55 protein-coding genes, 1 tRNA gene, 1 rRNA gene, 1 pseudogene and 1 riboswitch (2 of these 59 only partly in view) are annotated in these 57,671 nt (G+C 46.5%); of the genes and pseudogenes, 23 read left to right on the forward strand and 35 right to left on the reverse strand.

The genetic code is table 11. The features are described from left to right. Positions 1–1,387: ribosomal RNA gene (locus MY7_RS12950) — 16S ribosomal RNA — on the reverse strand (it extends 163 nt beyond the left edge of the window). A 364-nt stretch (positions 1,388–1,751) separates the two neighbouring features. Then, positions 1,752–1,852, forward strand: a riboswitch (TPP riboswitch). Between the two features lie 100 nt (positions 1,853–1,952). Here MY7_RS12950 and thiT point away from each other — a divergent pair. After that, on the forward strand, positions 1,953–2,534 hold the full coding sequence (gene thiT, locus MY7_RS12955; protein ID WP_007613316.1) for an energy-coupled thiamine transporter ThiT: 582 nt from the start codon (positions 1,953–1,955) through the stop codon (positions 2,532–2,534). Between the two features lie 30 nt (positions 2,535–2,564). On the opposite strand, the gene MY7_RS12960 is transcribed toward thiT, so the two are convergent. Both MY7_RS12960 and MY7_RS12965 read right to left on the reverse strand, forming a co-directional pair. Next, entirely contained in the window at positions 2,565–4,094 is a 1,530-nt protein-coding gene (locus tag MY7_RS12960; protein WP_007613317.1) for a flotillin family protein, read from the reverse strand. A 19-nt stretch (positions 4,095–4,113) separates the two neighbouring features. Beyond that, the gene (locus MY7_RS12965; RefSeq protein ID WP_007613318.1) at positions 4,114–4,644 is read right to left on the reverse strand and encodes an NfeD family protein; all 531 of its coding nucleotides are present in this window, start codon (positions 4,642–4,644) and stop codon (positions 4,114–4,116) included. 146 nt (positions 4,645–4,790) lie between these two features. Between MY7_RS12965 and MY7_RS12970 the strand changes: the two genes are divergently transcribed. After that, positions 4,791–5,279 (forward strand): DinB family protein, encoded by a 489-nt coding sequence (locus MY7_RS12970; RefSeq protein WP_007613324.1) that lies wholly within the window; start codon positions 4,791–4,793, stop codon positions 5,277–5,279. A 1-nt stretch (position 5,280) separates the two neighbouring features. Here the strand turns inward: MY7_RS12970 and MY7_RS12975 are convergent, their stop codons facing one another. The 3 genes from MY7_RS12975 to betB all read right to left on the reverse strand — a co-directional run bounded on the left by MY7_RS12975 (position 5,281) and on the right by betB (position 8,632). Then, positions 5,281–5,862: an MOSC domain-containing protein gene (locus tag MY7_RS12975; RefSeq protein WP_007613325.1), complete on the reverse strand. Its 582-nt coding sequence runs from the start codon at positions 5,860–5,862 to the stop codon at positions 5,281–5,283. Positions 5,863–5,933: 71 nt separating this feature from the next. Next, entirely contained in the window at positions 5,934–7,142 is a 1,209-nt protein-coding gene (gene gbsB, locus MY7_RS12980) for a choline dehydrogenase (protein WP_007613327.1), read from the reverse strand. A 17-nt stretch (positions 7,143–7,159) separates the two neighbouring features. After that, positions 7,160–8,632: a betaine-aldehyde dehydrogenase gene (betB, locus tag MY7_RS12985; RefSeq protein ID WP_007613328.1), complete on the reverse strand. Its 1,473-nt coding sequence runs from the start codon at positions 8,630–8,632 to the stop codon at positions 7,160–7,162. A 200-nt stretch (positions 8,633–8,832) separates the two neighbouring features. On the opposite strand from betB, the gene cudC reads away from it, so the two are divergent. The 3 genes from cudC (at position 8,833) to MY7_RS13000 (ending at position 10,919) form a co-directional block, all read left to right on the forward strand. Continuing rightward, positions 8,833–9,387: a choline uptake/conversion transcriptional regulator CudC gene (gene cudC, locus MY7_RS12990; RefSeq protein ID WP_007613329.1), complete on the forward strand. Its 555-nt coding sequence runs from the start codon at positions 8,833–8,835 to the stop codon at positions 9,385–9,387. Positions 9,388–9,547: 160 nt separating this feature from the next. Continuing rightward, positions 9,548–10,087, forward strand: coding sequence for a biofilm surface layer hydrophobin BslA (gene bslA, locus MY7_RS12995; protein ID WP_015240450.1), 540 nt, complete (start codon positions 9,548–9,550; stop codon positions 10,085–10,087). Between the two features lie 163 nt (positions 10,088–10,250). Beyond that, complete coding sequence (locus tag MY7_RS13000) at positions 10,251–10,919, forward strand: potassium channel family protein (protein WP_007613331.1); 669 nt, start codon at positions 10,251–10,253, stop codon at positions 10,917–10,919. Positions 10,920–10,952: 33 nt separating this feature from the next. On the opposite strand, the gene MY7_RS13005 is transcribed toward MY7_RS13000, so the two are convergent. After that, complete coding sequence (locus tag MY7_RS13005; protein WP_007613332.1) at positions 10,953–11,798, reverse strand: glucosaminidase domain-containing protein; 846 nt, start codon at positions 11,796–11,798, stop codon at positions 10,953–10,955. A 141-nt stretch (positions 11,799–11,939) separates the two neighbouring features. After that, positions 11,940–13,115: an NO-inducible flavohemoprotein gene (gene hmpA, locus MY7_RS13010; RefSeq protein WP_007613334.1), complete on the reverse strand. Its 1,176-nt coding sequence runs from the start codon at positions 13,113–13,115 to the stop codon at positions 11,940–11,942. Between the two features lie 217 nt (positions 13,116–13,332). Here hmpA and MY7_RS13015 point away from each other — a divergent pair, with 217 nt between their 5' ends. Continuing rightward, positions 13,333–13,974: a cupin domain-containing protein gene (locus tag MY7_RS13015; protein WP_029326029.1), complete on the forward strand. Its 642-nt coding sequence runs from the start codon at positions 13,333–13,335 to the stop codon at positions 13,972–13,974. A 66-nt stretch (positions 13,975–14,040) separates the two neighbouring features. On the opposite strand, the gene MY7_RS13020 is transcribed toward MY7_RS13015, so the two are convergent. The 4 genes from MY7_RS13020 to MY7_RS13035 all read right to left on the reverse strand — a co-directional run bounded on the left by MY7_RS13020 (position 14,041) and on the right by MY7_RS13035 (position 16,756). Continuing rightward, entirely contained in the window at positions 14,041–14,361 is a 321-nt protein-coding gene (locus MY7_RS13020; RefSeq protein ID WP_007613336.1) for a hypothetical protein, read from the reverse strand. A 113-nt stretch (positions 14,362–14,474) separates the two neighbouring features. Next, positions 14,475–14,547 (reverse strand) — tRNA-Ala (locus MY7_RS13025). A 127-nt stretch (positions 14,548–14,674) separates the two neighbouring features. Then, entirely contained in the window at positions 14,675–15,505 is an 831-nt protein-coding gene (locus tag MY7_RS13030; RefSeq protein WP_007613337.1) for an undecaprenyl-diphosphate phosphatase, read from the reverse strand. Between the two features lie 90 nt (positions 15,506–15,595). Beyond that, positions 15,596–16,756: an AI-2E family transporter gene (locus MY7_RS13035; protein ID WP_007613339.1), complete on the reverse strand. Its 1,161-nt coding sequence runs from the start codon at positions 16,754–16,756 to the stop codon at positions 15,596–15,598. Between the two features lie 179 nt (positions 16,757–16,935). Between MY7_RS13035 and MY7_RS13040 the strand changes: the two genes are divergently transcribed. Further along, the gene (locus tag MY7_RS13040) at positions 16,936–17,922 is read left to right on the forward strand and encodes a Gfo/Idh/MocA family protein (protein ID WP_029326028.1); all 987 of its coding nucleotides are present in this window, start codon (positions 16,936–16,938) and stop codon (positions 17,920–17,922) included. Between the two features lie 31 nt (positions 17,923–17,953). On the opposite strand, the gene MY7_RS13045 is transcribed toward MY7_RS13040, so the two are convergent. The 5 genes from MY7_RS13045 to tlpB (MY7_RS13065) all read right to left on the reverse strand — a co-directional run bounded on the left by MY7_RS13045 (position 17,954) and on the right by tlpB (MY7_RS13065) (position 26,939). Next, entirely contained in the window at positions 17,954–18,478 is a 525-nt protein-coding gene (locus MY7_RS13045; protein WP_003152143.1) for a type 1 glutamine amidotransferase domain-containing protein, read from the reverse strand. Positions 18,479–18,543: 65 nt separating this feature from the next. Then, positions 18,544–20,646 carry a methyl-accepting chemotaxis protein TlpB gene (gene tlpB / locus MY7_RS13050; RefSeq protein ID WP_007613342.1) on the reverse strand — a complete coding sequence of 701 codons (2,103 nt, stop codon included), beginning with the start codon at positions 20,644–20,646 and terminating at the stop codon, positions 18,544–18,546. 21 nt (positions 20,647–20,667) lie between these two features. Further along, entirely contained in the window at positions 20,668–22,653 is a 1,986-nt protein-coding gene (gene tlpB, locus MY7_RS13055; protein ID WP_007613344.1) for a methyl-accepting chemotaxis protein TlpB, read from the reverse strand. A 127-nt stretch (positions 22,654–22,780) separates the two neighbouring features. Next, a complete protein-coding gene (gene tlpB / locus MY7_RS13060) occupies positions 22,781–24,769 on the reverse strand; it encodes a methyl-accepting chemotaxis protein TlpB (RefSeq protein WP_007613346.1) in 1,989 nt (662 codons plus the stop codon). Between the two features lie 184 nt (positions 24,770–24,953). Then, positions 24,954–26,939 (reverse strand): methyl-accepting chemotaxis protein TlpB, encoded by a 1,986-nt coding sequence (gene tlpB / locus MY7_RS13065; protein WP_007613349.1) that lies wholly within the window; start codon positions 26,937–26,939, stop codon positions 24,954–24,956. 143 nt (positions 26,940–27,082) lie between these two features. On the opposite strand from tlpB (MY7_RS13065), the gene MY7_RS13070 reads away from it, so the two are divergent. Beyond that, positions 27,083–27,820 carry a protein-glutamine gamma-glutamyltransferase gene (locus MY7_RS13070; RefSeq protein ID WP_029326026.1) on the forward strand — a complete coding sequence of 246 codons (738 nt, stop codon included), beginning with the start codon at positions 27,083–27,085 and terminating at the stop codon, positions 27,818–27,820. Positions 27,821–27,837: 17 nt separating this feature from the next. Here MY7_RS13070 and MY7_RS13075 read toward each other — a convergent pair whose 3' ends face one another. The 7 genes from MY7_RS13075 to MY7_RS13105 form a co-directional block, all read right to left on the reverse strand. Beyond that, complete coding sequence (locus tag MY7_RS13075; RefSeq protein ID WP_007408636.1) at positions 27,838–28,089, reverse strand: hypothetical protein; 252 nt, start codon at positions 28,087–28,089, stop codon at positions 27,838–27,840. Positions 28,090–28,114: 25 nt separating this feature from the next. Continuing rightward, a complete protein-coding gene (locus tag MY7_RS13080; protein ID WP_007613355.1) occupies positions 28,115–29,146 on the reverse strand; it encodes a nitronate monooxygenase in 1,032 nt (343 codons plus the stop codon). Continuing rightward, on the reverse strand, positions 29,139–29,561 hold the full coding sequence (locus MY7_RS13085; protein ID WP_007613358.1) for a secondary thiamine-phosphate synthase enzyme YjbQ: 423 nt from the start codon (positions 29,559–29,561) through the stop codon (positions 29,139–29,141). Before MY7_RS13085 ends, MY7_RS13080 begins: the two co-directional genes overlap by 8 nt. 121 nt (positions 29,562–29,682) lie before the next feature. Next, positions 29,683–31,341 (reverse strand): glycoside hydrolase family 13 protein, encoded by a 1,659-nt coding sequence (locus tag MY7_RS13090; RefSeq protein ID WP_007613359.1) that lies wholly within the window; start codon positions 31,339–31,341, stop codon positions 29,683–29,685. 89 nt (positions 31,342–31,430) lie between these two features. After that, positions 31,431–32,720 carry a hemolysin family protein gene (locus tag MY7_RS13095; RefSeq protein ID WP_029326025.1) on the reverse strand — a complete coding sequence of 430 codons (1,290 nt, stop codon included), beginning with the start codon at positions 32,718–32,720 and terminating at the stop codon, positions 31,431–31,433. Between the two features lie 42 nt (positions 32,721–32,762). Continuing rightward, on the reverse strand, positions 32,763–33,440 hold the full coding sequence (locus tag MY7_RS13100; RefSeq protein WP_007613364.1) for a zinc metallopeptidase: 678 nt from the start codon (positions 33,438–33,440) through the stop codon (positions 32,763–32,765). A 46-nt stretch (positions 33,441–33,486) separates the two neighbouring features. Further along, complete coding sequence (locus tag MY7_RS13105; RefSeq protein WP_029326024.1) at positions 33,487–33,750, reverse strand: hypothetical protein; 264 nt, start codon at positions 33,748–33,750, stop codon at positions 33,487–33,489. A 132-nt stretch (positions 33,751–33,882) separates the two neighbouring features. Between MY7_RS13105 and MY7_RS13110 the strand changes: the two genes are divergently transcribed. Both MY7_RS13110 and MY7_RS13115 read left to right on the forward strand, forming a co-directional pair. Further along, positions 33,883–34,137, forward strand: coding sequence for an Atypical membrane-integrating protein (locus MY7_RS13110; RefSeq protein ID WP_015418086.1), 255 nt, complete (start codon positions 33,883–33,885; stop codon positions 34,135–34,137). Further along, positions 34,134–35,120 (forward strand): potassium channel family protein, encoded by a 987-nt coding sequence (locus MY7_RS13115; RefSeq protein ID WP_007408644.1) that lies wholly within the window; start codon positions 34,134–34,136, stop codon positions 35,118–35,120. Before MY7_RS13110 ends, MY7_RS13115 begins: the two co-directional genes overlap by 4 nt. Here the strand turns inward: MY7_RS13115 and MY7_RS13120 are convergent. From MY7_RS13120 to MY7_RS13130, 3 genes are read right to left on the reverse strand one after another with little or no spacing between them, the layout of a single operon-like run. Beyond that, positions 35,117–35,521 (reverse strand): YugN-like family protein, encoded by a 405-nt coding sequence (locus MY7_RS13120; RefSeq protein ID WP_012118292.1) that lies wholly within the window; start codon positions 35,519–35,521, stop codon positions 35,117–35,119. The two genes, MY7_RS13115 and MY7_RS13120, sit on opposite strands and share 4 nt — an antisense overlap. A 22-nt stretch (positions 35,522–35,543) precedes the next feature. Next, complete coding sequence (locus MY7_RS13125; RefSeq protein ID WP_007613377.1) at positions 35,544–35,942, reverse strand: hypothetical protein; 399 nt, start codon at positions 35,940–35,942, stop codon at positions 35,544–35,546. Positions 35,943–35,963: 21 nt separating this feature from the next. Then, positions 35,964–37,316, reverse strand: a complete 1,353-nt coding sequence (locus MY7_RS13130; protein ID WP_007408647.1) for a glucose-6-phosphate isomerase — start codon at positions 37,314–37,316, stop codon at positions 35,964–35,966. 397 nt (positions 37,317–37,713) lie between these two features. On the opposite strand from MY7_RS13130, the gene MY7_RS13135 reads away from it, so the two are divergent. Continuing rightward, complete coding sequence (locus tag MY7_RS13135; RefSeq protein WP_007613381.1) at positions 37,714–38,280, forward strand: NADPH-dependent FMN reductase; 567 nt, start codon at positions 37,714–37,716, stop codon at positions 38,278–38,280. Between the two features lie 124 nt (positions 38,281–38,404). Next, entirely contained in the window at positions 38,405–39,049 is a 645-nt protein-coding gene (gene ycaC, locus MY7_RS13140) for an isochorismate family cysteine hydrolase YcaC (protein WP_007613383.1), read from the forward strand. 307 nt (positions 39,050–39,356) lie between these two features. Here ycaC and MY7_RS13145 read toward each other — a convergent pair whose 3' ends face one another. Further along, complete coding sequence (locus MY7_RS13145; RefSeq protein WP_003152109.1) at positions 39,357–40,529, reverse strand: iron-containing alcohol dehydrogenase; 1,173 nt, start codon at positions 40,527–40,529, stop codon at positions 39,357–39,359. An 86-nt stretch (positions 40,530–40,615) separates the two neighbouring features. Further along, positions 40,616–41,779, reverse strand: a complete 1,164-nt coding sequence (locus MY7_RS13150; RefSeq protein ID WP_007613385.1) for an iron-containing alcohol dehydrogenase — start codon at positions 41,777–41,779, stop codon at positions 40,616–40,618. Positions 41,780–42,009: 230 nt separating this feature from the next. Between MY7_RS13150 and MY7_RS13155 the strand changes: the two genes are divergently transcribed. Beyond that, the gene (locus tag MY7_RS13155; protein WP_003152104.1) at positions 42,010–42,246 is read left to right on the forward strand and encodes a DUF378 domain-containing protein; all 237 of its coding nucleotides are present in this window, start codon (positions 42,010–42,012) and stop codon (positions 42,244–42,246) included. A gap of 51 nt (positions 42,247–42,297) precedes the next feature. Here MY7_RS13155 and yugI read toward each other — a convergent pair whose 3' ends face one another. From yugI to MY7_RS13170, 3 genes are all read right to left on the reverse strand, one after another. Then, positions 42,298–42,690 (reverse strand): S1 domain-containing post-transcriptional regulator GSP13, encoded by a 393-nt coding sequence (gene yugI / locus MY7_RS13160; RefSeq protein ID WP_007613394.1) that lies wholly within the window; start codon positions 42,688–42,690, stop codon positions 42,298–42,300. Between the two features lie 197 nt (positions 42,691–42,887). Beyond that, positions 42,888–44,057: an aminotransferase gene (locus MY7_RS13165; protein ID WP_003152100.1), complete on the reverse strand. Its 1,170-nt coding sequence runs from the start codon at positions 44,055–44,057 to the stop codon at positions 42,888–42,890. Next, entirely contained in the window at positions 44,058–44,558 is a 501-nt protein-coding gene (locus MY7_RS13170) for an Lrp/AsnC family transcriptional regulator (RefSeq protein WP_003152098.1), read from the reverse strand. It lies immediately after the preceding gene. A gap of 152 nt (positions 44,559–44,710) precedes the next feature. Between MY7_RS13170 and MY7_RS13175 the strand changes: the two genes are divergently transcribed. Next, complete coding sequence (locus tag MY7_RS13175) at positions 44,711–45,532, forward strand: alpha/beta fold hydrolase (RefSeq protein ID WP_007613395.1); 822 nt, start codon at positions 44,711–44,713, stop codon at positions 45,530–45,532. Between the two features lie 25 nt (positions 45,533–45,557). On the opposite strand, the gene MY7_RS13180 is transcribed toward MY7_RS13175, so the two are convergent. Beyond that, the gene (locus MY7_RS13180) at positions 45,558–45,818 is read right to left on the reverse strand and encodes a DUF1871 family protein (RefSeq protein WP_003152094.1); all 261 of its coding nucleotides are present in this window, start codon (positions 45,816–45,818) and stop codon (positions 45,558–45,560) included. 86 nt (positions 45,819–45,904) lie between these two features. Here MY7_RS13180 and MY7_RS13185 point away from each other — a divergent pair, with 86 nt between their 5' ends. From MY7_RS13185 to MY7_RS13195, 3 genes and pseudogenes are all read left to right on the forward strand, one after another. After that, entirely contained in the window at positions 45,905–47,068 is a 1,164-nt protein-coding gene (locus MY7_RS13185; RefSeq protein ID WP_007613397.1) for a MalY/PatB family protein, read from the forward strand. A 122-nt stretch (positions 47,069–47,190) separates the two neighbouring features. Then, positions 47,191–48,474 (forward strand): sensor histidine kinase, encoded by a 1,284-nt coding sequence (locus MY7_RS13190; RefSeq protein ID WP_007613398.1) that lies wholly within the window; start codon positions 47,191–47,193, stop codon positions 48,472–48,474. Between the two features lie 47 nt (positions 48,475–48,521). After that, positions 48,522–48,910 (forward strand): annotated as a pseudogene (locus tag MY7_RS13195) (kinase-associated lipoprotein B). A 23-nt stretch (positions 48,911–48,933) separates the two neighbouring features. Here MY7_RS13195 and kapD read toward each other — a convergent pair. Then, complete coding sequence (gene kapD / locus MY7_RS13200; protein WP_003152084.1) at positions 48,934–49,551, reverse strand: 3'-5' exonuclease KapD; 618 nt, start codon at positions 49,549–49,551, stop codon at positions 48,934–48,936. A 150-nt stretch (positions 49,552–49,701) separates the two neighbouring features. Here kapD and MY7_RS13205 point away from each other — a divergent pair, with 150 nt between their 5' ends. From MY7_RS13205 to MY7_RS13215, 3 genes are all read left to right on the forward strand, one after another. Further along, on the forward strand, positions 49,702–50,946 hold the full coding sequence (locus tag MY7_RS13205; protein ID WP_007613401.1) for a multidrug efflux MFS transporter: 1,245 nt from the start codon (positions 49,702–49,704) through the stop codon (positions 50,944–50,946). Positions 50,947–51,035: 89 nt separating this feature from the next. Then, the gene (locus MY7_RS13210; RefSeq protein ID WP_139325672.1) at positions 51,036–52,910 is read left to right on the forward strand and encodes a transglycosylase domain-containing protein; all 1,875 of its coding nucleotides are present in this window, start codon (positions 51,036–51,038) and stop codon (positions 52,908–52,910) included. Between the two features lie 21 nt (positions 52,911–52,931). Then, the gene (locus MY7_RS13215; RefSeq protein WP_007408661.1) at positions 52,932–53,345 is read left to right on the forward strand and encodes a thiol-disulfide oxidoreductase DCC family protein; all 414 of its coding nucleotides are present in this window, start codon (positions 52,932–52,934) and stop codon (positions 53,343–53,345) included. Positions 53,346–53,359: 14 nt separating this feature from the next. Here the strand turns inward: MY7_RS13215 and MY7_RS13220 are convergent, their stop codons facing one another. Beyond that, a complete protein-coding gene (locus MY7_RS13220) occupies positions 53,360–53,917 on the reverse strand; it encodes a YufK family protein (protein WP_007613405.1) in 558 nt (185 codons plus the stop codon). A 174-nt stretch (positions 53,918–54,091) separates the two neighbouring features. Between MY7_RS13220 and malK the strand changes: the two genes are divergently transcribed. From malK to MY7_RS13235, 3 genes are all read left to right on the forward strand, one after another. Next, positions 54,092–55,693 carry a malate sensor histidine kinase MalK gene (gene malK, locus MY7_RS13225; protein ID WP_029326022.1) on the forward strand — a complete coding sequence of 534 codons (1,602 nt, stop codon included), beginning with the start codon at positions 54,092–54,094 and terminating at the stop codon, positions 55,691–55,693. Continuing rightward, positions 55,686–56,393 (forward strand): response regulator, encoded by a 708-nt coding sequence (locus MY7_RS13230; protein WP_029326021.1) that lies wholly within the window; start codon positions 55,686–55,688, stop codon positions 56,391–56,393. The genes malK and MY7_RS13230 overlap by 8 nt, the downstream gene beginning before the upstream one ends. Positions 56,394–56,794: 401 nt before the next feature. Then, positions 56,795–57,671 carry the 5' portion of a BMP family lipoprotein gene (locus MY7_RS13235; RefSeq protein ID WP_007408665.1) on the forward strand. Its footprint extends 197 nt past the window's final position, so only the first 877 of its 1,074 coding nucleotides appear in the window; its start codon is at positions 56,795–56,797; its stop codon lies off the right edge, out of view.

Raw genomic sequence — 57,671 nt, forward strand, 5'->3', positions numbered from 1 at the left:
ACGTATTCACCGCGGCATGCTGATCCGCGATTACTAGCGATTCCAGCTTCACGCAGTCGAGTTGCAGACTGCGATCCGAACTGAGAACAGATTTGTGGGATTGGCTTAACCTCGCGGTTTCGCTGCCCTTTGTTCTGTCCATTGTAGCACGTGTGTAGCCCAGGTCATAAGGGGCATGATGATTTGACGTCATCCCCACCTTCCTCCGGTTTGTCACCGGCAGTCACCTTAGAGTGCCCAACTGAATGCTGGCAACTAAGATCAAGGGTTGCGCTCGTTGCGGGACTTAACCCAACATCTCACGACACGAGCTGACGACAACCATGCACCACCTGTCACTCTGCCCCCGAAGGGGACGTCCTATCTCTAGGATTGTCAGAGGATGTCAAGACCTGGTAAGGTTCTTCGCGTTGCTTCGAATTAAACCACATGCTCCACCGCTTGTGCGGGCCCCCGTCAATTCCTTTGAGTTTCAGTCTTGCGACCGTACTCCCCAGGCGGAGTGCTTAATGCGTTAGCTGCAGCACTAAGGGGCGGAAACCCCCTAACACTTAGCACTCATCGTTTACGGCGTGGACTACCAGGGTATCTAATCCTGTTCGCTCCCCACGCTTTCGCTCCTCAGCGTCAGTTACAGACCAGAGAGTCGCCTTCGCCACTGGTGTTCCTCCACATCTCTACGCATTTCACCGCTACACGTGGAATTCCACTCTCCTCTTCTGCACTCAAGTTCCCCAGTTTCCAATGACCCTCCCCGGTTGAGCCGGGGGCTTTCACATCAGACTTAAGAAACCGCCTGCGAGCCCTTTACGCCCAATAATTCCGGACAACGCTTGCCACCTACGTATTACCGCGGCTGCTGGCACGTAGTTAGCCGTGGCTTTCTGGTTAGGTACCGTCAAGGTGCCGCCCTATTTGAACGGCACTTGTTCTTCCCTAACAACAGAGCTTTACGATCCGAAAACCTTCATCACTCACGCGGCGTTGCTCCGTCAGACTTTCGTCCATTGCGGAAGATTCCCTACTGCTGCCTCCCGTAGGAGTCTGGGCCGTGTCTCAGTCCCAGTGTGGCCGATCACCCTCTCAGGTCGGCTACGCATCGTCGCCTTGGTGAGCCGTTACCTCACCAACTAGCTAATGCGCCGCGGGTCCATCTGTAAGTGGTAGCCGAAGCCACCTTTTATGTCTGAACCATGCGGTTCAAACAACCATCCGGTATTAGCCCCGGTTTCCCGGAGTTATCCCAGTCTCACAGGCAGGTTGCCCACGTGTTACTCACCCGTCCGCCGCTAACATCAGGGAGCAAGCTCCCATCTGTCCGCTCGACTTGCATGTATTAGGCACGCCGCCAGCGTTCGTCCTGAGCCAGGATCAAACTCTCCGATAAAGTGTTTGACTGACTACGCACATCGCTGTGCGATTTATTTAAAACTTTGAATTAACAGGTACGTTTTGTCTTGTTTAGTTTTCAAAGATCATTACCGCTTGTTGAAGCAGCTTTATTAGCTTACCACTCAGCTTCTTTTATGTCAACAACTTTTTTCAAGTTGTTTCCGAAGCTTTTCGTTGTTGTCTGCTGTTCATCAGCGACGTTTAATAATATAACACCCTTTTGAAAATATGACAATAGTTTTTTAAAAAAATCATTAATTATTTTCTTTCATACTTATTTCAGTTTCTCTTCTATAGAAAGATAAGCTGTCTTGTGGTTTGGCATATTTTCTTGTATAGTAAGATTGAACTAAATACTTGATGACCACAAGGGGAGCATTAAAGCTGAGAGTGAACGTTTTGTTCTGACCCTTTGAACCTGTTAGTTAACGCTGGCGTAGGGATGTGGCAAAGCCAAATGATTTGCAGTTTATGTAAGCAGCGCGCGGAGCTTTTCCCATCCTTCCCCGCGCTGCTTTTTTGTTTATCCTTGATACGGTTGTCTGACCAGGGGGAAAACTATGAATCATTCAACACAGCTTGTGCGCTTAATTGAAATAGCGATTATGACCGGGGCGGCTGTCATTCTGGACATTGTCTCAGGCATGTTTCTCCGGATGCCCCAAGGCGGTTCGGTCTCTATTATGATGATTCCGATTTTTTTGATTTCATTCCGCTGGGGAGTGAAGGCCGGGCTTACGACAGGCTTTTTAACAGGGATTGTCCAGATCGCCATCGGCAATTTGTTTTTGCAGCACCCGGTGCAGCTATTTCTTGATTACATCGCGGCATTTGCAGTCCTCGGTTTCAGCGGCTTGTTTGCTTCCGGTGTACGGGAATCGGCATTGAATAAAAAAAGAGGCGCTTTAACGATGTATGTTATAGGCGGTGTTTTCATCGGCAGTGTGCTGCGCTATGCGGCACATGTGGTCTCCGGAGCTGTCTTTTTCGGAAGCTATGCTCCGAAAGGCACGCCGGTATGGGTTTATTCGTCCGTCTATAACGCGACTTATATGATTCCTTCTTTTATCCTTTCGGCCATTGTCCTTATCTTATTATTCATGACTGCGCCGCGGCTTCTTGAAGCTAAGCAGACGAACTGAAACAGCAGGCGGTTTACGCCTGCTGTTTTTTTATTCCGGGCTGTGCCGTTCGTTTGAATCACTCAGTTCTTTTGTAAGTTCATTTATACTTTGTTTTATGTTTCCTTTTCCCGAAAAATTCTCAATAAGCTCTTTTACATTGATTCCGGAAGATGCTTTTAAGCTTTCCTGAAGACCGGCCATTAAATTGGTTGCGTAGCCTGTGACTTTATTGGCCCCGCCGTTTTCACCGCTTCCTCCCGTATCAACGACAGTTATTTTATCAATGTTGGAAAGAGGCGCTGAGACTTGCTTCGCATATTCAGGCAGCATTTTCACAATCATATCAAGGATTGCAGCCTGCCCGTATTTTTCGAATGCTTCGGCGATTTTTTCTTTAGCTTCCGCTTCTGCGAGTCCTTTCAGGCGGATGACTTCCGCTTCGGTTTCTCCTCTCGCCTTTTCAGCCTCCGCTTTAGCAAGACCGTCAATTCTCACGCGTTCCGCTTCCGCCTTGGCCATCGCTTCGATACTGTACTGCTCGGCATCCGCTTCGGCGAGCTGCTTCGCTTTTGCGGCCGCGGCCGCTTGTTCCACCGAGTAACGGTCAGCATCGGCTTTTTTCTTCACTTCAGAGTCATATTGGCGCTCACGGCGCAGAATTTCTTTTTCTTCCAATTCAATCTGCTTTTGCCGCTCAATAATTTTAATTTGCATTTCCTGCTCTGTCACCTGCTGGCGGGCTTTTGCTGTTTCAAGATCATATGCCTGGTCGGCATTGGCTTTTGCTGTATCCTGCTCTCTTCTGTATTCCGCCATTTTCAGCTGATTGATTTTTTCCGCTTCAGCTATTTCCGTCGCCCGCTCCAACTCTGATTTTTTTGCGTCTTTATCAGCGGCCGCGCGTTTAATCCTCGTCTCTTTATCCGCTTCTGCCGTGGCAATGTCCGCATCCCGCTTGACTTGGGCGATTCTCGGCTTACCTAATGATTCAAGATAGCCGTTTTTATCTCGGACGTCTTTAATCGTAAAAGAAACGATCACGAGCCCCATTTTAGCAAGATCCTGAGACGCGACCCGCTGGACTTCCTGAGAAAACTTTTCCCTGTTTTTATAAATCTCTTCAACGGTCATGGAGCCGAGGATGGAGCGCAGATGGCCTTCCAGCACCTCCCGCGCCTCCTGCTCACGGTCTTCCTTAGATTTCCCCAAAAATTGTTCAGCTGCTGTTGCGATTTCACCGATGGAGCCTCCGATTTTAATAATGGCGGTTCCGTCGGCCATTACCGGCACGCCTTGTTCTGTATAGACTTCAGGTGTAGAGACATCAAGTTTGCTTGACAGTAAACTGAGAGGTTCTGCCTGCTGGAATACCGGGAGCACGAACGTTCCCCCGCCCCGGACGATTTTCAGACGATTTCCGCCTTCATCAATGTGAACATTCTTATTCCCCAAATAACTTCCGGTCACGATAAGGGCTTCGTCCGGCCCCGCCGTCCGGTACTTCGTAATAAATACAGCAATAAGTGCGATGAGTAAAAAGAATACGATTCCGATAACGATGATAATCGGCATAGTCATAACAGTTCCCCCTTAGATATCAGATTGGTTCATGCGGCGTCACAAAAAGCACTCCGTCTTTCACGTCAATCACTAATACGGACGTTCCGTACTTGATCTGTTCTTGATCAAAGCTGACGGCTGATTTAGAAATGGCGCCCCCTATTCCCTCTATGATCACTTCCCCATAGCCGTCTTTCGGGACGGAAGTAATGACCCTGCCGACTCTGCCCTTTAAATCTGTCTCCCGATATGCGAGCGATTCTTCCGCTGATGAGAGCGGGACAAGGACGAAGAAGTGAAGCAGGCTGACCAAAAGAACCGAAAGAACAAATGAAAGCAACGCAATGACAGGACTTGATAGCGGAGCGGCGATTTCGCCGATATAACCTGAGGCTGAAAAGATTGTTAAAAAAGACAAAATCAATGCAGGGTTTAAAAATGAAACAGGAATGGCTTCCGAGAGGCCGTGAAACACATCTTGAAAAAACAGAATCAAAAGCGTGAGACTTCCCGAAATAATCAATGTGTAAAGATAGACCGTTTCAAGCGGCAGATGAAATATGTCCATCTTCTATCCTCCTTTCGGCTGAGGTGTCGGAGTGTTACTTTATATACGGATGTAAAGGTAAATGGTTTCAATTTTCTGATAAGTAAGGCTGATTACATGATTATCCAATCCGGATATGATATGTTTACTCTAAAGGAGGAGATAGGATGAGCATTTTTAATGAAGCCAGACAGCAGACCTGGGAAGAACTGAAAGGACTCTCTGATGAGGAATTCAACCGAAAGCCCGCGGCTGATGAGTGGAGCGTGCGGGAAGTCCTTGACCATTTAAAGAAAATTGACGAAACAGCGCAGACCCTTTTATCAAAGCAGGCAAAAGACGCACCGTTTAAAAAAATCGAAGAAAAACCGATGGAGTTTATAGAGGACAGAACAGATAAACGGCCGGCGCCGTCACACCTCGTACCTGAGCAAAACCGAATATCAGTCATTGAAGCAAAACAAGAATTAGATACGGCAAGACAGCAGCTGACCGCCGTCATTTCATCATTAAACGAGGAAGACTTAGAACGTGTGCTTCCCCATCCTGTTTTTCAAGAACTGACGATCCGCCAGTGGATTGATTTTATCGGCCATCATGAAAAGCGTCACATCAATCAAATAGAAGAAATCAAACAAAAAATCGAAAAGGTCTGAGTCAGACCTTCTCGATTTTTCTCTTGGCGCGTTTCGGTTCATAAGAATGGATGGTGACCGCATCGCCCGTGCATATATCACCCGGGCGTTCAACAATACAGACAATTCCTCTTCTGCCCATCGCGTGCCTCACAAACGCTGCGGCGAGTTTTGGCTGATCCGGATAAAAGGATTGAATGACTTCTCCCGGCTGAATGCACGGATCATTTTCTCCCTCGCACAACAAAGACGCACCGCTTGGAAATATCATTCTGCTTCCTTCTTTAAGCGGCGTCAGTGCAGAAAAACCGCTGATTGCGATATTAGCGCCGAGCCATTCGGGAAAGATATGAGAAATCCCCATCTTCTCCGCAATGTCATCACATTCCTCCATGGACACGATTGAAATTTGTCTCCGGTTAAAAATTTCTGTTCCTCTTTCATACATCGGCTCACGCGCGCCGGCCTTTTTTGTCAGTCCGAAATGCAGGTCACCGGGGAACCCGCCGTATTCCGCACGAAGCTTGTCCATCTTTTTGGTAACAAATTGTTCGGTATCCGCTATATATACGCCTTCCGTCTTTGCTGTTATGCGTTTCCACATCAGCCACCACCGCCTTTTTCTTGACATTATCCTTAAAAAACCCCGCTCTGTAAAGGAGCGGGGTTCATTTATTATACCGTTTTCGGCGTTAAGTCAAAGCAGCGTTTGTAAATCCAGTTGTATGCTTTCTCATTCAAATCTCTTGGGTTTCCGAATGTTTGCGGATCTTTCATGGCTTCTTTTGATAAACGTTCAATCATGTCCGGAGACACACCTTGTTCTTCTAAACTCGGCACCTCTAAATCTTTTACAAGATCATACATCCAGTTGACGGACGCTTTTGCCGCTTCTTCGGTTGTCATGTTGCTTGTATCGATTCCGAATGCTTTGGCGATGCGGGCGAATTTTTCCGGATAGCCTTTCCAATTGTATTCCATTACCGGTCCCATCATAGCTGCGACGCATTGTCCGTGAGCGACAGGGATGATACCGCCGAGCGTCTGGCTCATCGCATGCGCCGCGCCTGCTGATTCACTGCCGTATGAAAGGCCGGCAAGCATCGCCGCCTGCGCCATGCCGTATCTTGCTTCCAAATCCTCTCCGTCCGCAAACGCGCGCTTAATATAATGCGCCGCATATTCAATGGCCATTAAAGCGACGGCATCAGTGATCGGCTGCGCGAATTTCATCGTATAGCACTCGATGGCGTGCGCAAGGGCATCAATACCTGTCATAGCCGTCACATGCGGAGGCATGGACGTGTGCAGCTCAGGGTCAATGACCGTTAAATGCGCGGCGATAAGCGGTCCCCCCGTATTGAATTTAAATTCTCTTTCCTCATCTGTAATGACCGCCCATTGTGTGACCTCTGAACCTGTTCCCGCAGTCGTCGGGATCGTTGTCAGCGGAGGAATACGGTTTTCCAGCGGCTTTTTGCCTTCCGCGGCTTCATAATCAAGCACGCTTCCTTCGTGTGTCGCTTCTACCCCGATCGCTTTCGCTGTATCCATGGAGCTTCCGCCGCCGACAGCCACAAGGCCGTTGCAGCTTTCTTTTTTATACAGTTCTGATCCTTCGTTTACAAGACGTACAGGCGGGTTTGGCTCCACTTTGTTAAACAGGACGACTTCGATGCCCGCTTCCTGTAAAGATTCAATGACCGGGTTTGCCACTCCCGCGTTATAAATTCCCGGGTCTGTTACGAGCAGCGCTTTTGTGACACCAAGCGCTCTGACTTCACTTCCTGCGTGCTGAATCGCACCGATTCCGTGTTTAATGACTGTCGGGATTTCGAATGTATGGAATTTATGCATGCTTTCTACTTTCATATTTAATGTCATATTGTATCTCCTCCTCGTTATGCTAGAAACCAGTTCACAGCCGCAGGTTTCGTGTTGCGGTAAATATGTTTGATTTCCGTGTATTCTTCCAGACCGATTTTGCCGAGTTCGCGGCCGAAGCCCGATTGTTTGTACCCGCCCCATGGCGCTTGCGCGAAATACGGGTGGAAATCATTGATCCATACCGTTCCCATCCGCAGTTTGGCGGCTACGCGTTCGCATTTTTCAATATCCTTTGACCATACCGCTCCGGCCAGCCCGTAAATGGTATCGTTGGCAAGTCTGATCACTTCTTCTTCAGAAGAAAATGACTCAACTGTTAAAACGGGGCCGAAGATCTCCTCTTGGACTATCCGCATATCAGACTTGCAGTTTGAGAAAATAGTAGGTTCATAGAAGAAACCGTTTTGAAGGGCGGGATCATCAGGACGTTTGCCGCCTGTTTCCAGTTTTGCCCCTTCTTCGATACCGATTTCTACGTATTTTTCGACTTTGGCCCGATGCTCGGCGGAAATCAGCGGACCGCTTTCCGTATCTTCATGAAAACCGTTTCCTAATTTGATGCGTTTCGTGCGCTTGATCAGCTCGGCTAAAAATTCATCATGAATGGCTTCGTCCACCAAAAGACGGGACCCTGCCGAACAAACTTGGCCGGCATGGAAAAACACGGCGTTCAGCGCTTGATCTGCAGCTGTTTCGAGATCTGCATCCTGAAATACGATATTCGGATTTTTGCCGCCAAGCTCCAGGGCAATCTTTTTCACATTGCCGCTTGCCGCCTGCATGATTTTTTTGCCTGTTTCAATTCCGCCCGTAAAAGAGACCAAATCGACGTCGAGGTTTCTCGCCAGCTCATCGCCGACAGAGGCGCCCGGCCCCAGCACGAGATTGGCGACCCCTTTTGGAATACCGGCTTCTTCTATTAATTGAAAGACTTTAATGGTTGTCAGCGGAGTAATCTCGCTCGGCTTTAAAACGATCGTGTTTCCGGCCGCAAGAGCGGGAGCGATTTTCCAGCTCGCCTGAAGGAGCGGATAGTTCCACGGCGTAATTTGTCCGCATACGCCAATTGGCTCTCTGACGATTTTACTTACGGAATCAGGAATCGGAGATGAAATGACCTCGCCTCCGTCTTTATCCGCCAAACCGGCATAATATTGAAATACATTTGCGATATCATCCATATCGGCTTTACTTTCTTCAATCGTTTTTCCTGTATCGAGCGTTTCCAGCTCAGCTAATTCGTTCAGATCGCGTCTGATTAATTCCGCAATTTTCAGAACAAATTGTCCGCGCTCGAGCCCGGAAAGCACCGGCCACTCCCCTTCATCAAATGCTTTTCTGGCTGCGGCGATGGCTTTCACCGCATCGTCCCGGTCTCCTTCGCATACCGTTGCAATTTCTTCTTGATTAAATGGATTAATGATACGGCGGGTCTGTTTTTTTTCTGCACTGATCCATTCGCCGCCGATATAAAGCGTTTTGCTCATAAAAGTCCTCCTTACCGAAAAGTAAGTTTGTTAAATAAAAATTTAATGTTTTTAACAATATTAATTTAACATATGTTTTTTTGCCTGTCAAAACCCGATCAGTCCGTTTAGATTTTGACATTTTGTCATGATTCGTTAAGATTAAGAACATAAAGAAATGACTTAACAAATTTAAACTTCAAGAGGAAAAGAGGGACAGTATGGATGAGAATCCAGAATTCGCAGCTATAGAACAAGCTAGGGATCTTGTCATTGATTCCATTGCAGAGACGATGGATCTTTACGGAATCACACGGAGTGTCGGGATTTTATACGGAACAATGTATATGAGGGATGAAATGACGCTTGACGAAATGCGTGAGGAACTGCAGATGAGCAAACCGAGTATGAGCACAGGCGTCAAAAAGCTGCAGGATTTAAATGTAGTCAAAAAAACCTTTCACCGCGGCACACGGAAGCATACGTTTGTAGCGGAAAAAGATTTCTTTACGTTTTTCACGAATTTCTTCCCGCCGAAATGGGATCGTGAAGTTCAGGTGAATTTGTCCGCCATTGAACAGGCCCAGGCGGATTTGCAGTCCGTTTTGCTGGCCGAGAAAGGCAACGCGGAATTACAGGAAGAAGCGCGGCAGTTATATGATCAGCTTGAAAGCTCGAAAGCTTATTATCATTGGCTGAAGCGGCTCGCCGACTCGGTTCAGAGCGGGGAGATTTTTAAATTTATTCCGATAGAAACGGACGAAAAAAACGCCTGAATCAAAAATCAGGCGTTTTTTGTCGTGATTTGATTATTTTTGAGAAAATATAGGAACATAACCCCATTTACTTCCATTAAAATTGATGGTAAATTTTTATAGGTATGGTCGTTCTTTTTTAAGAACAATCAGCAAATTTTTTTTAGGGGGATTTATGAAAATGAAACAGAAATTTTTCTCAACTGTCATGGCAAGTTTATTCGGCCTGGTTTTGCTTCTTTCTCTGCCGACAGCGTCATTCGCCGCTGAGTCGGGCTCAACCGTTCACGAGCCGGAAATGTCCACGAAAGCGACTGCTACCTTATTTGCAAAATATACAGGTGCCAGCCAGCAGGAATGGTCATTTTCTGATATCGAATTGACGTACCGTCCGAACACGATCCTGAGCTTAGGCGTTATGGAATTTACCCTTCCTAGCGGATTTGCGGCTACAACAAAAGATACAGTCAACGGACACGCTTTACGCGAAAGACAGATTCTGAATAACGGCAAAACAGTCAGACTTCCGTTAAACATTGATTTGCTCGGCGCAGCGGAATTTAAGCTTTCTCTTAATAACAAAACATTGCCTGCTGCAGGTACATATAAGTTCCGTGCAGAAAATAAATCATTAAGCATCGGCTCTAAATTCTATGCTGAGGACACAATTGTTGTTCAAAAACGCAGCACACCGCCGACACAGCCTTGCAACTGCAAATAATTGCGAAAAAAAGACCGGCACAAGCCCATCGCTTGTCAGCCGGTCTTTTTTTGTGCTGTTTTCTTTCTTCCGGCTCTCGCATTGACAAACCCTTGAAACAGGAGTACATTCTTGTTTATTGTATTTGGAGTGACGAAAACAGTTTCTTAAGGAGTTATGAGGATTGGGAAAAATCAAAAATAAACAATTTGCCGTCATCGGACTCGGCCGTTTCGGCGGAAGCATCTGTAAAGAGCTTTTTAAAATGGGGCATGAGGTGCTTGCGGTCGATATCAGCGAAGAGCGGGTCAACGCATACTCCTCTTATGCCACGCATGCTGTGCGGGCAAATTCAACGGAAGAAAGCGAGCTTCAGTCGCTCGGCATCAGAAATTTTGAATATGTCATCGTAGCAATCGGCGCCAACATTCAGGCAAGCACGCTGACGACGCTGTTATTGAAGGAGCTGAACATCCCTAATATTTGGGTGAAAGCGCAAAACTATTATCATCACAAAGTTCTTGAAAAGATCGGTGCTGATCGTATTATCCATCCCGAAAAAGATATGGGCGTGCGGATTGCACAAAGCCTTTCAGATGAAAATGTCTTAAATTACATTGATTTGTCAGATGAATACAGCATTGTGGAGCTTTCAGCCACGAAAAAGCTGCATTTAAAATCCATTCTTGATCTCGGCGTCCGGGCCAGATTCGGCTGCACCATTCTCGCCTTGAAACATAATGGAGACATTCAGCTGTCCCCTTCTCCGGAGACTGTCATTCATGAATGTGACTGCCTTGTGCTGATGGGGCATAAACGTGATATTAAAAGGTTTGAAACTGAAGGAATGTAAAAAAGCCGGCGGGCTGCCGGCTTTTTTTGATGCTTATGTTTCTTCACTTAACTGGACGGCGGTTTGGTCAACCCAGCCGATCAGCTCATCTTTCACTTGAATTTGGTACCAGACGGATTCTCCGTTTTGTTTTTCAGATACGACTTTAATATGCTCGCCGGTAAACTTTTGCGCCGATGCCAGTTTAATAGAATGCCGCTCTTTTGACGGCTTGGACCACACGTCTTCAATGGCGTGGTCTTTGATGGCGCCTTTCATATCAACTGCTTTAAGAGAGGCATTGATTTTGTCATATTCATTCAGGTTATAGGTTTCTATGACATCTTTAATTTTTTCAGCATAGCCGGGGTCTGTGGCGTAGCCGGATTTTTGAAGGGCAGCCGCCGCAGTTTTATAATTGTCCGCTTCAATGACGGGCTTGTACTTCTTTTTATTCCAAGACGTTCCGTTGACAAATAATTTGGCATGGTCATCCATTGATTCAAAAAACGTGCTGTATTTACGGAATTTTGCCCGAATCGTTTTTCGTTTTCCTTTTTCAAATTCATCCGTTTTCATCGTGACGTGTTTTCCTTTATAATCACCTTTTACACCGAACAGATTGCGCGCTTTCCCCGCAAGCTCACTGTTCCCCCAGTCCGATTCGAGAATGGCCTGTGCGAGGGTGATGCTCGGAAGGACATGATATTTCTCATATAAAATTTGAGCATGCCCGGAAAGGCTGTCAATAAAGACCTGCTGCTCGTCCACCTCTTCAGGCGGTTTTTCTTCCGTCACTATGAATTTCGAAAACACCATTGATACCAGAAATAATCCGAATATAAGAGATACAGCAAAAAGGCACCCAAGCACCCTTTTGGTCTTTGCTTTCTTTTTCATATCAACCTTCCTTTAATTCCGGAATCACTAGACTTATAATTTTACTGGTCATTGATGAAAATTTCAATAAAATAGGGAAAAAGACGGAGAAAGAACACATTGTGCAAATAAAAAAGACTCCTCTTTGAGGAGTCTTTTTTGTTATGCCATGCTCAGCTGAGGGCCGAACAATTCATATTGAACGGAATCAGAGTCAAACCCGAGTGCAAGAATCATGTCTTTCATTTGCGTCATAAACTGCGCTGATCCGCACAAGTAAAATTCAGCATTTTGATTCAGATGAAGCTGCTCCAGGAAGGTTTGATCAATCCGGCCGCTGTAAAAAGGCTTGTCTCCTGAGCGGTCTTGTTCTGCCGGTTCACTGTATACATAAATGACGTTAATATTCGGATGATTCTCCGCAGCTTGTTCAGCCTCTTTGCGGAACGCGGCGTACTCTCCGTTTTTCGCGGCATGAATAAAAGTAACGGAACGCTCCGGCTGTTTTTCGGCGGCTGTTTTCAGCATGCTCATCATCGGCGTGATTCCGGAACCGGCACTGATAAGAACAACCGGTTTTTCGGCAGAAGACAGCTTGAAATCCCCGGCGGGTGCGCTGACTTCAAGTTTATCTCCCTCTTGAACTTCATTGTGGAGATGAGAAGAAACCGCTCCGTCCTTTTTCACAGAAATCCGATATGCCCCTTTTTGAGAAGCATCAGACAGGCTGTATTGGCGAATATGCGTATAAGGAGAATCCGCAATCCGCACTTTAATGCTGATATATTGTCCCGCTTCAAATCCAGGAAGCGAAGAGCCGTCACTCGGTTTGATATAAAATGATGTGATATTTTTGCTTTCTTTCGTTTTCTGTATAACCGTAAATTCTTTATACCCCTGCCATCCGGCTTCATTGTACATGTCTTTTTCAATGCCGATGAAAGCCTCCGCAATAACACCGTAAGCTTTTTCCCATGCCTGCATAATCTCAGGAGTTGCGGCATCCTGCAGCACATCCTTAATTGCCAGAAGCAGATACTTTCCGACAATCGGATAATGTTCCGGTTTTACACCGATGCTTGTGTGTTTATGGCCGATCTGTCTGACCGCCGGAATGATTTGTTCTAATTGATCAATATTCGCCGCAGCCGCAATGACTGCATTTGCCAATGCTGCGCGCTGAGTCTGTTTCTTTTGGTTCGTTTGGTTAAACATATTTAACAGTTCGGGATGATCTTGAAACATCAGGTTATAAAAGCGTCCGGTGATGTTTTCTCCATGTGTTTTCAATACGGGTACTGTGCTTTTGATGATGTCTATTGTTCTCTCATCCAGCATGTTAATCCTCAACCCTTCTAAAGATGTATTTTCAATATATCTTTATAGTAAGAGATATTTCGAATAAAAGATATATTTAAAATGAATCTTTAAAAAAGTCGTCACAATATTGTGTTGGATTTGGAATTTATGGATTTTACCTCCTTTTTTATCACCCGGTGAAACAGGGACACATATATTTGGGAATATACGTTTAAAGATGAAAGCGGGGGAGTGCATGGTTTCCGATATCGATTACACGTCTCCGAATACACAGTTCACTTATAATGTGAATGAGAGCCGTTTTTTTACGAAAGATGCTCGGAACTTTATCAATGTATTGGGGATTAAACAGTTAAACACGCTTGAAAATATTTCATTATTAGATATCTTTCTGAGCAAAACAAATGTGATTGAGCCGCATACCCATCAAAACGCCGCTGAATTGGTGTATTGCATTTCGGGTTCCGCAGTGGTGTCGATGCTGAATCCATTAACCCAGAAAATACGGCATTATCCGATCTCTCCAGGACAAGTGGCGAATGTTCCGCAGGGGTGGTGGCATTATGAAGTCGCCACTTCAGACAAAACCCACCTTTTGGCCATATTTGACGCCCCTTCGCCTGAAGTGATATACGGCTCGGATATTCTCCGTCTGACGCCGCCTGAGATCATGGCGCATACGTACTGTCTGAATGAGCATGAGTGGGAAAAAGCCGTTTCACCGATCCGGCAATCAACTGTGATAGGTCCCGATAAATACTGCGGACAGACTGAAAACACGGGTATTCTTGATATGAATAAGCCTTATCAGCCAAATACGCATTATCCGAATGATCCGTATCGGCATTATGATACGCCGTTATATTGGGGATATTAAACGGAGAGCCGGAGCGGCATTCAGCTCGACAGAAAGAGCCCCTCATTGGAGAGGGGCTCTTGATCATTACGGTCCGGTTCCGCAGCTTACTTTGCACTCGCCTTCGGACGATTTTTTTGAATAACATACGTGCGGCGTCTGTCCGGTTTCATCTTTCCAATTGAACCAATTTACATAATAAAGGTTCCCGGCCTCTCCGCCGCCTTCTTCTTTTTGAAGAATCGCAAAGTAGTTTTGATACGGATATCCTTTTTTATAAATGTCATGCCTGATGGCTCCTTTTTCTGAAGCAGACGTGAAGATGACAGGAGAAAGAGCCGGAAGCGCTGTCAAAAAAAGCGCCAGTGAAGCTGACAGAGATAATATAAGATAGATTTTCTTTTTCATTTTTCTCTCTTTCCTTTATTTTGAGTTGTTAGAAATGAAGCAGAACACAGAGGCTGCCGCAGAAGATGAAAAAACAAAAAAACCCTTATTTATAGAATAAGGGTTTAAAGGTATGGAGCCAAGGGGGCTCGAACCCCTGACCTCTACGCTGCCAGCGTAGCGCTCTCCCAGCTGAGCTATGGCCCCGTGCTGTAACGTCATGTTTTATTATAGACGAGTCTTCTATGAATTTCAAGCAGAAAATTCAGTTTGCTCATATTTTCCTGAGACGTTTTTCGAACATAAAAAGAAGACCCTCCGGGGGCCTCTTCGTTTATCGCACGAGCATGATTAAAATGATGCCGAGGATGACACGGTAAATGGCGAACGGGACAAGCTTAATCCGGTTAATAAGCCGAAGAAAAAACTTGACGACTAAGAGGGCGACGACAAAGGCGCAGATAAAGCCGACAAGAAAAAACGGAATCATGTCATAAGAAAGACTGCTCCAGTATTTCACCAGCTTCAGAAGGCTTGCGCCCGCCATAATCGGAATAGCCATAATAAATGTGAAGTCTGCGGCTGCCCGGTGATTCAAGCCGACAATGACACCTCCGGCAATCGTTGAGCCTGAGCGGGAAAATCCGGGCCATAAGGCGAGACACTGGAATAATCCGACACAGAAAGCCTGTTTGTAGGTGATTCTGTCCACCGTATCGATCGTTTCTTTCCTTTTATTGATCCAGTCCGCTATAAGCATAAGCACGGCTCCGGCAATTAATCCGTAAGCGACCGTTCTGACGGAGAATAAATAGCGGTCAATGAAATCCTCAAATAAAAAGCCGAGCACCGCCGCCGGAACAAGACCGACAGCGATTTGCGCGATGGTCAGCCTGTATCCCTTCTGCTGATCGCGCGTGACGTTTTTTTTGAGGCCGAGTAAATGTAATATCCGATCCTTAAACACAATGGCCACCGCCAGAATCGAACCGAGCTGAATCACCACTTTGAAGGAATTGGCGGCTTCCGGATTCATCAGGCTTCCGGATTTCAGCCAGATGTCATCCGCTATGATCATATGTCCCGTGGAAGAAACCGGCGCGTACTCCGTCAGCCCTTCCACGATTCCCAAAACGGCTGCTGTGAACATCTCCCATAGTGTCATCCCATTCTTCCCTTCATTCATCATTTACAAAAGAGAAGCTCTCCCTGAAGGAAAGCCTGTCTTATAATAAATATCATGTCCGTTCCGATTTTATGACTTCGATACAGCATCATTTTTTTCTTCTTCATATAAATGCGAACGCATTTTGAACCAATCAAACAGATGGGTCGTGACCACTTTGATGACCGCATACCCCGGGATGGCTAAAATAATGCCGACAACCCCGAACAGTTTTCCGGCGGTTAAAAGAACAAAGATGATGGTAATCGGGTGAATGTGAAGATTTTTCCCCATGATCTGCGGAGAAATTAATTTTCCTTCCACGAGCTGGACAACGGTCCAGACAATCGCAAGCTTCAGCAGCATAAGGGGCGAAGTGACCAACGCGATAATAATCGCCGGCGTGATAGCAATGGTCGGCCCTAAATACGGAACAACGCTCGTACAAGCGGCAATGACCGCAAGCAGTGACGCATAATCAAGTCCGATAATCAGATAGCCGATAAATAATAAAAACCCGATGCAGAAGCTGACGATGACCTGTCCTCTAATATAGGAGCTTAATCTGTGGTTCATTTCACTAAGCATCGTATACGTTTGTTCTTTCAGACGGGTGGGCACAAACTTTAAGATATAGATTGGCAGTTTTTTGCCGTCTTTCAGCAAATAGAACAGAATAAACGGCACGGTCACAATTGAAATAATTACTTCCGTCAGCGCGCCGATAAAATTCCCGACCCCGGTAAATGTGCTGTTTGCAATCGTCGCCGCCTGCGCCGATACTTTATTAGCAAGATCGGAAATGTTGATATTCATCGTCTTTTGCGCCTGATTTACAAAATCGCTTCCGATCAGGCTTTTCGTCTGATCTTCAACGATATCCACATATTTCGGCAGATTGTCGATCAGGCTCATGATCTGTTCCTTTAAAAACGGAATAATTGAAACGACCGTGATCGTAATCAGCCCTATAATAATGAGGTAAAGGAGCAGGATGGAATAGACTCTTTTCACTCTTATTTTTTCCAATATATCTACGATCGGATTAAGCAGATAATAAACAATTCCTGTCAAAATGACGGGGAGCGCAATCGTTTTGAGCAGGACGATAATGGGTGTGAAAATAAATGATGTCTTCATAAAGACAAGGATATTGAGACCGATGAGCAGCAATACAAGCAAAAACAAGACAAATTTATTGTCTAAGAAAAACTGTTTAAATCTGCCGCCCCATGTTTGCAATGTTTCCACTATTGTTCCTCCATCATATGTATTTTACTTAAATTGTACACTATCGTTCCTGTAATGAAAAATAATAACCGGTCTCTATGGGAATTTTTCCTATCTCTTTAGCTGCCAGCCTTTTTTCCATTTATGTTTCTCAGAAAAAAAGCTATAATGTAAGCCAATACATAGAAGGAGCGATAGCAATGATTCGATTTGCAACAGTCGGAACGAATTGGATTACAGAACGATTTCTGGAGGCGGCTTCTGCTATTGATGATTTTCAATTAACGGCGGTTTATTCCAGAACTGAGGAACGCGCGGCGGAATTCGCCGGCAAACACGGCGCTGCTCATTATTTCACCAGCCTGAAAGAAATGGCGGAAAGCAAAGCCTATGACGCGGTGTATCTCGCTAGCCCGAATGCATTTCACAAAGAGCAGGCGGTCCTTTTTATGGAACACGGCAAGCATGTACTGTGCGAAAAACCGTTTGCGTCTAACGCAAGGGAAACGGATGAAATGATTCACGCAGCCAAAACGAACGGCGTTCTCTTGATGGAAGCCATGAAAACAACGTTCCTGCCGAACTTCAGCATGCTTCAAAACCTCTTACATAAAATCGGACCCGTCAGGAGATTCACGGCAAGCTACTGCCAATATTCATCACGATATGATGCATATAAAAACGGTACGGTGCTTAACGCGTTTAAGCCTGAATTATCGAACGGTTCGTTAATGGACATCGGCGTGTACTGCATTTATCCGGCCGTCGTCCTGTTCGGCAAACCGAAAAACGTCATTGCGACCGGTCATAAACTATCATCCGGCGTTGACGGCGAAGGCACGGTCATTCTGTCATACGACGGATTTGAAGCGGTGCTGATGCATTCGAAAATCTCAAATTCGTTTGCCCCGGCGGAAATTCAGGGTGAAGACGGCACGATCGTTCTGGACAGCATTCACGGACCGGAACGGGCGGAAATCCGCTATCGTGACGGACGGACGGAAGACATTTCAGTCCCTGATCTGAAACCGTCGATGTACTACGAAACGGCTGAATTCATCAATCTTCTTCGAAACGGACAGCGGGAGTCTTCCGAAAATACATTTGAACGTTCTTTCATTACGGCAAGCATTATGGAAGAAGCGAGAAAACAAATCGGAATTGTCTTTCCCGCCGATCAAAACTAAAAACATCCGCCCGGATTCGGGCGGATGTTTTTTATTTGGACGCTAACAGGTCAGCAAACGCTTTTGCATACTGCGGAAGGTCGGGCGGGCGGCGGCTTGATACAATGTGGCCGTCAGTTACGACAGCTTCATCCAGCCACTGTGCCCCTGCATTTGTCATGTCGTCTTTGATGCCGGGCGTGCTCGTTACTTTTTTTCCTGCGAGAATTCCGGCAGATATGAGCACCCAGCCCGCATGGCAGATCTGGCCGATCGGCTTTTTCTGCTCATTCATCGTACGGATGATGTCCAAAACTTCGGGATATCTTCGCAGTTTGTCAGGAGCCCAGCCGCCAGGCACGAGCACGGCATCATACTCCTGAATAATCAGGCTCTTAAAATCGTAATCCGCTGTCGCGGGCACGCCGTATTTTCCTTTGTATGAACGGCCCGCTTCTTCTCCTATTAAATGAACGATCGCGCCTTCCTCTCTCAGCCGGTAGACGGGATACCAAAGCTCTAGGTCTTCAAAATCGTCACTGACAAGCGCTATGACTTTTTTGCCTTCTAATCTCATCACTGCCACTCCCTTCTTTTATATTAGTGTATCGCTTTTTTCAGATGAGGAAAAGAAACAGCTCGCTACAGCTGTTCTTCGTCTTCAGACTGAATCGTAAATTTCCGTGTGACCTGCTGCAGTTCTTCAGCCATATGCGCAAGCGTTTCGGCGGATGAACTGATTTCTTCCATGGAGGCCAGTTGCTCTTCAGCTGAGGCGGCGATGTCTTGAATGCCGGCGGACCCTTCTTTGGCGACTGAGGTAATGTCCTCCACCGCGTTTGTCACATTTTGCGACCCGGCTGCAAGCTTCTCAAGCGTTCCGTTCATATGCTGCAAGGCGCCTGAAATCTGAGTCGTCATTTCTGAGATTTTTTTGAAGCTTTCGGCCGTTTGATCCGTAATATCGAGGCCTTCCTTCACATCTTGATTCACCGCTTGGAATACGGAAAGCGATGTGGCGATTTCTTTGACGATTTCCTGAATCAGCGTTTCGATTTCCTTCGCGGAGCCGGCTGATTGTACGGCAAGCTTTCTCACTTCTTCCGCAACGACGGAGAAGCCCCGCCCGTATTCGCCGGCTCTGGCCGCTTCAATGGCAGCGTTTAAGGCAAGCAGATTTGTTTGATCGGCAATGCCGTTAATGACGTTGAGAATGCTCTTAATGTCGTGCGACTTCGTTTCCAGCCCTTTTACGACCGCTTCCGCCTGCTGTACGGAACGATCAATTGTTTTCATCTGGCCTACCGTTTTCGCCACTAATTCTTCTCCGCTTCCGGCCGTTTCAGAGGTTTGGATGGCGGATTCAGTGATTTCCGCCGATACATTCGCCGTCTCGGCAATGCCGGCATTCATTTGGGAAAGGTGATCAGCACTTTCTTCCAATTTCTCGCTTTGTGATTCGTTTCCGTTTGAGAATTGTTCAATCGCCAGTGTAATATGCTCTGTCGCCTTGCTCGTCTGTCCGGCGGATGCCGTCAGCTCTTCGGATGAAGAAGCGACATGTTCGACGGATGATTGGATGACGCCGATGACAGACCGGAGTGAGGCCGACATCTCATTGAAGCTTTGGCTGAGCTGCCCGAATTCATTTTTCGACTTGATGTCAATGACTTCCGTTAAATCGCCGTCACTGATTTTAGCTGATGTCGAAACAAGTTTTTTGAGCGGTTTTGCAATCGAGCGAATGATAAAAAAGATTAAAACCCCGCCGACGATAAGAGAAACCGCCAGGATGATCAGCGCCATTTTCATGACAGGCGAGGCTGCGTCATGGATCTCACTGACAAAAAATGTGCCGGCGATTTTCCAGCCCGTCAGTTTGTTTGTCGTGAAGGCCATTTTCTTCTGCTGTCCTTCAAACATGTATTCAAACGATCCGCTTGATTTGGAAAACACTTCTTTCGTCCACTCTCCGGAGCCTTCCGTTCCCGCTTTTATAGTCGGATGGGCGATGTATTTTTTATCTCCCGTTGTAATGAAGGCAAATCCTTTATGACCGATCTGCACGCGTTCGGAAGCGTTCAGCAGGTCGCCCAGATTAATATCAAGCGCCACAACGCCTGATCCGTCTTTTGTCTGCTGGGCAATCGTAACGACCGTCTGTCCGGTTGCAGCGTCTTTATAAGGCTCGGTAAACACCGGCTGTCCGCTTTTTTCAACCGCTTTGGTATACCACTCGCGCGTGAGCGGATTATAATCGGACGGCATGTCAACGGACGGATATTTCACGAACGCTTTGTCGCGAGACGCGGCGTAAATTGACGCGACATCGTCATTTACGGTGACATACTGCTTCATATTTTCAAGCAGTACCGATTTATTTTTCGTATTCAATTTTTCCTTAGTGATTGATTCGCTGTAGTAGTCAATCGCTTTCAGCTTGCCTTCGAGCATGTTTTCCAGCACGCTGTTCAGTTCGCTGACATTTCCCTGGGCGCTGTGGGTCAGTTCGCTTTCTAATGTACTCCCCGCCGTTTGGTAGCTGAAGTAGGCGAGTATGCCGACCGGAAGCACCAATACGGCTAAAAATGCCGCGATCAGCGGCTTGCTGATGGATGGCTGTTTGATCCAATGTATCAGTTGTTTCATTTTTTCAGTCTCCTTCTTTGAAAAGCTAAATCTAATATCGTCAGATAGGACAAAAGATTTATTAAAAAAACTAAAAAAAACACCCAAACAGCACATTTGGGTGTTCTATGACCTATTTTAATCTATTTTAAATCGTTTCGTCATATCACGTAATTCTTCCGCCATTTGGGATAACGTTTCCGAAGACGAACTGATTTCTTCCATTGATGCCAGCTGTTCTTCGGCGGAGGCCGCGATATCCTGAATGCTGGCGGAGCTTTCTTTTGCGATGGACGCGATTTGCTCAGAAGCTCCTGAAATCTGCTGAGATCCTGCTGTCAGCTGTTCTACCGTCGCATTCATATTTTGAATTTCTCCGGCGATCTGGTTCGTCATTTCAGAAATCCGTTTGAAGCTCGTTTCGGTCTGATTCGTAATATCCAGTCCGCTCTCCACCTCTTTGTTGACGGATTGGAACATGCCGAGAGATGTATTGATTTCGTTGACGATTTCTATGATTAAGCTTTCGATTTCTTTCGCTGAATCGGCAGACTGGACCGCAAGTTTTCTGACCTCTTCGGCGACGACTGAGAAGCCCCGGCCGTATTCACCCGCACGCGCGGCTTCAATTGCCGCGTTCAGCGCAAGAAGGTTTGTCTGATCAGCGATTCCGTTAATGACACGGAGAATGTTTGTAATATCTTTTGATTTTGTTTCAAGTCCGCGCACCACTTGTTCAGCTTCTTTCACTGACCGGTCAATGACGTTCATTTGGCCGACCGTCTGGTGGACGAGCTTTCCGCCTGAATTGGCGACTTCCGCTGATGTGGCGGAGGATTCGGTAATGACGGCAGATGCTTTCGCCATATCTTTAAGCCCGCTGTTCATTTGGTAAATATGTTCCGCCGCGCTTTCAATATTTTCACTTTGGCTTTCATTTCCGTTAGAAAATTGTTCGATCGCCAGTGTGATATGTTCGGTTGCCTTGCTTGTCTGCTCCGCTGAAGCCGTCAGCTCCTCTGAGGAAGATGCAACGTTATTCACGGAATCCTGAATGGCATGGATGAGAGACCTGAGCGAAGCGGCCATATTGTTAAAGCTTTTGCCTAGCTCGCCTAATTCATCTTTTGACTGAATCTCGATCGTTTCTGTTAAATCGCCTTCACTGATCTGTTTCGATGATGTCACAAGCTGCTTGAGCGGTTTTGTGATTGAACGGATAATCAGCACCATGACGATGGTTCCGATCACAATCGCTAATACGAGAACGAGCAGGGACAGATGAAGGATCGGCAGGGCCGCTTCATGAATTTCGTCCAGATATATCGTTCCGGTAATCTTCCAGCCTGTCAGCCCGTTTGTATCATAAGCCATTTTCTTTTCCTGGCCGTCGTATTTGTATTGAAAATCACCTTTTTTGCTGGTGAACAGCTGTTCAGCCCACTCCCCGTTTAATACTGTGCCTGATGTGCGGTTCGGGTGGGCGACCACTTTTTTGTCTTTCGTCAGGATAAAAGCGTAGCCTGATTTTCCGATGTTCACTTTCTTTGTCGTTTTCAGAAGCTCATCGATTTTCATATTGATGGCGACGACGCCTGAGCCGTCTTTCGTCTGCTGAACGACCGTCACGACCATCGTATTGGTGGAAGCCGTGCGGTAAGGATCTGTTACAACAACTTTCCCCTTATTTTCCACGGCCTTTTTATACCAGTCTCTTTCAATCGGATTATATCCTTTAGGCATCTGCAGATCCGGATACCGTGTGAAATGTCCTTCCGTGTCACTCGTATAAATGGATTCCACGTCTTTATTGATCTTCATGTACTCTGTGAATTTATCGGTAATTTGCGATTGGTTTTTCGGCTTGTACCGATCCTTTGAGAGCCAATCGCTGAAATATGCCGTTCCGTCTTCCTTTTGGCTGATGCTTGTGTTGATCATATCGTTAATCTGCTGCACATTATCTAGTGCTCTTCCCATCATCTGCCTGTCAAGCGTGTTTACCGCCGATTGATAGGCGATAAAAGCCAGCGTTGAAATAGGAAGAATGAGGATGGCCAAAAAAGAAATGAGCAGTTTTCTTGTAAGCGATCTCTGCTTGATGATTTGCACAATTTTTTTCATCTGCTATATCTCCTCTTGCGTGTTTACCCTTCATATCGGCAATTATGGGTAATTATACACATCCAAAAAGAAGAAATATAACGAAACATACTTTTTACCTATTGTAAAATTAGTCTTTTAGACTTAATTAAGAATTTATCTTAAAACGCTTTGTCAGTTCGCGTAATTCTTCCGCCATTTTTTCCAGCGTGACGGCGGAGGAACTGATCTCCTCCATGGACGCAAGCTGCTCTTCAGCTGAAGCCGCGATGTCCTGAATGCCGGCCGCGCTTTGTCTGGAGACGGCCGCGATATCCTCTGAAGCGTTTGATACTTCCTGAGACCCGGCAGAAAGCTGTTCCACGGTTGCATTCATATTTTGCAGTTCACCGGCAATCTGATTTGTTTTAACGGAAATGTCCCGGAAGCTTTTTTCCGTTTCGTCCGTTAACTGAAGTCCGCTTTTCACCTCGTGATTGACGGATTCCAGCATTCCTAGCGAAGTATGAATTTCTTTGACGATTTCATGAATTAAGGATTCGATTTCTTTCGCTGAATCGGCGGATTGGACGGCAAGCTTTCTCACTTCTTCGGCAACGACTGAAAAACCGCGTCCATATTCTCCCGCTCTTGCCGCTTCAATGGCTGCATTTAAAGCAAGGAGATTCGTTTGATCGGCAATGCCGTTAATGACGCGCAAAATGCTGGTGATGTCCTGCGATTTGAGTTCAAGCCCTTGTACGACTTGCTCCGCTTTACTTACGGATTGGTCAATGGCGCCCATCTGGCCGGCTGTTTTCTTGACAAGCCGCTCACCGGCGCCGGATATCTCCGCCGATTCAATTGACGTTTCCGTCACCACGGCTGCCGCTTCCGCCAGATCGCTGAGCCCGTCTTTCATCTCATTCACTTGGGCTGTCGCTTTATCAATACTCTCACTTTGGTCTTCCGTTCCATTAGAAAACTGTTCAATCGCAAGGGTGATATGTTCCGTTGCTTTGCTCGTCTGCTCAGCCGAAGCCGTCAGCTCCTCTGAGGAAGAAGCGACATGTTCAACAGAGTCCTGAATTCCCTGAATAAGCGAACGGAGTGAATCTGTCATGTGATTAAAACTTTTACCGAGCACGCCCAGCTCATCTTGAGAGCTGACATCAATGGTTTCCCTCAGATCTCCGCTGCTGATTTTTTCCGCTGAAGCTACGAGACGTTTTAACGGTTTGGTAATTGAGCGGATGACAAAATAAATGAAAATCATTCCTGCGGCAATAGCTATCGCCAATATGATAACGGCCAGAGTCAGAACCGGTCTTGCCGCATCCTTGATTTCATCCACGGACATGGTTCCGCTGATCTTCCAGCCCGTCGCTTCATTGGTCACGTACGCCATTTTTTTCGCTTTCCCGTTCAGCGTATATTCATAGTCGCCTTTTTGCCCGCTGTATAATGTATCAACCCATTTTCCCGATACCGCCGAGCCGGCTTTTTCATCACTGTAGGCAACGGCTTTTTTATTTTTGCTGAGGATAAAGGCATATCCTTCTTTTCCGATGTTCACTTCTTTTGTCATCGTGATGAGATCGTCGATTTTTATATCAATGGCGACGACGCCTGATCCGTCTTGCGCCGCGCGGGCCATAGTGACGACCATCTTTTTGTTTGAGATGGACTCATAAGGGTCTGTGATGATAGTTTGGCCTTTATTCTCCATGGCTTCCTGATACCAGCTTCTTTCAAGCGGATTGAAATCGGCCGGCATATCGGCATGCGGATAACGGGTAAACGTTCCTTCCTTGCTGCTTGAAAATACGGCGGACGCTTTATCATTGCTTTCAATAAACTGCTTGAACCTTTCTTGCATTTCCGTTTGGTTTTTTTCTTTAAATTTGGCGCTTGTCGCCCATTCGCTGAAATATGCTGAGCTTTTTGTAAACATTCCGATCCGGTCATCAATCATATTGTTTAAGATTTGCACATTTCCTTCGGCGCTTTCCATCATTTGCTTTTCAACGGATGAAGCCGCCGAACGGTAGGCGCCGGCAGCCAATACTGCTACCGGAATAATTAAGATCAGTAAAAATGAAATGATAAGTTTTTTTGCTATTGATTTTCTGGCGATTTTTTTTGCTGTTTTTTTCAATTTTGTAAACCTCTTTCAATCATTTACTGTTTATATCGGCCGACTCCCTTTTTATTACATTGAAAATTAAGTCATAAATGAAAAATAGTTCTATGTACTCCCTTTACATGCAAGACTTTTTATTTAATTATCCGGATGTCACTATAAAAAAAGACGCCCTCCATCCGGAAAGCGTCCTTTTTTACTAGTTGATCTTAAATTGTTTCGTTAATTCCCGCAGTTCTTCGGCCATTTGCGCCAAAGTATCGGCGGATGTGCTGATTTCTTCCATTGATGCAAGCTGTTCTTCTGCGGATGCGGCAATATCCTGAATGCTTGCTGCGCTTTCCCGTGAGACGTCCGCAATATCGGTCACTGCGGCTGAAACGTGCTGAGAGCTGTCCGACAGCTGTTCAACCGTGCCGTTCATCGATTGAAGCTTCTCGGCAATATCGTTTGTCATGCCGAAGATATTCTGGAAGCTTTCTTTCGTGCGGTCCGTTACGGCAAGTCCGGATTGAACTTCTTCATTAACGGAGGTGAACATGTGAAGCGATGTATTAATCTCAGCCGTGATTTCCTGAATGAGTTTTTCAATCTCTTTGGCAGAACCGGCGGATTGGACGGCCAGCTTGCGCACTTCTTCGGCTACCACTGAGAAGCCCCGCCCGTATTCACCGGCTCTTGCCGCTTCAATGGCTGCATTTAACGCAAGCAGGTTTGTCTGATCGGCAATACCGTTGATGACTCTTAAAATATGAGTGATGTCTTTTGATTTGGCCTCAAGGCCTTTTACAACCGCTTCCGCCTGCTGGACCGATTGATTGATGAGATTCATCTGCCCGACGGTTTGCTGCACATATTCTTCCCCGGTGCCGGCAGCTTCCTTCGATTGTTTAGATGCTTCCGTAATGGATGATGATGTGCGGGAAACGGCGGCGAGTCCGTCATTTATATGATTCAGCTTAGCTGAGCTTGAATCGACTTTTTCGCTTTGCTCTTCGTTTCCGTTTGAAAACTGCTCAATCGCCATTGTAATATGTTCCGTCGCTTTGCTTGTCTGCGAAGCTGAAGCGGTCAGCTCTTCCGATGACGCGGCCACGTTGTCGACAGAGTTTTGGATCGCGCTGATCAGTCCGCGCAGAGATTCTCCCATTTCATTAAAGCTCGCACCGAGTTCGCCCAATTCATCTTTCGAGCGGATATCAATGGTCTCGGTCAAGTCTCCGCCGCTGATTTGTTTAGAAGAGCGGACAAGCCGTTTCAGCGGTGACGTAATGGATCTGACAATGAACAGAATTAAAATTCCCCCGATGATAATGGATGCTGCAAGGACGATCATTCCCATCGTCAGCACCGGTTGTGAGGCGTCTTTAATTTCGTTGAGCTCCATGCTCCCCTCTATTTTCCATCCGGTCAGTTTATTTGTCGTAAACGCCATTTTTTTATTTTGATCATCAAGCTTGTATGAAATAATGCCGCTGTCTTTGCTGTATACCTCATTCAGCCACGGGGTTGAAACTTTATCGCCCGGTTTGTGGTCTTTATGCGCGACATAGGTTTTATTTTTGGACGTGATAAACACGAATCCTTTTTGCCCGATTTTGATTCCCTGCATCTGCTTCAGCAGCTGGTCAATCGTAATATCCATGGCCACTACGCCTGTTCCGTCCTGCATCTGCTTTGCCACGGTGACGACCATGCTGCCGTCGCTTGCCGCGGTGTAAGGGTCGGTGACAACGAGCGTGCCGCCAGCCTTCACAGCGTCTTTATACCAAGTGCGTGTTCTCGGATCGTAATCGGCCGGAGTATTCTCCTTCGGCGCCTGTGCGTAGCTGCCGTCTTCCGTTCCTCCGTAAATCCGGGCTACGTCCTTATGAATAGACGTGTATTGCCCGAACTTTTCTTCAAGAGCAGACATGTTTTTCTTTGAGAAGGATGACCCTTTTAACATTTCACTGAAAAATTCAATCGCCTTTGCTTTTGCGCCGATATCATTTGTAATCGTTGTGTTAAAAGATTCGATGTTATTTTTCGCGTTGCCTGAAATCTGATCATCCAGCGAATTGCTCGCCGTATGGTATGAACTGAATTCTAACACGAGAATCGGTATGATTAAGATCACGATAAATGAAATGATTAATTTACGTGAAATCGATGCCTTTGTGCACCAATTGATGAATTTTTTCATATTAAGCTGCTCCCTCAAGTGTGATACCTTATATATCGGCTCAGTCTTCACATTTTGTTAACATTTCCTCCTTTTTTATGACTTGATTTTCATTGCCCAAGCTTCCTGCATATCTTATAAAAAAAGAGAAGGGGGGCGCGCAGATGATTATCATATCCGGCCAAGTGCTTCGGCCTCAGGACATCGCGAACTGGCAGACGGAAGAAAGCCTTGTTCCGTATATAAATGAACTGCTCAATTCTCCCGTACAATTCGATTACGGGTCGATTGCTGAACTGATGTTCGAGGTGCGGCTGCGCCGCCATATTGTGGAAGCCGCAAGAGAACTGCACGGATCAGGTGTGAAATTTGCGACTTTCGCCAAAACATACGGAAATACGGCTTATTGGAGAGTGACGCCGGAAGGAGCCTTGGAGCTGAAGTACAGAATCCCCGCTTCAAAAGCGATTCGGGACATTATTGAAAATGGGGCGTTTTACGCATTTGAATGCGCTACCGCCATTGTTGTGATTTATTATCTGGCCGTCTTAAAGACAATCGGTGAAGAACGGTTTAACCGGCGTTTCCAGGATATCACTTTGTATGACTGGCACTATGAGCATCTGCCGATCTACACGGAAACCGGCAGCCACTTTTTACGGGGAGATTGTTTATATTTTAAAAACCCTGATTTTAATCCTGCAAAGGCTCAGTGGCGGGGAGAGAATGTCATTGTGATGGGGAATAATCAATATTTCGCCCACGGTCTCGGGATTCTGACCGCTGAACAAATCATTCAGAGATTGAATTCTCTAAGAAAAAAAAATGCCGTGCAGCCGGCTTATCTGCTTAACCAGGCAACAAGGCTTGATGCACCCGCGCTTTATCAGATCATGCATTAAAACAATCCCATCGTCTGTCATTGTGACGATGGGATGCGGAATGCTTTTCTTTTCCGGTAAAAAGCCGTCGTGCCGAGCGCTTGGTTTGCAGCCCATTCAAACTTCTCTAAATCATGTCGGGTGACGGCTCTGTCCCGTCGGCTCCATTTAATGGCGCGGACAAAGTAATACCCTTTAATCGGCGCCATGGTGACTTTAGAATGCGGAAAATCTTCAAAGACAAACTCAATAGTCCCTCTTTTTTTATAGGACATTTGAAGAATCTTCATCATCCATCACCTCACGATTTCTGGATTATGATTCGCACAATCTGTCCAAAACGGTTTTCACGTCTGTCGGCCCTTCAAGTTTCGCGGCGGACTGGCCGGCCCATAAAGACATATACTCCGCGTCTCCTGATTGAGCCGCGTGCCCGCGCATCGGCTTTGTCAGCGTATTATGCAGCGGATAAGGCAGCGTTTTTCCCTCGTCAGCTTCATATGTTTTCATGAACTGATTCACGATTCCCCGCGCCTGTTTTCCCGAAAACAGGGTGGTCAGCCGCGTGTCGGCTCCTTTTGATTCGGTAATGGCTTTTTGATATGCCGGTGGGGCGCTGCTTTCTTCACAAAGGAGAAACGGTGTTCCTACTTGAACGCCGTCCGCACCCAAACATCGGGCCGCCTGCACCCCGCGGCGGTCAAAAATGCCGCCTGCCGCAATCACCGGGATATTCAGCGCGTCTTTAGCCTGCGGAATCAGCGCCATAAGGCCGAGAGCCGGTTCTCCTTTAACCGGCAGAAACGACCCGCGATGTCCGCCGGCTTCTATTCCCTGAAGGATAACGGCGTCCATCCCCCGTTCTTCAAAAGCCTTCGCTTCCTCCGGCGTTGTCGCCGTGCCGAAAAGGAAACAACCGCTTTTCTTCAGCTTTTCCGCCGTTTCTTCCGGCGGCAGGCCGAAGGTGAATGAACACGCTTTGACTCCGTAACGGATCAGAAGCTCCGCTTTTTCCTCAAAATCATTCCATTCTTCTTTCAGATCAGAGAACGGCTTGGCGTCTTTTGCCTTCGGGATGCGGGCTTTCCATTTTTCAACCAGTTCCGCCTCAGGCATCTGTCTTTCCTCCGGGACGAAAAGATTTACTTGAAAGGAGCGGTCCGTCAGCTCTTTCATCTCGATAAGCTGTTTTTCAAGCGCTTGCGGGCTGACGTATCCTGAAGCAAGGCTTCCGAGCGCCCCTTCATTTGATACCGCCGAAGCCAGACGCGGCGTGACCAGCCCGCCGGCCATCGGCGCCTGAATGACGGGCTTTGTTAATGATAATGCACTCATCCACTCACTCATTTGTGTTTTCCTCCGGTTCAGCCTGTATTTTGATATAACATGTTCTGTTTCGCGGACCGTCAAATTCGCAAAAATAAACGCCCTGCCATGTTCCGAGTATCAGGCGCCCGTCTTCTATGATGACATGCTGGGAGGCGCCGGTTGTACTCGCTTTCATATGTGCCGCCGTATTTCCCTCCATATGCCGGTCCAGTTCGTGCTCCCACGGATACATTTCATCAAACCTTCTGAGCATATCCCTCTTCACATCCGGATCGGCATTTTCATTTATGGTAATGCCGGCGGTTGTATGGGGACAGTATATGAGCGCCAAACCGTTTTTCACGCCTGTTTCGCGGAGAAACGCTTCAGCTTCATGTGTGATGTCGATCATTTCATCCCGTCTGTTTGTTTGAATCTGCAATTTTTTCAGCATATAAATGCCTCCTTTCTTTTTCTCTTCCTTTCCCATATTCGTTTCTGTATTTGTCTTTTCCTGTCGGATCGCGATGATAAACGCAGATCACAAAAAACTTCAGCCTCGGGACTGAAGTTTTTCACCATATATATACGCGTGCCTCATAAGGCTTTAAAAGAAAGGATGTCACATGGCGGTGCGCTTCTGTTTCCGCGTTTGCAAGCACGAGAGAATCGGAGTCAAGCGGATAACCGGGATGCCTGTATAAAGCGGGGGTTCGAGACAGATTTGTGATGATCAGGGCGGTTGTTGTTCCGTTTTTTCTTAGATAGGCATAAATCTGCCGGTCATTCGGAAGCAGCAATTCGTATGTGCCGCTGATCAATACGCCGTATTCTTTTCTGAGGGCGAGCAGCCGTTTGTAGAAATGGTATACGGATGTTTCATCCTGCATTTGTGATGCAGCATTCAGCCATGTGTAGTTCGGATTCACTCCGAGCCACGGAGAAGCATCAGAAAACCCGCCGTTCGCCTCACCGCTCCATTGCATCGGTGTCCGTGAATTATCCCGGCCCTTCTTCCAGATGATCTTCATCACTTTTTCATGCGGAACGCCGCGGGACGTCTCTTTTTCATACAGATATTTCATTGCGGCGTCATCATAATCTTCAATGGATGGAAACGAAACATTGGTCATTCCGAGCTCCTGCCCCTGGTAAATAAACGGCGTGCCTTTCATCAGCATATACATCGCGGCGAGTGCCTTGGCGCTTTCTGTCAAAAACCGTTCGTCACCCCATACCGAGACGGAACGGGGCTGATCGTGGTTCTCCATAAATAACGCGTTCCAGCCCTTTCCTTCAAGACTGTTCTGCCAGCCGGACAAGACGCGCTTAAGCGCCGGAATGGAGATGCTTTGATCATCTTCCGTATCCCAGAGGCCGAGATGTTCAAATTGAAAAATCATTTGAAAGACGCCGTTTTCTTCACCGGCCCAATCAGCCGCCTCCCAAGCCGCCACTCCGTTCGCCTCGCCGACCGTCATGATCGGATAGCGCGAAAATGTTTCCCGTTTCAGCTCTTTTAAGAGATCCATTATGCCTTCCCCATTCATATGATACGGGAAAGACGGGACGTATGGGAGACCGTCCGGATTCGGCATGTCAGGGAGCCCTTCTTTTTTCTTAATGTGAGAAATGGCATCCACCCTGAAGCCGTCTATGCCTTTATCAAGCCACCAGCGGACCATCTCATAAACGGACTGCCTCATCGCTTCGTTTTCCCAATTTAAATCAGGCTGTTTTTTGTCAAACAGGTGCAGGTAATACTGGCCGGTCTCTTGATCATATTCCCACGCTGATCCGCCGAAAATGCTTTCCCAATTGTTCGGCTCTTTGCCGTTTTTTCCGTCTCTCCAGATGTACCAGTCCCGTTTTTCGGAATCTTTCGCTGAGCGTGATTCGATAAACCAAGGGTGCTCATCGCTTGTATGGTTGATGACGAGGTCTATAATCAGCTTCATGCCGAGCGCATGGACGTCCGCAAGGAGTCGGTCAAAATCCTCCATCGTCCCGAATTCGCCGGCAATTTGTTTATAATTCCGAATATCGTAGCCGTTGTCCGCGCCCGGCGAGTCAAAAACGGGACAAAGCCAGATCACATCCGCCCCCAACTCTTTTATGTAATGAAGCTTTGCTCTGATGCCGTTCATGTCGCCGATTCCGTCCCCGTTCGAATCCATAAAGCTTCGGGGATAAATTTGATAGACGGCCGCCGTTTTCCACCAATCCGTTTTCATACCGACACTCCTTTCTTTACAGCATATGAAGGAGCGGGACGAAGAAGCATTTTTTTCATAAAAAAAGCCTCATTGCAAAAGCAGGAGGCTCAGAAATCAGTTTTTTTAATTTCAACGAAGCGGATATGATGGTCTTCCGCTTCCAGCACCTTAAATTCACACCCTTCGGCATGAAACACATCACCATTTTTCAGCTCCATTTTTTGTGTTAAGAGCCAGCCGGCAATCGTGTCAATGTCTTCATTTTCGATGGCGATATCAAGGAGATCATTCACCTCTTCTATGAGCGCCTTGCCGTCCATCACATAGTGGTGTTCGCCTTTTTTGACGATGTGGGGCATTTCATCCTGGTCATATTCATCACGGATTTCCCCGACGATTTCCTCCAATATGTCTTCGACGGTCACAAGTCCCGCCGTGCCGCCGTATTCGTCAACGAGAATCGCCATATGAATCCGCTCCTTCTGCATGCGGATCAAAAGCTCCTGAACGGGGATGCTTTCAATGACTCTGATGACCGGACGCATAATTTCTTTTAATTCAATGGAGCGGCCGAGAAAATACGCTTTAAATAAATCCTTATTGTTAATAATGCCGAGAATGTGATCTTTGTCTTCCTTAATAACCGGATATCGCGTATACCGTTCGTTGATGATCAAATGTATGGCTTCATCAACTGACTGTTCAAGCGAGATGGCGGCGATTTCGGTGCGCGGCACCATGATTTCTCTGGCGACCCGGTTATCGAATTCAAATATTTTATTGACGTAACGGAATTCAGATTGATTGATTTGACCTTTTTTATAGCTTTCGGACAAAATCAGCCGCAATTCCTCTTCACTGACCACGACCTCATGTTCTTTCACCGAATGAAAACCAAACAGCTTGACCAAAAATCCGGCTGAGCCGTTTAACAGCTTAATAAACGGATACATCACTTTATAAAACAGAATGAGCGGTTTCGCCGTCCACAGACTGACGGCTTCGGCTTTTTGAATGGATATCGTTTTCGGCGCAAGCTCTCCGATGACGACGTGCAGATACGTGACGGCGATAAACGCCGCAATAAACGTGACGACGTGCGTAATAGATGACGGCATTCCGATCAGGCTGAAAACAGGATGAAGAAGCCGCTGAATCGTCGGTTCACCGAGCCAGCCGAGTCCGAGCGCCTTAATCGTAATACCGAGCTGGCACGCTGATAAATATTCATCGAGATTTGAAATCACCCTGTGCGCCGCGAGCGCCCGGCTGTCTCCGGTTTCAACCAGCTCCGCGATTTTTGAACCGCGGATTTTGACAATCGCAAATTCCGCAGCGACAAAGATGGCCGTTAATCCGATTAACAGCATAATGAGAATCAGTTTTAATATAAGCAAAAAAACCCCTACCGCAAACGGTAAGGGGCCACCTCCTTCGTGTTAATTCTCATCACGACCATTTAAGAAAATCATCACAAAACGAAGCAGCTCGAATAATGAAACGAGCGCCGCAGCCACATACGTCAGCGCGGCGGCGTTCAGCACTTTATTCACGCCGTATTCTTCACTGTTGCGAATGAATCCTTCCGACACGATAATCCGCTTCGCCCTCGCGCTGGCATTAAACTCGACAGGCAGTGTGACAAGCTGGAAAAAAACAGCGGCCGAAAACAAAATAATGCCGAGTCCGATTAAGTTCAAGCTGCCCAGGAGCATCCCGCCCAAGAAAAGCAGAGGGGCAACCCCGGAGGCAAAATTGACGACCGGAAAAATTTTGTGCCTCAGCACAAGCGCGCCGTATGATTCCTGATGCTGCAAAGCATGTCCGACTTCATGGGAAGCGACGGAAATGGCGGAAATGGAGCGGCCGTAATATACCGGCTCAGATAAACGCACCACCCGCTCCGTCGGGTCGTAATGGTCTGTTAAAGTGCCTCTTACCGGTTCTACCGGCACATCATATAAACCGTTAATATCAAGAATCCGTCTTGCCGTTTCCGCCCCCGTCCGCTGACTGGAAGCTTCCACGTCTGAGTATTTCTGAAAATTGCTTTTCACTTTAAATTGTGCCCAAAACGACAATCCCAATGCAGCAATTGTTAAAAAGATAAACAGCATATTATCCTCTTCCTTTTTCTCTTATATCGTACGATCTGCTTATATATTATTTTAATGATTGTCCGTTTTCCTGTACAGAAATCCGCTTCTTTTTTCTGACAGGAATCAATCCTCCGAGCATGATGAGGATACACCCGGCCAATCCGATGTAAAACGGAAACGTGCCTGCGGTCTCTTTTGCAAAAACAAGCCATGAAAATCCGCCGGACATATGATTGTATCCATTCAAACTGAAAATAAGCAATACGGCCGCCGAAGCGAGCAGCTGCGCTCCGGCCAGCGCCGCCAGCAGTTTTTGAATGACTGTCATTTGACTCACCCTTTTTCGGTCCGCTTTCTTTATCATATGAAAAAATGAGGGTGAATATGTTTTCGGCGATTTTTGAAAGACATCAAACGAACTGGGACATACTGTATAAAAAAAGATACAGGTGTGATCGACATGAAAGTGACAAATGGCGAGAAAGAACAGCTGAGCAATGCGATAGACAGAATGAACGAAGGGCTTGACGCCTTCATCCAGCTCTATAATGAAGCGGAAAACGATGAACCTCTCATTCAGTTTGAAGATGAGACGGCCGATTTAATCAGACATGCGCGTGACTCATACGGCCAGGAACAGCTGGACGAAAAACTAAACACCATTATTAAGCAGATTTTATCCATCTCTCTGTCGAAAGAAGAGCCGGACGAATGAAATCAAACCGTTTATTTATTTCCTGGCTGAGATGGCCGTTATACGTTCGGATCGGGCTGATCATTATCGCCTTGATTTTATTGTTCGGCCAACTCATTTACATGCTTGAACCGAAGCAATTCACGTCTGTGTTTGAAGGGGTTTGGTGGGCGGTGATTACGGTGGCCACAGTCGGCTACGGCGATTACGTTCCCCAGACGCCGCTCGGACAGATTGCCGGCATGGTGCTCGTATTAAGCGGAGCGAGTTTTGTGACCGCCTATTTCGCCACGCTTTCTTCAGCCGTGTTCAGCAAACAGCACCGCTATGTCGAAGGAAAGGTCGCCTTTAAAGGCAAGGGGCACGTCATTCTTATCGGATGGAATGAGAAGTCGCATATGCTGCTGAAAGAACTGCAGCACATCGCGCCGTCAAAAACTGTCGTCCTGATTGATGATTCATTAAGGGAAGGGCCGCTTATTGAAAACGTCCATTTCATCCGCGGACATGCCGCTGATGACAGCACGCTCAATAAGGCGAATATTACGGAAGCCGATACCGTCATTCTGACAGCGGATCAGCAGAAAAATGAATCCGAAGCTGATATGCTGTCGGTATTAACGCTTCTTGCCATCAAAGGGCTGCATCCGTCCGTTTATTGTATCGTGGAGATTTTAACGGAACGGTATGTCAAAAACGCCGAGCGCGCAGGAGCCAATAAGATTCTGTGCACATCACGGCTGTCGAGCCGGGTGATGTTTGAGCATTACCGGGTCAAGCTGCAGCTTGCCAAACCGCAAACGCTGTCAGATCTGACGCTGGAGAAAAAGGTTCGCATCATTCCCGTTCCCGAGGAATTAAAGGGCTCATCTTATCATGACTGTGCGCTCTATTATCTCAAACGGAATACCACGATCATCGGCATACAAAAAGAAGAGGGGCCGATGCTGACCCCTCCCCTGTCATACCAGGTGCTCGATACTGATCTGTTTTTGGCTCTTTAATGCAGCAGGACGTCTTCCAGCTCTTTCACAAGCGAGATGCCGATATCTGTATATGAGCGGTCAATTGCCGCATCCCGCCGTTTCGGCTCGGAGAATTGGTTGAATAATGACTCAAAAACACCGCCGCCTGCGTGATCATCCGTTTCCTCCTGATAGACGTGCCTCAGCAAAAAGGGTGTGCCGATTGTAACGGCGGCCCCCCGTTCATCCAGGTGTCCCTTATTTGCTTCAACAGGGATACGGAGAAATAAATAGCCGTCCTGATCGGAAATTTTGTAATCAAAGAACCCGCGGTCATACTCCCAGCCGCCTCCGATGGTATAACCGATCGGTTTCAGCACCTGTTCCAATTCGCGGAGTAAAAAAGATTGCCCCTCAAGTGAAGATGGTATGCTGATCATGTGCATATGCTCCTTTTTGTCTTTAGCGTCCCCGCTCTGCGGCATCTTCATACGGCGTCCGGGAAGAATCGGGAGCGGCAGACAGACGCCGGAAAGAGGTAACGGCGCATTCAATCAGAACATACGTCACAATTGCGGAGAGAACGGCTTCCGTTGAAATATAGAAAACGGCGGCATAGAGACAGCACTTCGTGATCAGCGTATGCATCCGGCCAATCTTCAGTTTCAGCCGGACCATGTCCGTAAACAAGCCGAGAGGGAAAGCGAAAAACAGGATGGTTTGTAAGAGGGATTCAGGAGACAGTTTTAGTGCCGAATAGACAATAGCGGCGGAACAGACGGAAATGACGGCATGCTTACATAAGAGCCGCATCAATTCATCATCACACCTTTCACGGTTTAAAAAAGGCTGACCCGTCATGCTGAGGGCCAGCCCTTTTTTTTATTTTTCAAGACGTTTTTCAAGCTCTGCTTTTTTCTCTTCAAAGCCCGGTTTGCCGAGAAGCGCGAACATATTCACCTTATAGGCTTCAACACCCGGCTGATCAAACGGGTTGACTCCGAGCAGATAACCGCTCATGGCCACCGCTTTTTCAAAGAAATAGACGAGATATCCAAATGTATATGCATTAAGCTCCGGAATATTGACAATTAAGTTCGGCACTTTTCCGTCTGTATGGGCAAGCATCGTGCCTTCGAACGCTTTTTTATTGACGAAATCGACCGTTTTGCCGGCTAAGTAATTTAAGCCGTCGAGATCATTTTCCGCTTCTTCAATTGTCAGCTCATGCTTCGGTTTTTCAACGTTTAATACAGTTTCAAACAGATCGCGTCTGCCTTCCTGCACGTATTGACCGAGAGAGTGAAGGTCTGTTGAGAAGTTAGCGGAAGAAGGATAGATGCCTTTTTCATCTTTTCCTTCACTTTCGCCGAAGAGCTGCTTCCACCATTCCGCAAAGTATTGCAGCGCAGGCTCATAGTTGATGAGCATTTCAATAGTTCTTCCTTTATTATACAGAACGTTGCGGACGACGGCGTATTGGTAAGCCGCGTTCTCTTCTAATTCCGAGCTGGAAAAGTCTTTGCTTGCATCAAGAGCGCCTTTCATCATTTCATCGATATCAGCCCCGCTTACCGCAATCGGCAGAAGACCTACCGCAGTCAGAACGGAGAAACGTCCGCCGACATCATCAGGAATAACGAATGATTCGAAGCCTTCTTCATTAGAAAGCGTTTTTAAAGCGCCGCGCTCTTTATCTGTCGTCGCGTAAATCCGCGCTTTCGCTTCTTCTTTTCCGTATTTTTCTTCAAGAAGTTTGCGGAAAATCCGGAAAGCGATTGCAGGTTCCGTCGTCGTGCCTGATTTAGAAATGACATTGATAGAGAAATCAGCGTCTTCTAAAAGATCCATAACATCTTTCATATAAGTTGAGCTGATATTGTTGCCGATAAAGATAACTTGAGGGTTTTTGCGCTTGTCTTTCGGCAGAACATTATAGAAAGAATGATTGAGCGCTTCGATCGCCGCGCGGGCGCCTAAATATGAACCGCCGATACCCACGACGAGAAGCACGTCTGAATCTGATTTAATTTTTTCAGCGCTTTTTTTAATGCGCGCGAATTCTTCTTTATCGTAGTTTTCAGGGAGGTCCACCCATCCTAAAAAGTCGCTTCCGGCGCCTGTTTTTTCATGGATATTATGGTGTGCCGTTTTTACGAAATCACGTGCGTATGTAAGTTCATGTTCATTGAAAAAAGGTAACGCTCTTGAGTAATCAAAGCGTACATGCGTCATTTGCTTGTCCCTCCATCACGGTGAATTGTTTTCTCTTTCACTTTATATGAACTCACCCGCTAAATCAAGTCATGAAGAAGGCCGGATGAATACGGGATTTGCGCTAAAGATGCGTTCATTTTCTATACAATATCCCGGATTCGATATGGTTATATTTGTAATAATCGTGAGAGGGGTAACGAATCGAATGTTGGTTATCCAGGGACGTATCACCTTTACTTTGGAGCAGGATGACATCCATCGCCAATCCCGATGGGCCGGTTCTTTTTATATAGTACTCCTCTTGAGAGGCTGCCACACAGGCATATTAAGGCATAAATGTCCATTTTTAAAAATAGTGTGTATATTTGGGTTATCGTGTTAAGATGTAAGTGATTTTATACCGGGAGGTGATTTTATGACTAAAACCATTGGTCTTATTTGCGGAAGTTTACGAAAAAACTCGTATAATCGAGCGATTGCTCAATCATTGATTGACTTCGATAATGCGGCTCAATTTCGCTGGGTTGAAATAGACAGTCTTCCTTTTTTTAACGAAGATTTAGAAATTGCCGGAGCACCAGACTCCGTAACATCCTTTAGAGCTGATATACAAGACGTTGACGGCGTCATCATTGTAAGTCCAGAGTACAATTCCGGAATTCCGGGGGTATTAAAAAATGCATTGGACTGGGCATCGAGACCGCGGACCTCTTCTGTTTTAAACAGAAAACCGGTTGGCTTAATCGGAGCAACCCCCGGAGGGTTCGGTACTGCCTTTGGTCAAACGCAATTGAGAGAAGTACTCGAAGCTATGCAAGTCAATGTTTTGCCCTTTCAAAAAATGCTGATTTCGCAAGTCCATGAGAAAATTGATTCCGCTCAAAACATACTTACGGATGAGCAAACAAAACGTTATCTTCAACGCTATTTACAACAGTTCATCCATTGGATTGATCATGCTCCGGTTCCCGTTCCAGATTAATTGAAGGATCATCACCCTCACGAAAAGTCACCTCAGAAATAACTTTCTATCTATACAGCATATGAATAGATTTACCGTTTTCAATTCACAAACTTACTTGCCTTAATTCAAGGAGGATTATAAAATGTCTGATCTTTATTCCCGTCTTTCAAAAGATGATGCTGCCGTGCTTTTAGTTGACCATCAAACCGGCCTTATTTCCGGTCTCGTGCGTGACTATGGCGTTGATGAATTTAAAAACAATGTATTGGCTCTCGGTGATACGGCTAAATTCTTTGATTTACCGGTTATTTTAACAACGAGTTTTGAAAATGGACCCAACGGACCGCTCATGCAAGAACTCGCTGATCTCTTTCCTGATGCGCCAAAAATAGCCCGTCCCGGACAAATTAATGCATGGGACAATGAAGATTTTGTTAAAGCCATTGAAGCGACCGGCAAAAAACAGCTGATTATCGCGGGGGTGGTAACAGACGTCTGCGTTGCTTTTCCTGCGCTTTCTGCCATTAAAGCAGGCTACGAAGTGTTTGTTGTGACAGATGCTTCGGGGACGTTTAATAAGCAAGTAGCAGATGCATCATTAACGCGTATGGCTCATGGCGGCGCGCAGCTTATGAACTGGTTCAGCGTAGCGTGCGAGCTTCAGCGTGATTGGCGCAACGATGTTGAAGGTTTTGGCGCATTAATCTCCAGTCATCTTCCCGGTTATCAAAACTTAATGGGAAGCTATATGGGGGCGCAGCGGGACCTTAGTACACAAAATGCATAAAAGGAGCGCTGATTGAATCAGCGCCCCTTTTTTAAATTCGAAGTATAGCAAGGCTCTTCATCTTCATGATTTAGATTTTGTGTAAATAGATGATCGGCATCGCAAAGTTAATTGATCCTTTTCTGCTAAATGTACAGAAACAGGGAGTCAAATCCGCATCATGTGAGATTTCTATAGTTGTCTCATGGCAAGGGGTGTTTCACTTGCTCTTGATGCACTAATGAAAATCTGGAAAGAGGGACTCCCAAAACGGTTACATCTGCAGCTTGAAAATCTATTTCATCTTCACCCCGGCCGGGAATGTATCTTACAGCGACGCCTTTAAGATGGCAAGCACGTCATCTTTGTTCAGTTTTTGGAAATTGCCGAATCCGCCGTATTCCATTTCTTTTGCGGCGATGTCTGCGATCAGCTCAAGCTTGTCTTCACCGATGTCATAATCCGCAAGGCGGGACGGTGCGCCGAGGCTTGTCCAGAACGCGGACAATTTATCGATCCCTTCAAGCGCAATTTCTTTATCCGTTTTGCCTTCAGTATCAATGTCAAACATGTTGAGCATCAGGTTTTTAAAACGGTCTACATTTGTATCAAGCGTGTATCTCATCCAGTTCGGGAACAGAATCGCAAGTCCTCCCGCGTGAGGGATGTCATAAACCGCTGATACGGCGTGCTCCATCGTATGGGAAGCCCAATCGCCGAAATAGCCCATTTGCAGCGTGCCGTTTAATGCGATCGTACCCGCGTATAAAATCGTTTCACGGTGCTTATAGTTCTCAAGGTCTTCCAAAAGTTTCGGCGCTGTTTCAATTACCGTCTGAAGGACCGCAAAACACATTCTGTCCTGAAGCGGCGTGTTTTCAACATTGTGGAAGTATTGTTCAAATACGTGGCTCATCATATCCACCATGCCGTATACGGTTTGGTTTTCCGGAACGCTGAAAGTATTCTCAGGATCTAAAATGGAGAAACGCGGATGAGTGACATTGCTGCCCCATACGAATTTTTCGTTTGTTTCCCAATTTGTGATAACGGAATCAGGGTTCATTTCAGAGCCTGTCGCCGCAAGCGTCAGCACCGTGCCGAACGGGAGCGCGTCCTGCGCCGTTACTTTTTTGCTGTAAATGTCCCATGCGTCGCCGTCATATTTCGCACCGGCCGCAATCGCTTTTGTACAGTCAATGACACTTCCGCCGCCGACTGCGAGAAGGAAATCAATCTCATGCTGTCTGCACAGCTCAATTCCTTTATTTACCGTTTCCAAACGCGGGTTCGGTTCAACACCCGCAAGCTCATGAACGGTTGCGCCTTCTTCTTTTAAGATGCCTGTTACTTGGTCATACAGGCCGTTTCGCTTAATGCTGCCGCCTCCGTATACAAGCAGCACGTTTTTCCCGTATTGCTTCAGCTCTTTTTTCAATTGGTCGATTTGACCTTTTCCGAAAATCAGTTTCGTCGGATTGTAGTACGTAAAGTTCTCCATTTATCATGACCTCCAAAAAAATCGTAAGGGAATTACTATAACACAGAAAAAAAGGAGCTGCCAATCCGGCCGCCCCCTTTATGTTATTACAATGATGCTTTCAGTATCGCAAGCACGTCTTCTTTCTGCAGTGACTTGAATTGTCCGAATGCCCCGTTTGCCATCGCTTTATCTGCAATCGTATCCAGCTTCTCATCAGAAATATCATAATCAGCGAGTCTGTTCGGAGCGCCGAGGCTCGTCCAGAAATCAGACAGCTTGCTGATTCCTTCAAGTGCGATCTCTTCATCTGATTTGCCTGTCTCGTCAATATCAAAGACACGGACGGCAAGCTGTTTAAAGCGGGCCGGATTTTCTTTAAGCACATGTCTCATCCAGTTCGGGAACAGAATCGCTAAACCTCCGGCGTGCGGTATATCGTAAACCGCTGATACCGCATGCTCGATGTTGTGTGTGGCCCAATCCCCTCTTGCGCCCATTGACAGCATTCCGTTTAATGCGATCGTGCCTGTATATAAAATCGTCTCACGAAGCTCGTAGTTCTCCAGATCATTGACCAGCTTCGGCGCTGTTTCAATCACCGTGCGCAGAAGTGATTCACACATCCGGTCCTGATACGGCGTGTTTGACGTGTGGTGGAAATATTGTTCAAACACATGGCTCATCATATCGACCATGCCGTAAATGGTGTGGTCTTTCGGAACGGTAAATGTGTTTACCGGATCGAGAATAGAGAATTTAGGGTAAACGAGCGGGCTCCCCCATCCGTATTTCTCTTGCGTCTCCCAGTTTGTGATGACTGATCCGGAGTTCATCTCTGAACCGGTTGCCGCAAGGGTCAGCACTGTTCCGAACGGCAGCGCTTCTTTCGGCTGGTGTTTTTTCGTGACGATATCCCACGCGTCGCCGTCATATTTAGCGCCCGCCGCAATGGCTTTCGTGCAGTCAATGACACTTCCGCCGCCGACGGCCAATAAGAAATCGATGCTGTTTTCTTTACAGAGCGCAACACCTTTGTTCACCGTTGAGACACGCGGATTCGGCTCTACGCCTGCCAATTCATGTACGGTAACTCCTGCTTTTTTCAGCAGTTCGGTTACTTGATCATAAAGACCGCTGCGCTTAATGCTGCCGCCCCCGTATACGAGCAGTACGTTCTTTCCGTACGGCTTGATTTCTTCAGGAAGTTTTTCGACCTCTCCCTTTCCGAAAATCAATTTGGTCGGATTCCAATATGTAAAGTTTTGCATGACATCTCCTCCTTTGGATTTATATTATGCAGAAAGATGACATTCAATGTAAAGCAATCCGCTTTTTTGACGGCACATCACACGGTTTACAGGCAGCGGCTTCCCGGGAAAGGCACTTGTACAGCTTGAGACAGTGTGTAATTTACACAGCGGAGAATGTAGTATGCATAGATTCTTTGCTTTGTCACAATCTATAACTGTTTCACGAATTCATAGAGGAGGTTGTTTACATGAGTGTTATTCAGCGTATCTGTCTCGTATTAACGATTATCGGCGCTATTAACTGGGGACTGATCGGATTTTTCCAATTTGATTTAGTAGCAGCCATCTTCGGCGGCCAAGGATCAGCTCTGTCGCGGATTATTTACGGTCTTGTCGGCATCGCCGGTCTGATCAATCTCGGCCTGCTGTTTAAGCCGAACGAAGAAACATCCCGCGAGGAAGCGGCAAATCCGGAAGTCAGATAAACAAACATAAAAAAAGCACCGAACATACATATCCGGTGCTTTTTTTGATGATTATTTTTTGATAAGGTCTTTGCGGTTGGACTGTTCAATCCACTCTTCAAGCTTATCTTTCAATGTGTTGAAACCTTGCGGAGCAGATGTTTCTTCAGAAGTTTGAGCCGCTTTCGGTTTTCTTGGTTTGCTTTCTTTTCTTTCAGGCGCCGCTTGAGTCGCACGGATAGAAAGGCTGATTTTGCCTTTTTCTTCGTCAACCGCAAGTACTTTTACTTGTACTTCGTCACCGATTGAAAGGTGCTCGTTAATGTCTTTTACGAAACCGTGAGTGACTTCAGAAATGTGAACAAGTCCTTGAGTTTCTTCATCTAATGCAACAAACGCACCATACGCTTGTAATCCTGTTACTTTACCAGTGTAAACACTGCCCACTTCAAATTTTGCTGCCATTCATAACAACTCCTAAGTTAAATTAAATACAGATTATACGCAATTTAAAATTATATCATACAAGTTTGTTTTACGCAAAGAGAACTTTTTTACATGATCATGTTTAAGCACAGATAAAGGGGGGTATACTATGATTACGAAGGCTTTCTAGTATTCCCCCCCTTTTATTTGGATGCGAACCCGGTTCGTATCTTTTTTTATGCCCTTTTTTCAACAAACCGTTTGATTCTGACGAGCGCTTCCTGAATCTGCTCAATGGATGTCGCATAGGAACATCTGATGTAGCCTTCGCCGCTCGGGCCGAATACATTCCCCGGAACGACGGCTACTTTTTCTTCAATGAGCAGCTGTTCCGCGAATTCTTCTGAACTCATGCCGGTCGACTGAATGGAAGGAAAGGCGTAAAATGCTCCGCCGGGGTGGTGGCAGCCGAGTCCGATTTCGTTCAATGTCTCCACAATCAGGTTTCGGCGTCTCCGATAGCTTTTCTTCATTCTTTCGACGTCTTCCTGGCCGTTTTTCAGCCCTTCAAGCGCCGCGTACTGAGCCATGGAAGGCGCGCACATCATCGCGTGCTGATGAATTTTGAGCATGGCATCCCTGATTACGGGAGGCGCCGCCGTAAATCCGAGTCTCCATCCCGTCATGGCAAATGCTTTGGAGAAGCCGGAAATCAAAATCGTCCGCTCCTTCATGCCGCGGATGGCCCCCATGCTCGTGAATGGCTCATCATACGTCAGCTCGGCATAAATTTCATCGGCAAGCACGATCAAGTCGTGTTTTTCAGCGAAAGCAGCGATGGATTCAAGCTCTTCTTTCGAATAGACGGAACCTGTCGGATTTGACGGCGAGCATAGAAGCAGCGCTTTTGTTTTGTCCGTCAGGGCCGCTTCAAAATCGGCGGCTGATGCTTTGAAACCTTTTGCAGCGACAGTCTGAATCGGCACCGGCTTCGCCCCCGTCAGGGTCACGAGTGATTCATATGCGACAAAACACGGTTCGGGAATTAACATTTCCTCTCCAGGATTCATAATGGCGCGGACAGCGAGATCAAGCGCCTGGCTTGCCCCTACAGTAACGATCAGTTCACTGTCAGGCGAATAACTCAGGCCGAACCGCTGATCTAAGTAGCGGCTGATTTCTTCTCTCAGTTCATAAAGACCCGCATTTGCCGTATAAGCCGTATACCCCTGTTCTAAAGAAAGAATACTCGCTTCCCTCACGTTCCAGGCCGTCACAAAGTCAGGCTCTCCTACTCCTAGTGAAATGACGCCTTCCATCGTAGCGGCCAGATCAAAGAACTTGCGGATGCCTGACGGTTTAATCTGCTGCACGTAGTCAGATAAATAAGAAGTCTTCGTTTCCATTTACGGAGACACCACGATTCTTTTGTCATCGTCTCCGCTTTCAAAGACTTTGCCGTCATGCTTATATTTTTTCAGGATGAAGTGCGTTGTCGTGGAAACGACAGACTCAAGGGTGGACAATTTTTCAGACACGAAGCTTGCCACGTCTGACATCGTGTTGCCGCGAATAACGACAGATAAGTCATACACCCCTGACATCAGGTACACTGATTCAACTTCCTGGAATCTGTATATCCGCTCAGCGACTTCATCAAAGCCGACATTTCGTTTCGGAGTGACTTTTACGTCAATCATCGCCGTGACGCCTTCCAAACCGTCGACTTTGCGCCAGTCGATCATCGCCGCATAATCAATGATGACTTTTTCCTTTTCAAGCTTTTCAATGATGCTTTTGACTTCTTCAGCGGGAATGTTTGCCATTTTCGCAATCGTTTCCGCATCAACGCGGCTGTTTTCGTCTAAAATTTCTAATATTTCTGTTTCTTTTTCGGTCAGCTTCATACGTTTCACACCTTTGCATTATCAAAAATCTTCATGACATTATATCACGATTTTCGACAAATGCTAAGAAAAACCCGAAAGAAACCAGAGCTAAAATCTGACAATCAAAAAAGCCTTTACATTACAACAAAGAAAGGACGGCGAAGGCTCTCATGGAAGCTGTTTCACCGATTAAACGGGCTGCGATAGACGGAGTTGAGCTGTATTACGAGCATTATGAAAATCCCGGCAGACAGACACTCGTCTGCGTACACGGTTTTTTATCTTCGGCATTCAGCTTCAGAAAACTGATCCCGCTGCTCAGAAACCATTATGATATTATCGCCGTTGACCTGCCTCCTTTCGGGCAATCGGAAAAGTCACGGACTTTCGTATATACTTACGCAAACCTCGCCAAGCTTCTGATCGGACTTCTGGAAAAGCTCGGTATCAGCCGGGCCGCACTCATCGGCCATTCAATGGGCGGCCAGATTTCCTTATCCGCGTCTCTTCTCAGACCCGAGCTTTTTTCTAAAATCGTCCTGCTGTGCAGCTCGGGGTATTTAAAGCGCTCGCACCCGTCGATTATATTCGGGACGCATCTGCCTTGTTTTGACCTGTATCTTAAGTATTGGCTTTCAAAAGACGGCGTGCTGAACAACCTGTTAAATGTCGTTCACGACCGAACGCTTATCGATCAGGAAATGATTGAAGGTTACGAAAAACCATTTACAGACCGCCAGATTTTCAAAGCGATGACAAGGTTTATCAGACACAGGGAGGGCGATTTAAAGCCCGAGGATTTGAAGAAAGTGCAAAACCCCGCTCTTTTAATCTGGGGAGAAGAAGACCGGGTCGTTCCGGTCTCAGTCGGAAAACGGCTTCATGACGACCTGCCGGATTCCATTCTGTATTCACTCAAGGATACGGGACACCTCGTACCCGAAGAGCGCCCGGAGTTTGTTTCGGAGCGGATTTTTGAATTTATTCAATAAAAAAAACCGGCGGAACCGCCGGTTTTTAAGGGGTGCAGGAGCTGCTTTCTTTTATGAACAGAAGCTGCTCGGCGGCCTTTTGGCAGCCTTCGATCGGAAGCTTTTGCTCAAATGAAGCTTCAAAGATATCCTGAATGGCTGCTGCCAGCTTGTCGGCACGGTCTTCACTGTAGACGGCCTGAACGATGTCGACAGCTTCTGTCTCATAAAAATCTTCTCCATATTTAAACGGGTCCCACTTGGCAATGATTTTCATCATTTCCATGACCGCTTGGCTTTCTTCCATTTTCATCACCGCTTATAATAAAGTTTGCAATTCTATTTTATCATAGATACGCTGTGCAAAATAATGATACTACAGGAGTGACATACATGAACTTTGATCTTCGAGAAAACCGTCTTGGCACACAATCGGTGAAATGGGACAAGGCGGAAGCGTTATTCGGCGTATCAGATGCGCTTCCGATGTGGGTTGCCGATATGGATTTCCGCGCTCCCGAAGCGGTCACTGACGCCTTAAAAGCCCGCCTTGACCACGGCATATTCGGTTACACGTCTCCTGACGAAAACACAAGAGAAGCCGTCGCTTCATGGCTTGAGACTCGGCACGGCTACCGGCCTGATCCCGCAAGCATCGCGTTCAGTCCCGGTGTTGTCACGGCAATCAGCATGGCCGTACAAGCCTTTACCGAACCAGGCGATCCGGTGTTGATTCAATCACCGGTGTATACGCCTTTTTATCAGATGATCAAGGAAAACAAACGGCAGGTTTTACATAACCCATTACGGGAAGAAAACGGCGTCTACTGCATGGATTTTGAGGATCTTGAGAAAAAGCTGAGCGATTCTGAGGTCAAGCTGATGATTCTTTGTAATCCCCACAATCCGTCCGGCAGAGCGTGGAGCCGGGATGAGCTTATGAAGCTTGGATCGCTGTGCGCCGCCCATAACGTCACCGTCGTTTCTGACGAGATACATTCCGACTTGATGCTGTACGGAAAGCCGCATACGCCTTTTGCTTCTCTGTCTGAGGAGTTTGCGCGGATTTCCGTTACTTGTGTCGCGCCGAGCAAGACGTTTAATATTGCCGGTATTCAGGCATCCGCCATTATCATTCCCGATCGGTATAAGCGGGCGAAATTCTCCGCCGCATTGCATCAGAACGGGATTTCCAGCCTCAACACATTTGCGGTTGCAGCAATCGAAGCGGCCTATACAAAGGGAGGCCCTTGGCTTGACGCGCTGATTCCTTACATTGAAGGGAATATGAAATTGGCTGAGGACTTTTTAAGAAAAGAATTGCCGAAAGTCCGTATGATGAAGCCTGACGCTTCCTATTTGATCTGGATGGATTTCAGCGAATACGGATTTTCGGATGCCGAGCTCAAAGAAAGAATGCTCAAAAAAGGGAAAATCATATTAGAGCCGGGAACAAAATACGGACCGGGCGGCGAAGGATTTATGAGACTTAATGTCGGCTGTTCAGCCGCCGCCGTAAAAGAAGGGCTTGAGAGAATGAAAGCAGCGCTCGCTTAGCAGCGGAAAGAACGCCTTTATCAGATGAGATAAGGGCGTTCGCTTTAGAGAAATATATACTTTTTTTTCCGGTAAAGATGTTATAATAGATTCATATTTACATAGGAAAGGATTTCGCATAAATGGAGATTGTAAAGGATTACCTGCTTCACTTCTCTTTTATTCTATTCCCTATTTTTCTTTATCAAGTCTTCTGGCTCAGTAAGCCCGATTTGCTTGTGCCGAGAGCGAACCGCCTGCTGGTCGCCGTATTTGCAGCGTCATCTTCCTTATTATGTACGGCTTTTCCCATCCAGGAGCTTCATTCCGTCCGTTACGGTTTGCAGCTGATTCCCATTATCGTCTGCCTGCTTTATTCCGGTACCGCCGCAGGACTTGCCGCAGGGGCGGCATCCGTTTTTTTTCAGCTCATATGGTTTGAACCTTCCGCTCTGTTTTTCTTATCCTTAATTCCTTTTTTAATCATCATCCCTATCCAGCTCCAAACGAAATGGCCTTTTTTTTCAAAGCGGAAGAAGCTGTTTTTCGCTCTTCTCATCGGCTGCACTGAAACCGCCTTATTAACCGCATCTGTCTTCATCTATTCCGCGACCAATATTTTCAATTTTCAAAATCCATCTTCCGTTTATTATGAGGCGGCAGTATCTGTTTTTTTTCAAGTCAGCTCCCTTTTGCTGTGCATTTATTTGATTGAGATCATCGATGAGAATGCATCCATGCGGGCAAGGCTGATTCACTCAGAAAAAATGGCCGTCGTCAGCGAGCTTGCGGCAAGCGTCGCCCATGAAGTCCGCAATCCGCTTACGGTCGTCAGAGGTTTTGTGCAGCTGCTGTTCAGCGGCGAGCAGCTTCAGGACAAATCCCACTCCGGATATCAGAAACTTGTGCTGTCCGAACTTGACCGGGCTCAGACGATCATTACGAATTATCTCGATATGGCGAAGCAGGATGACTATGAAAAAGAAAAGTTTGATATTTCTCTGCTCGTAAAGGAAACAGGTTCCTTAATGGAGTCTTATGCCCATTTTAAATCGGTGACCGTGACTGTTCAAAGCGAGCCTGATTTATATGTGTTCGGCGATGTAAAAAAACTGAAACAGGCCTTCATTAATCTGATTAAAAACAGTATTGAAGCCGTGCCCTCTGAAAACGGCCGAATCGAGGTCTCCGTCCAAAAACAGGAAGAGATGATTCTCATTCAGATTACGGATAACGGAATCGGCATGTCCGATGAAGAACTGCAGAAACTCGGCAAACCGTATTATACGCTGAAAACGAACGGCACCGGGCTCGGGCTTACCGTGACATTCTCGATTATTCAGCATCATGAAGGCTCCGTCTATTTCACCAGCGGCGAGCACTCGGGCACAACGGCCTCAGTCAGGCTTCCGGCAGCTGTTCACTAGCCAACCGCGTTGATCTTTTATAGAATAACTAGAGAGAGGTGAACGCTATGAATACGTTTGAAATCGGCACAATCGTAAAAGGGTTTTATAAAACAGGAGCATACATAGGGGAAGTGACAGACGTCAGGCCCAATCACTATTTAGTGAAAAGGTTAAAGCCGTTCTGACGCATCCCGCTCAAGGAGATCTTCATCATCCGAAGCAGGCGGATGTTCCGTTTTTTCATGAAAGAAGAGCGCTTGCATTCGGGGAACAGACAAACATACCGCATCAGATGGTCAAACCGTTTGATGGCGAGGTGCCTGATTATACGGCCTCCTTACAAGCGGCGTCTGCCCGGCTGAAAGATCAGCTTACAGCGGACGGCTCAGAATGGGCGGAACGTTCGCTTACCAACTTGGCCGCGTTAGAGCGTGACTATTTTAAAAGAACTTGACCCAGTCGGCATGATTGGGTTTTTTACGTGGCCCGGCGAAACAGTTCAGTCAGATCGACGCGATCACCGATCGTCGGAGGTTTCGGTTTTTCAAGATATTGTTTATCCCGCTCGACAAGCTTGAATAATTTGTATGTCGTCCGCGCATCATCCAGCGCTTTATGATGCGTGCCCGTCCCTTTATCGCCATACTCTTCTGCCGCTTTCCAAAGGCCGGTCAATGTTCTGTCACCGAAGAAGTTTTTGTATTCAAGGGACAGATCCCGAAGCTCTCCTTTGAACGGAAAAGGGATGTGGTTAAACATGCAATTTTGCTTTAACACTTTCATATCCATATTGCCCCAGGTGACGATCGTGCAGTTTTTATCAGGATCAAGCTCATTTAATTTGCGGATGAATTCATTAAACGTGATTCCGCCGTCCACGTCTTTTTGGGTGATGTTCAGAAAGGTTTTGCATCGTTTCGTCAGCTTCGGAAATTTTTTCGGTTTGATATAACTCGAAAACGTTTCAGTCACTTCATCATTCACCGTCTTGACAATTCCCGCTTCAATAATTTCGGGAAAGAAATTTTGCGGGCTGTATTTTCCGTCAGGCATTGTAAATTCAAAATCAATAATGAGCAGACTGCGCTGATCCACTTTTTTACACCTGCCTTTCCTCCAATCAAAAATGATATTTTATGATAGTATATCAGTTTCCCCTCTGAAACTTTCTTCATTTTCTAAAAATAATGAATTTTCCTATATCCGCATCGAAAATACAAATACCGGATTCATTCCTATATACTTATGATTAGACACACGAAAAGTAAAGAAGGTGATGTTATTTCTGTCCGTAAGAAGAACTTCGTCGTCATTTGGATTACAAATTTCTTTATTTCCGCCAGCATGACCATGATTGTTCCGTTTCTTTCGTTATATATCGAAACGATCAGCCCCCATTCGGGCGGGTATGTGCAGAGATGGAGCGGGTATGTGTTCGGCGTCACGTTTTTAATGGCGTTTGTGATTTCCCCGTTTTGGGGAAGATTCGGCGATAAGCGCGGCTACAAAAAAATTCTCTTGATTACAGGAACCGGCATTGCCGTCAGCATTTTATTGATGGGGTTTGTGACATCCGTTTATCAGCTGTTTGTCCTGCGGCTGCTTATGGGTCTAGTAACAGGCTTTGTTCCGACATCGCTTGCCATGATTTCGGCGCAGACGCCGAAAGAGACTGCCGGGAAAACGCTCGGCACGCTGCAGATGGGTCAGGTGTCAGGCACTTTATTCGGGCCGATGCTGGGCGGGCTGCTCGCTGACAGCTTCGGGTTTACGTACACATTTTTTATTACGTCTTTTGTCATTTTCGCATCTGTGCTTCTCGTTTTATTTCAGGTGAATGAGCAGCCGCTCGGCGAGAAACAAAATAAGCAGAAAACCTACTCCAGAAAACAGGTGCTCTCTTATATTTTTCACCAGCCCGCGCTTTGGGCGATGATGGTGCTTACTATGATCGTGCAGACCGGCAATTTCAGTATTCAGCCGCTGCTCGCTTTATATGTCAATGAGCTGCACGGACCTGTTAATTTAGCTTTTTTCTCCGGAATGGCGTTTTCAGCGACCGGACTCGGAAGCTTATTGCTTGCCCGGAAATGGGGGGACTTCGGCGACCGCTTCGGCCACAGCCGGATCTTAATCGTGCTTTTGATTGCCTCAGCGGTGTTTTTCATTCCGCAGGCGCTCGCCTCCTCCCTCTCCATTCTGTTAGTCTTCAGATTTTTGTTCGGCATGGTCATGGGCGGCACGCTCCCCTGCATTACGGCCGCGATCCGCGTCAGGGCGCCGGGCAGCATCCAGGGAGAGGTGCTCGGCTATAACGTCAGCTTTCGTTTTCTCGGAAATGTGCTCGGTCCTCTGCTCGGAGGTGCGGTCTCGAGCGGTTTTTCCATTTCGGCTGCTTTCTACGTCACCGCCTTTCTCTTTTTAATAGGCGCGGGGCTTTTATGGATGGCGGGACATCTGCAAAAGGATACAGCGTCAAATGCGGGCTGACCGGCAGCGATCACGATTTCTTCTAAATTTAACCTTCTCGTATTCTTAAAAGAATGATACGATATGGCTAGAAATCAGGAGAAAAGAGAGTGACCATGGTACGTAAAATAATCGGATGGATTTTGCTGCTCGGCATTATCCCGTTGTGTGCATTTACAGTTATTGCTTCCGGCAAAGAGGTAAAACAAATCAAGCCTTTTGATCAGGTGCTCGATAAACATATTGATTTAAAAGCGATCAACCTGGTTCAAAACAGTTACATGTATGACAGGGACGGAAGCCTTGTTTCTGAAATTGTCAGCGATCATGAGAACCGCGTGATCGTGCCCTTTAATAAAATACCGAATGAGGTAAAACAGCTGTTTTTAACCTCTGAAGACCGTCATTTTTATGAGCATAAAGGGTTTGACTTTATGGGGATGGTCAGGGCGGCCGCCTCCAATTTCAAAGATCATAAAATTGACCAGGGCGCCAGCACCATCACCCAGCAGCTGGCAAGGAATGTGTATTTAAGCCATGAACGCACCTTCAGCCGAAAACTGACGGAGCTGGCCTATTCCTATCAGCTTGAGAAAAAATACAGCAAAGATGAGATTTTAGAAGGCTACTTAAATACGATTTATTTTAATAACGGCGTATACGGTGTCGGTTCGGCGGCACAATTTTATTTCAGCAAGCCGCTGAAATCTCTCACTTTGGGAGAAATGGCCTTTATCTGCGCCATCCCTAATAACCCTACATTATATGATCCTCTCAAGCATTTTGATTATACGAAAAAACGACAAGTCAGATTGCTTAACGGATTAAAAAAAGCAGGCGTTATATCCGGGAAACAGCTGAAAAAAGCCGAAAAGGAAAAGATCAAGCTTGATATAAACGAAAAAACAAATAAATATCCTGACTATGTTTCCTATGTAAATGATGAATTCACACAGCTTGTTTCATCATCCGAAGGCTATGACAAACGTCTTGAAAAAGCTTCCGGAAAGGCGAAACAAAAAATACAGAGTGAGCTTTCAGACAGAGTCAGCACATTGTTAAAAGACGGCGTGAAGATTTATACGGCGCTGAATCCGTATATGCAAAACCAGGTCGTCGCCCAAGTGAATCAAAGTCTGCCGTATGCAGGCGTCCAAGGCGGAGCGGCCGTGATTAATCATCAGACACATCAGATTATCGCGCTTTCAGGCGGGAAAGATTATCATAAATATGATTTCAACCGCGCCTATCAGGCATACAGACAGCCCGGTTCATCCATTAAGCCGCTGCTTGATTACGGACCTTACATTGAAAAGACCGGCGCAACGCCACACAGCAAGATTGACGCAAGCAAATTCTGCAGTGCGGATTACTGCCCGCAGAACTATAATAACCGCACGTACGGCACAGTCACGCTGGAAACGGCGTTTAAATACTCGTACAACACACCGGCCATCAGAATCATGGACCGCGTCGGCGTCAATAAGGCGTTCAGCTACCTTGAACCGTTTCATTTCGCGAAGCTGGTCAGCGCGGATTACCGTCTGCCTGCGGCGCTTGGCGGTTTTACAAACGGCATGACGCCGCTTGAAATGACCAATGCGTACACCACGTTCGGCAACAACGGCGTTTATACGCCGAGTCACGCGATTACAAAAGTGACTGATTTAAAAGGAAAAACGATATTAAAATGGAAAGATGAGCCGACGCAGGTATTCAGCGTGCGGACTAACATGCAGATCAAAGAAATGATGAAAGCCGTCGTCAAAAGCGGTACAGGAAAAAAAGCGAACTTTAAAGCTCCGTACGTCGGCGGAAAATCAGGAACGTCAAATGACTATCACGATATGTGGTTTGTCGGCCTGACGGACGCTTATACGATGGGGGTATGGGTCGGCAAGGATACACCGTCAAGCGTCGAATACCTTCATGACGCAAGCCCTCAGCTTTCGATCTGGAAAAACACGCTGCAGGCAGCTTATTAAAGATAACGGAGGGGATCCGCTTTGAAACCAGCTCAGCTTCCGGATCGCGTGCTTTTGTTTGACGGCGTCTGCAACTTATGCAACGGCGCCGTTCAATTCATCATTAAACGCGATCCGGCCGGCAAAATCTCATTTGCATCATTGCAATCAGATACCGCCCGGGAGCTTTTGGCATCAGAAGGACTTCCGACAGAACAATTTGACAGCATGATTTTTATCGAAAACGGGCGGATATACAAAAAATCCGCAGCCGTGTTAAAGGTTTCCCGTCATCTCCGCGGAGCCTGGCGGCTGTCAGCGGTTTTTTTCGCAGTGCCCCGCCCCCTCAGGGACAGAGCCTATTCTTTCATCGCCCGGCGGCGTTACAAATGGTTCGGAAAAAGGGAAGCATGCATGCTCCCCTCCCCTGAGATCAAAAATAGATTTCTGTCTTAACAAAAATGGCTAGCTTACACAGGTAAGCTAGCCATTATGCTATTATAAAGCTTGATAAAGATGTACAAAATACCGATAACAAAAGTAAACCAAAACAGAATCTCAAGCAATATAAAACCGATCAGCGAAACGATAGAGAGTGTCGAATAGATTCTGTACACCATGAAAATCAAATAAACGAGCGTAACAACGGCAAATAACGCCGCAATCCAAAAACCATTCTGCACGAGCGCAAAGGAAAGAATTCCTCCGCCTACATAAATTAAAGAGCCTAATCTGATTTTTTTCAGATTGTCCCCCTCAGGGTCATTTGTGAAAAACAAAAGAGACAGCTCTGTCACTGTGTTTGCAATCAGCTTCAAAGCCGAAAAAAGCATAAAAAACACAAGGGCGAACGCTGCAAAAAGCGCCAGTCTGATCCCTTTCTCAGAGAAATAATCCAGCATCCCCTGATACATGCCGAGCGTCTGAAGTATCTTCATGACATAAAGCGAGGTAGAAATGGATAATGACGAACTAAAAAGCAGAATCGCAACGAGCGGAAAATAACCCGTCCAATAAGTATTTTTCATATAAAAAGTCCCTTTCTGTAATCTACCTCACTTATTATGGAGGACTTAAAACACATTGACAAGATAAAAAATTCCATTTTTCCTCACTTTTACGAAATAAGGGCCTGATCTTCACAAACCGGCTTTTTCGGAGTAAAGTAGAACGCGGGAATGATAAACGTAAGGAAGGCTGTTATGAAAAAAACATTAAAATTGCAAACCCGATTAACGATATTCGTCTGTATTGTCGTCCTTATCGCACTTTGTATCACCTTTTTCACGATCAGCGTCCAGACCGCAGACCGCGTGAAAGAAGAAGAACGGACAACCGCGCTGCGCACCGCAAAGCTGGTCGCGGAAACACCGAGTGTCGCGCAGGCATTGCAAACAAGAAAAGGGCTGAAAGAGCTCCGGGATTATACATTAGACGTCCAGCATACGACAGGAACCGAATTTGTCGTGGTGATGGATATGAACAGCATCCGCCTCACCCACCCCGACGCAAATAAAATCGGGAAGAAATTCACCGGCGGAGACGAACAGCCGGCGATGCACGGCCATATCAAAACGAGCACATCAGCGGGAACTCTCGGAAAATCCATGAGAGCCTTCGTACCCATCTATGGAAAAGATAAAAAACAAGTGGGCGTCGTTTCGGTCGGAATTTCGCTTAACAAAATACAGGATGTCGTCAGCCACAGTTTGAGACCGCTTTATTTCATCATCTGCGTAAGTATTTTTGTCGGCGTCATCGGAGCCGTCATTGTCGCCCGCACCGTCAAAAACATTATGTACGGTCTTGAGCCTTATGAAATCGCCACCCTCCTGGAAGAGCGGAGCGCCATGCTCGAATCAACGAAGGAAGGCATTCTGGCGGTTGACGCGCGGGGAAAAATCAAGCTCGCCAATGCGGAAGCGAAACGGCTTTTTATTAAAATGGGTATTCCGACTAATCCGGTCGATCAAGATGTGAACGATATTCTCCCGAAAAGCCGGCTGAAACAGGTGATTGAAACGAAAAAACCGCTTCAGGACAGAGATATCCGCATTAACGGGCTTGAGCTGGTCTTTAATGAGGTTCCGATTCATCTGAAAGGACAAACCGTCGGAGCGATCGCCACGTTCAGGGACAAAACGGAGGTCAAACATTTAGCAGAACAGCTGTCCGGTGTTAAAATGTATGCAAACGCATTAAGAGCCCAGTCTCATGAATTCATGAATAAGCTTCATGTCATTTTAGGGCTTGTCCAGTTAAAAGAATACGATGATCTCGGCACTTACATTAAAGACATTGCCATTCAGCAGAAGACGGAAACAAGCGAGATTATAAGTGATGTCAAAAGTCCGGTTCTCGCAGGGTTTCTTCTAGGAAAACAAAGCTACATACGCGAGCAGGGCGCTGATCTGGACATTCAACTCGGCAGCCTGATCCCGAATGCGGCAGATCCGGCCGTCATCCATGAGCTCATTACGATTATCGGAAACCTGTTAAACAACGCGCTCGACGCGGTGGCGCAGATGCCGAAAAAAAACATTACGTGCTCGATGCGGTTTCAGGATCGCCAGCTTGATATAGAGATTACGGACACGGGAGCCGGAATGTCTGCGGCAGACCAAGCCCGTATTTTTGAACAAGGTTATTCCACGAAAGGGACAAACCGGGGGTTCGGCCTCTATTTCACCCAGCAGGCAACAGAAAATTTAAAAGGCCATATGATTGTGACAAGTGAAAAGAATGAAGGAACGACTTTCAGTCTTCGCATTCCGTATGAACCGAAGGAGGAAAATGATGATTAATGTACTTATAGTTGAAGACGACCCCATGGTGGGTGAATTAAATAAGCGCTATCTCAGCCAGATTGAAGGATTTCAGCTGAAAGGGATCGCATCATCCTTTCAAAGCGCGCTGCACGTGCTGAGCGAGCATCATATCGATCTCATCCTTCTTGACATTTACATGCCGGGAAAAAACGGGCTTGAGCTTTTAACGGAAATCCGCAAGCAGAATGAATCGGTTGATGTCATCGTCATTTCGGCCGCAAGCGAGCTGGACGTCATCAAAAAAACGCTTCGGTACGGCGCCGTCGATTATTTAATCAAACCATTTGAATTTGACCGCTTTCAAACCGCTCTTTCCGACTACAGACGCAAGCAGAAAGTTTATCAATCACACAGAAGCATGACACAGAAAGAATTGGATGCCGAGCTTTTTCAAAAGAAAGAAGCGGCGGAAAAGGTTCACCTTCCGAAGGGATTGACAAAAAGCACGCTTAAACTCATCTGGGCGAGCATTGAGTCTTTCGGCGACAGTTCTTTTACTACGGAAGATCTCGCCAAGCATACTGAAATCTCACAAGTCTCCATTCGGAAGTACCTTAAATTTCTGGAAGACATTCAAGTGCTGAATGTAGAGATGGCGTACGGCACAATCGGAAGGCCCGTCTTTCAATACCATATCAACACAGGCAATGTCAGCAGCATCAAACAATATTTATAATGTCAAAAAGCGCCGTTCCGCTGTGAACGGTGCTTTTTTACTGTCATATCCCGTGACAAAAGGCTTGAGATTCCTTTTTTGTATGCTATATAAGGATAATGACCTGGCTGATCCTCCTCTGTTTTATCCAGATGAGGAAGCCGATTCATAAAATTGATATTTTTTAAAAAATAAGCAAATTTCTATTTATTTATGGCGGGTAAAATGATAAATTATGAATGGTTAGCAGATCTTTTCAGGTAAGTCATAAGTCCCAAATCCGGAAGAGACAGCCGCTCAAGGCGGGAAAAAGAGAGACGTCTCATCGTTATTATCAGAAAGTTTTTTCGATTCTGCATCCGGTACGGGGACTCAAGTCTGAATTGAACGGCACAGCCATATTTTACAGGGGGGTTATATCTTTGAAAAAACGCAAAATCGGAATGGCGATGGCGCTCATCGCGGCGGCCGGAACCATATTAAGCGCATGCGGTTCAAGTGACAAAGCAAACGGCTCCGGCAGCAAAAACTTTACCGTCGGCATGGTAACGGATATCGGCGGTGTCGATGACAAATCATTTAACCAGTCCGCCTGGGAAGGCATCCAGGCATTCGGAAAAGACAACGGGCTTACAAAAGGCAAAAGCGGTTTTGACTACCTTCAATCAAAATCAGATGCAGATTATACAACGAACTTAAATAAATTAGCGCGGGAGCACTTTGACCTGATTTACGGCGTCGGGTATCTGATGCAGGATTCCATCAGCGAAATCGCCGATCAGCGCAAAGACACAAATTTTGCGATCATTGACGCCGTTGTCAAAAAAGACAACGTGGCGAGCCTTACATTTAAAGAGCAGGAAGGTTCATTCCTCGTGGGAGCGGCCGCTGCGCTATCGAGCAAAACGGGAAAAGTCGGATTCGTGGGCGGAATGGAGTCTGAATTGATCAAAAAATTCGAAATCGGCTTCCGCGCGGGTGTACAAGCCGCAAATCCGAAAGCGACCGTCGAAGTGAAATATGCGGGCGGATTTGACAAAGCCGATGTCGGCAAGGCGACGGCTGAAAGCATGTACAAATCAGGCGTTGACGTCATTTATCACGCGGCCGGCGCAACGGGAACGGGCGTCTTCACAGAAGCGAAAAATCTGAAAAAAGAAGATCCGAAGCGGAACGTATGGGTTATCGGTGTTGATAAAGACCAGTACGCGGAAGGTCAAGTCAAAGGCACAAAAGACAATGTCACTCTGACATCAATGGTCAAAAAAGTGGATACAGCCGTAGAGGACTTAACGAAAA

Origin of the sequence: Bacillus sp. 5B6 (genome assembly GCF_000259405.1) — a bacterium.
In the GTDB taxonomy this organism is placed as follows: Bacteria; Bacillota; Bacilli; order Bacillales; family Bacillaceae; genus Bacillus; species Bacillus velezensis.

Coding starts and splice junctions, on each gene's coding strand:
- malK (WP_029326022.1), top strand. CDS start 54,092: ATGAAAAAAACATTAAAATTGCAAACCCGATTAACGATATTCGTCTGT.
- MY7_RS13145 (WP_003152109.1), bottom strand. CDS start 40,529: ATGGAGAACTTTACGTACTACAATCCGACGAAACTGATTTTCGGAAAA.
- MY7_RS12960 (WP_007613317.1), bottom strand. CDS start 4,094: ATGACTATGCCGATTATCATCGTTATCGGAATCGTATTCTTTTTACTC.
- MY7_RS13040 (WP_029326028.1), top strand. CDS start 16,936: ATGATTCGATTTGCAACAGTCGGAACGAATTGGATTACAGAACGATTT.
- MY7_RS13230 (WP_029326021.1), top strand. CDS start 55,686: ATGATTAATGTACTTATAGTTGAAGACGACCCCATGGTGGGTGAATTA.
- MY7_RS13020 (WP_007613336.1), bottom strand. CDS start 14,361: ATGAAAAAGAAAATCTATCTTATATTATCTCTGTCAGCTTCACTGGCG.
- MY7_RS13090 (WP_007613359.1), bottom strand. CDS start 31,341: ATGAAAACGGATTGGTGGAAAACGGCGGCCGTCTATCAAATTTATCCC.
- MY7_RS13105 (WP_029326024.1), bottom strand. CDS start 33,750: ATGACAGTCATTCAAAAACTGCTGGCGGCGCTGGCCGGAGCGCAGCTG.
- MY7_RS13170 (WP_003152098.1), bottom strand. CDS start 44,558: ATGAAGCTGACCGAAAAAGAAACAGAAATATTAGAAATTTTAGACGAA.
- MY7_RS12965 (WP_007613318.1), bottom strand. CDS start 4,644: ATGGACATATTTCATCTGCCGCTTGAAACGGTCTATCTTTACACATTG.
- MY7_RS13075 (WP_007408636.1), bottom strand. CDS start 28,089: ATGAAGATTCTTCAAATGTCCTATAAAAAAAGAGGGACTATTGAGTTT.
- tlpB (WP_007613344.1), bottom strand. CDS start 22,653: ATGAAAAAAATTGTGCAAATCATCAAGCAGAGATCGCTTACAAGAAAA.
- MY7_RS13135 (WP_007613381.1), top strand. CDS start 37,714: ATGACTAAAACCATTGGTCTTATTTGCGGAAGTTTACGAAAAAACTCG.
- MY7_RS13085 (WP_007613358.1), bottom strand. CDS start 29,561: ATGCTGAAAAAATTGCAGATTCAAACAAACAGACGGGATGAAATGATC.
- tlpB (WP_007613349.1), bottom strand. CDS start 26,939: ATGAAAAAATTCATCAATTGGTGCACAAAGGCATCGATTTCACGTAAA.
- MY7_RS13220 (WP_007613405.1), bottom strand. CDS start 53,917: ATGAAAAATACTTATTGGACGGGTTATTTTCCGCTCGTTGCGATTCTG.
- MY7_RS13115 (WP_007408644.1), top strand. CDS start 34,134: ATGAAATCAAACCGTTTATTTATTTCCTGGCTGAGATGGCCGTTATAC.
- MY7_RS13165 (WP_003152100.1), bottom strand. CDS start 44,057: ATGGAAACGAAGACTTCTTATTTATCTGACTACGTGCAGCAGATTAAA.
- MY7_RS13005 (WP_007613332.1), bottom strand. CDS start 11,798: ATGAAAAAGAAAGCAAAGACCAAAAGGGTGCTTGGGTGCCTTTTTGCT.
- MY7_RS13100 (WP_007613364.1), bottom strand. CDS start 33,440: ATGCTGTTTATCTTTTTAACAATTGCTGCATTGGGATTGTCGTTTTGG.
- bslA (WP_015240450.1), top strand. CDS start 9,548: ATGAAACAGAAATTTTTCTCAACTGTCATGGCAAGTTTATTCGGCCTG.
- MY7_RS13110 (WP_015418086.1), top strand. CDS start 33,883: ATGAAAGTGACAAATGGCGAGAAAGAACAGCTGAGCAATGCGATAGAC.
- thiT (WP_007613316.1), top strand. CDS start 1,953: ATGAATCATTCAACACAGCTTGTGCGCTTAATTGAAATAGCGATTATG.
- MY7_RS13120 (WP_012118292.1), bottom strand. CDS start 35,521: ATGATCAGCATACCATCTTCACTTGAGGGGCAATCTTTTTTACTCCGC.
- MY7_RS13080 (WP_007613355.1), bottom strand. CDS start 29,146: ATGAGTGAGTGGATGAGTGCATTATCATTAACAAAGCCCGTCATTCAG.
- betB (WP_007613328.1), bottom strand. CDS start 8,632: ATGAGCAAAACGCTTTATATCGGCGGCGAATGGATCAGTGCAGAAAAA.
- gbsB (WP_007613327.1), bottom strand. CDS start 7,142: ATGACATTAAATATGAAAGTAGAAAGCATGCATAAATTCCATACATTC.
- MY7_RS13190 (WP_007613398.1), top strand. CDS start 47,191: ATGGAGATTGTAAAGGATTACCTGCTTCACTTCTCTTTTATTCTATTC.
- tlpB (WP_007613342.1), bottom strand. CDS start 20,646: ATGTGCTGTTTGGGTGTTTTTTTTAGTTTTTTTAATAAATCTTTTGTC.
- MY7_RS12975 (WP_007613325.1), bottom strand. CDS start 5,862: ATGTGGAAACGCATAACAGCAAAGACGGAAGGCGTATATATAGCGGAT.
- MY7_RS12970 (WP_007613324.1), top strand. CDS start 4,791: ATGAGCATTTTTAATGAAGCCAGACAGCAGACCTGGGAAGAACTGAAA.
- ycaC (WP_007613383.1), top strand. CDS start 38,405: ATGTCTGATCTTTATTCCCGTCTTTCAAAAGATGATGCTGCCGTGCTT.
- MY7_RS13205 (WP_007613401.1), top strand. CDS start 49,702: ATGATTAGACACACGAAAAGTAAAGAAGGTGATGTTATTTCTGTCCGT.
- MY7_RS13150 (WP_007613385.1), bottom strand. CDS start 41,779: ATGCAAAACTTTACATATTGGAATCCGACCAAATTGATTTTCGGAAAG.
- MY7_RS13180 (WP_003152094.1), bottom strand. CDS start 45,818: ATGGAAGAAAGCCAAGCGGTCATGGAAATGATGAAAATCATTGCCAAG.
- yugI (WP_007613394.1), bottom strand. CDS start 42,690: ATGGCAGCAAAATTTGAAGTGGGCAGTGTTTACACTGGTAAAGTAACA.
- MY7_RS13030 (WP_007613337.1), bottom strand. CDS start 15,505: ATGACACTATGGGAGATGTTCACAGCAGCCGTTTTGGGAATCGTGGAA.
- MY7_RS13155 (WP_003152104.1), top strand. CDS start 42,010: ATGAGTGTTATTCAGCGTATCTGTCTCGTATTAACGATTATCGGCGCT.
- MY7_RS13070 (WP_029326026.1), top strand. CDS start 27,083: ATGATTATCATATCCGGCCAAGTGCTTCGGCCTCAGGACATCGCGAAC.
- MY7_RS13185 (WP_007613397.1), top strand. CDS start 45,905: ATGAACTTTGATCTTCGAGAAAACCGTCTTGGCACACAATCGGTGAAA.
- cudC (WP_007613329.1), top strand. CDS start 8,833: ATGGATGAGAATCCAGAATTCGCAGCTATAGAACAAGCTAGGGATCTT.
- MY7_RS13175 (WP_007613395.1), top strand. CDS start 44,711: ATGGAAGCTGTTTCACCGATTAAACGGGCTGCGATAGACGGAGTTGAG.
- MY7_RS13045 (WP_003152143.1), bottom strand. CDS start 18,478: ATGAGATTAGAAGGCAAAAAAGTCATAGCGCTTGTCAGTGACGATTTT.
- MY7_RS13125 (WP_007613377.1), bottom strand. CDS start 35,942: ATGACGGGTCAGCCTTTTTTAAACCGTGAAAGGTGTGATGATGAATTG.
- MY7_RS13130 (WP_007408647.1), bottom strand. CDS start 37,316: ATGACGCATGTACGCTTTGATTACTCAAGAGCGTTACCTTTTTTCAAT.
- hmpA (WP_007613334.1), bottom strand. CDS start 13,115: ATGCTGGATGAGAGAACAATAGACATCATCAAAAGCACAGTACCCGTA.
- MY7_RS13015 (WP_029326029.1), top strand. CDS start 13,333: ATGGTTTCCGATATCGATTACACGTCTCCGAATACACAGTTCACTTAT.